This window comes from Ruegeria sp. BG8 (assembly GCF_056538325.1).
On record NZ_JBQFSZ010000003.1, the window covers coordinates 115,344 to 171,972 of the forward strand.

A 56,629-nucleotide genomic window follows, 5' to 3' on the forward strand; every position below is an offset into this window, starting at 1 on the left:
CCTGCGCGCGTTTGGACGTTGAGTATTTCCTGCAGGGACTGCGGGACATCCTCCGCCACCGCCCCGACCAGCAGACGGTCAACATGCTGGCCGCCTATTGCGCCATTACCATCCAGTCCGGTGCTGGCCGCAACGAGCAAGCGGACGAGGTGCGCGCGCAGATCCACGAGGCCGCCAATTGGCTTATTCGCGATTACATGACTGAACTGCACCCGCTGATCTGGGCGCATGCGGCTGACGGGTTCAACAACTCGGTCCGCATCAACTCGCCTGAACGTTTTGCGGCACGCGGTCACCGCGATGCCCTGCGCGCGATCGGCAATCTGTTTCGCGACGAATTGCGCGATGGCAAGGACGTGACATTTACTCCGGCGGGTCTACGCCTGTCTCAGCACTGAATTCCCCCTTGCCCCTTTGGCGCGCCGGGCCTAATACGCAGGCTTAGACTTCTGCGGATATGAGGCGCGCCATGCTCGACCTGACATACGAAATGCCCAAAATCAAAACCATTGCCGGGGCCAAGCACGATTGGGAACTGGTAATCGGGATGGAGGTGCACGCTCAGGTCTCATCCAATGCCAAGCTGTTCTCGGGCGCGTCGACCCAGTTTGGGGCCGAGCCGAACTCGAACGTGGCCTTTGTGGACGCGGCGATGCCCGGCATGCTACCGGTGATCAACGAATACTGCGTGGAACAGGCGGTGCGCACCGGGCTGGGACTGAAGGCGGATATCAACCTGAAATCGGCCTTTGACCGCAAGAACTATTTCTATCCTGACCTGCCGCAGGGCTATCAGATTTCGCAGCTCTACCACCCCATCGTCGGCGAAGGCGAAGTGCTGGTCGAGATAGGTGACGGCACCGCACGCATGGTTCGCATCGAACGCATCCACATGGAACAGGACGCGGGCAAGTCGATCCACGACATGGACCCGCATATGTCCTTCGTCGACCTGAACCGGACCGGCGTCTGTCTGATGGAAATCGTGTCCCGCCCTGACATCCGTGGCCCCGAAGAGGCCGCCGCCTATATCGCCAAGCTGCGCCAGATCATGCGCTATCTGGGTACCTGCGACGGCAACATGCAGAACGGTAACCTTCGCGCGGACGTGAACGTTTCGATCTGTTTGCCGGGGGCGTATGAGAAGTATCAGGAAACGCAGGACTTCTCACATCTCGGCACCCGCTGCGAGATCAAGAACATGAACTCGATGCGGTTCATCCAGCAAGCGATTGAGGTCGAAGCCCGTCGCCAGATCGCCATCGTCGAAGGTGGTGGCACCGTCGATCAGGAAACCCGCCTATATGACCCTGACAAAGGCGAGACGCGGTCCATGCGGTCCAAGGAAGAAGCGCATGATTACCGCTATTTCCCCGACCCCGACCTGCTGCCGTTGGAGATCGAACAGGCATGGGTAGACGACATCGCCGCCAAGCTGCCGGAACTGCCCGACGCCAAAAAAGCACGGTTCATCGAAGCGTTTGGCCTGACCGACTATGATGCATCGGTTCTGACTGCCGAGGTGGAAAGCGCCGCCTATTTCGAGGACGTCGCCAAAGGCCGTAACGGTAAACTGGCCGCGAACTGGGTCATCAACGAGCTGTTCGGCCGGTTGAAGAAAGAAGACCACGACATCACCGACTCGCCCGTTTCTCCGGCGCAGTTGGGCGGGATCATCGATCTGATTTCATCGGATGCCATCTCGGGCAAGATCGCCAAGGACCTGTTCGAGATCGTTTATACCGAAGGTGGCGACCCGACGCAGATCGTCGAAGAACGCGGCATGAAACAGGTGACCGACACCGGTGCGATTGAGGCCGCTTTGGACGAGATCATCGCCGCCAACCCCGCGCAGGTCGAAAAGGCCAAGGTGAACCCGAAACTAGCGGGTTGGTTCGTTGGCCAGGTTATGAAAGCCACCGGTGGCAAGGCCAACCCCAAGGCCGTGAACGAACTGGTTGCCAAGAAACTGGGCGACTGATTTCTACGCTTTAATCGGATTTGGCGGCAGCGGGTTTCATACCTCTCTGCCGCCTTTTCTTTGAAAAGTTGTCGCAGGGTTCGCGCAACACCTCGGACTGAAATTGCTCAGCTCGCTTTGATGACTTTCCCAATAGCGCCAACATGCTAGATTGCCGGGAACAGATAAGTAGGAAGATCCGATGCCGCGTTACGAATACAAAGTTGTTCCCGCTCCGCAAAAAGGCGCCAAGGCGAAGGGCAGCAAAGCTGCCGAGGACAGGTTTGCGGCATCCATCGAACAAGTTCTCAACAAAATGGGCCAAGACGGGTGGGAATACCAGCGCGCCGAACTACTGCCCAGCGAAGAACGCGCTGGCCTGACAAGTTCGACCGTCAACTGGCGAAACATTCTGGTTTTCCGACGTGAGATTGAAGTGGCCTTTGCAACGACCCGAGGCCCCACCGAAACGCCGGACGGCGTGGCGCTAGCCCAGCCGGTTCCGGGCCCTGAGGCTGTTATCGCGCCAGCACCAATCGCCGAGCAGGTCAAAGAACCCCCGTTGTCACTAAAAGGGGCTGAGGCGATGCCAGAGCCGCAGGACAAACCCTGACCTTAAGCCAACTTTGTTAACCGCAGCACGCCTTGCCTTCTTGGATAGGTGGGCACGGGACGGTTGCGTAAGAACAAAAGACGCAGCAGTCGCCCGGTCGTGGTTTAAGAACCTCACCACATGATTTGCATTCGTAGAACCACTGGCAGGCATCCGTTGGCATGGTTTCCGTTTCCACGTGACGGCACAAAGGACAGGTGAGCGTTGATTCAAGTATTATATCAGCCATTTGCCTGCCCCTGTTTCGGAAATGCCCCGGTTGTCTTCAAACCCCAATGTCCAGCGCCAGCGCGTGGATACGCGGGACGATATCGCCCAGCGCTTTGTGCACGGCCCGGTGACGAGCTACACGTGATTGGCCTTCGAAGGCTGCAGAACGAATCCGCACGTTAAAATGGCTTTCGCCGCCTTCCTGAAAGCCCGCATGACCCCGGTGGCTTTCGCTGTCGTCAACGACGTCCAGCTCTGTGGGGTCAAAGGCGGCTTGCAGGCAGGTTCTGATTTCTTCGGTAACAGTCATTTTTACGCTTAGCGGCAAAAATTTTACCGCTCCCCTCTTCTACTTTTGGCTGCTTAGACTAAACTGCTGCCTCCGAGTCGAGAAGATGCGTTCTTAAGGATCACAGCATGACGAAATCAGACCCTTTCGGATTCGATATGTCCGTCTCCAGCGCCAAGAAAAAGAACCCGCGCGGACGTCGGGGTATGTCGGGTGCGTCCGAGACCTCGGTCCGAATCTGTGACCATGAGGGCTGCGAAGAGGCCGGAAAATTTCGCGCACCCAAGGCGCCAGACGTGCTGGATGATTTCTTCTGGTTTTGCCAGCAACATGTGCGCGAATATAACCAAAAGTGGAATTTCTTCGACGGCACGACCGAAGCCGAGATGAACGCGCAACGCTCGAAAGACAAGGTCTGGGAGCGTGAGACCAAGCCCATGGGCGACCCCGAGGCCCGCGCCTGGGCCCGGCTGGGGATTGAGGATCCGCATCAGGTGCTTGGTGCGAACGGAACGCAGAACAAGGGCCGCACGAGCGGCGGGGGCGGTCGCCGCCTACCCCCGACCGAGCGCCGCGCTATTGAGATTCTCGAAGCCAACGACAGCTGGACAAAGGCCGAAGTGCGTAAAGCCTACAAAAAGCTGATCAAAGTATTGCACCCGGACATGAACGGTGGCGACAGATCTCAGGAAGATCAGCTGCAAGAGGTGGTTTGGGCATGGGATCAGATCAAGGATAGCCGTAACTTCAAGTAAATACGGCGTCCTGACGTTGACTTTGCTGTCATTAGCGTAAAGCTGAAAACAGGGGCTCGTCCCTTGTTTGGCAGAATGAACCATTGTTCAGATGACGCATAAAAAGCAAAAACCCCTTCGTGCTAAAATAACGCCGGATCATCCGCTTTTTGACATTATCGCGGATGCCTATCGCGTTTTCACCTACCCAAAACCTCAGAGTATCGAGGTCTGCGAAGGGTGTTGCATGGACGCTGACATCGAAGCCGATTTTTTCACACCGGACATAGACCAGCTTCCCCTCCATTATGTGCAGGATTGGTTTTTTGCAGCATACGACCCCAACGGGATTGCAAAGGCGACATGGGCGTATCTGCTGCCACGGATTCTTGAAATCCTTGCTGTCGATGGCGAGGTTGCAAGCGTCGGGCTTGAAGTCAGTCTGAGCCGTTTCGATACCGGCAACCCCGAGAATTGGTCGACGGAAGAGTGGCAAGTTCTGGACAGGTTTCGTCAAGCCTTTCTGCACCGCGAGATCATGCGGGAACGAGAACCGCTTGACGACACGCTCTGTATGTTTGCGCTGGCGGGTTGGTCGCTAGACGATCTGTTGGATCAGGTCGCCGCTTCACCGGACGAGGTACTGGTTCAACGGTTCTGGAATGACTGGTGCCGTCATCGCATCCCCGGGCGGGAATCCATCTGGATTACGGCGTTCTGGGAAAGCCCCGGAAATACACGTGTCTACGAGTTCTACACTTCGCCGGCTTTGTACAAACGAGTTGAGAAACTAGCTTTGGATGATGACACCGAACCAGGGTTGGCTGAAAAAGCGATTGCCGTGGCGCAAGTTATCGAAAACGCAGTTATCTGACGCAGGGTCCTTCATCTTTGGAAAAGGCAGTTCCCCATCCGCGGATAATCAAACCGGGAACTGTTCTACTGCCGCGAAATAACATCGGCCAATAGCGCGGCTTCGGGACGCTTAAGACAACGAAGCCGGGTTTGTTCAACATGGCCTTCCATCCGCAGCTCGGGGAACAGCGCGCGCAACTCTTCCACGTCTTCGCGATGAAATGATTTCAACGCTTGGTCCCCAAGAAAGAGACTTTCGCTGTCCAGACCTTGCGATCTCAGAATGACATGCTCGCTACAAGCGATGTGGAAATAGACCACGGGCGCGTCGGCCTCGACCCGGCGGATCGTATGATCATTGACCAGATGTATCGCAGCGCAAAACACTTTGGGTTCGCCAAAAAACAGTTCGGCCCACCAACCTTGAAGCACGATCCGGTGTTGTGGCGAAACGTAAAGATCCCGATCAGGTATTCCGACGCCAAGCGCATCTCGTTTAATGCAAACCGGTCGAAATTCTGGACGTTGCTGTAGTTTCTCTGTGCTCAGCGCGCGCTTTCCGATCCAAACGATTGGCAACGCGCGACCATCCGCGACGCACAGATGATCCCCTACAGACAGATCCTCGACCCGCCGCGGTCCTTCTACTGTGTCGATCCAGGACCCCGCGACAAAACAAGGTGGATCGGTCGGGTCCAAATCCCCGACAGTGATTTGCCAATTGCCGGTGCTGAGCGGCCCGGTGGGATCGACTGGGCTGAATGCGTAGATTTCACCGTCAACCTCAATGAAATCAGCCGCTTCGTCCGTGCCGCGAAACGTCCCCTGCCCAAGGTAGGTGTAGGGTACAAACGTGTCGCCACCGTCGAACGAAACGGTCAAACCTGAGATGATCGCCGGGGTTGTAGACCCCTGAACAATCATATCACCACTTCCGTTGGTTTCGTTGACCGAATGAAGGAGCGCATCAAATGACATTCATCATGCTCCGCCACCAATGGGCTGTCCAATTCGTGCGTCGACACGCAGTGTGGGCATAGACCGAGGTCGGCTGCAGACCATTCACCATCTCACTTTGTAAAGACCATAACACACATGGCCCTAGACCGATCTTAGAGCGCCTTTACGTAGAGTTAAATACCCCACTCATAAAGCTGACTTCCTACGTTGAAATAGACAAAAGCTTTGTCGATAGACGACAATTTGGCCAGTAAGGCATGGTAGATGGGCGTTTTGTCCAACTGGTTCGCTTTGTGCGCCAATCGGTCCATTTCCAAAGAAATATCATCTGTGCGCATAAGGCGCGCGGCTTTTCCTTGCCCTTGCCCGGAATATGTTGCACCACACACGGGTTCAGAAGCCCGCGCGCAGATGCGGTATCAGGAATAAGGACGACAGGCATGGATTGGCCGATTGACGCAAACGCACACCCTTCAGAAGAGATCTCGGTCCGCGAAGTCTTCGGCATCGATACTGACATGCAGGTCAAACGCTTTTACGAAGTGACCGAGCGGGTTCCGGAAATCGACGCAACATACAAGTTCGACCCCGAGACCACTTTGGCCATCCTGGCCGGGTTTACCCATAACCGCCGCGTTATGATCCAAGGCTACCACGGTACGGGTAAGTCGACCCATATCGAACAAGTCGCGGCACGGCTGAACTGGCCCGCCGTACGTGTGAACCTGGACAGCCACATCAGCCGGATTGACCTGATCGGTAAGGATGCGATCAAGCTGAGAGACGGCGTTCAGATCACGGAATTCAGCGAAGGTATTCTGCCTTGGGCTCTGCGGAACCCTGTTGCGATCGTGTTCGACGAATACGATGCCGGCCGCGCGGACGTCATGTTTGTTCTGCAGCGTGTTCTGGAAGCCAACGGGAGCCTCACACTGTTGGACCAGAATGAGATCCTGACACCGCACCGGTATTTCCGCATGTTTGCCACAGCGAACACCGTGGGTCTGGGTGATACGACCGGCCTTTACCACGGGACTCAGCAAATCAACCAAGCTCAGATGGACCGTTGGTCTTTGGTGGCGACACTGAACTATCTGAGCCACGATGCTGAAACCATGATCGTGCTGTCGAAGGCCCCTCACTACAACACGGCAGAAGGGCGCAAAACCGTCAGCCAGATGGTCACTGTGGCCGATCTGACCCGGACCGCGTTTATGAACGGCGACCTGTCGACTGTCATGAGCCCGCGTACCGTTATCAATTGGGCCCAGAATGCCGAGATTTTCCGCAACGTGGGCTATGCTTTCCGCCTGTCGTTCCTGAACAAGTGTGACGAGCTGGAACGCCAGACAGTGGCCGAATTCTATCAACGGTGCTTTGACGAAGAACTGCCGGAAAGCGCCGCGAGTGCGAGCTTGGGTTGATATTTTTCTTTGTCATAGCATCTTGCTGGGTTGTTCTTGATTCAGCTTGGCTTTTTGACAAAGTTGGATGGAAGAAAACGGCGCCTTCAGACATGACGGCGTCGCAATATGTCCACCTGACACGGCTGCGTTGGGAGTACTTTATACTCTTTTTGGCAGCAATGATCTGGAGCACGTTCATTGTCTAAACCAAACGACAATCCCGCCGATCCGTTCAAAAAGGCCTTGGCCGAGGCCACCAAGGTCATGGCCGATGACGCTGAGCTGAACGTATCTTACACGGTAGACCCCTCGGGCCTGTCGGGAGAGTCGATGCGTTTGCCACAGGTATCGCGCCGGATGACTCGGGAAGAGGTGCTGCTGGCCCGTGGCACGGCGGATGCGCTGGCCCTACAACGCAGATACCACGATGACGCGACCCACGCGCGCTATGCACCTCCGGGGGACATGGCGCGCGATCTGTACGAAGCGATGGAAACCGCCCGCTGCGAGGCTATGGGCGCGCGGGATATGCCCGGTACGGCGTCCAACATAGACGTCAAAATCAGCCACGAGGCGATCCGGCGTGGCTATGATCAATGCAAACAACCCGCAGATGCCCCCCTGTCGGTGGCCGCGGGTTATCTGATCCGGCATTTGGCAACAGGGCGAGAGCTGCCACCGGCGGCCGAAAACATCATGAACCTCTGGCGCGGGTTTATCGAAGAACAGGCTGGCGGGGTACTTGAAAACCTTGACGAAGTCCTGTCCGATCAGGCCGAATTTGCCAAATTCGCCCGACAGATGATCAAGGACCTTGGCTATGGCGACCAGCTGGGCGACGACCCAGATGAGCTGGACGACGAACAAGAGGACCAGGCCGAGGAAGACGCAGAAGAGCAGCCCGATCCTGATAGCACTGGACAGGACGATCAGGAAGATCAGGACGCGGACGCCACGCCGGAACAGTCGCAGGAAGAACAGCAGGACCAGTCGCAGGCCCAGGTCTCAATGGATGAGATGGCCGATGAAGAGATGGGGGAAGAGGCGGAAATGCCCGAGGGCGAAGCTCCGCTTGAACCACCTGCCCCACCCCCTGCCTCGGAGGCTGATCCGGAGTACAAGGTCTACCTGAACACGTTCGACGAAGAGATCGCCGCCGAAGATCTTGCCGAACCGGCCGAGCTGGAGCGGCTGCGCGCTTATCTTGACCAGCAGCTTGAACCGTTGAAAGGCGCCGTCAGCCGCTTGGCCAATAAATTGCAGCGACGCCTGCAAGCCCAGCAGAGCCGCAGTTGGGAATTTGACCTTGAAGAAGGCATTCTGGACGCTGGCCGGCTGGCCCGTGTGGTCGCGAACCCGACCACGCCGCTCAGCTTCAAAATGGAAAAAGACACGGAGTTCCGCGACACTGTCGTAACGCTCTTGCTGGATAACTCGGGCTCAATGCGTGGGCGACCGATTTCAATTGCAGCGATCTGTGCAGATGTTCTGGCGCGCACCTTGGAACGGTGCAACGTCAAGGTCGAAATTCTGGGCTTTACCACACGTGCGTGGAAAGGCGGCAAAGCCCGCGAAGAATGGCTGAATGCCGGGCGTCCACAGCAGCCGGGTCGCCTGAACGATCTGCGCCACATCGTCTATAAAGGCGCCGATGCACCGTGGCGGCGCGCCCGTGCTAACCTTGGCCTGATGATGAAAGAAGGTCTGCTGAAAGAGAACATTGACGGTGAGGCGCTGGAATGGGCGCATCGTCGGATGATGATGCGCAGTGAACAGCGCAAGATCCTTATGGTGATCTCGGACGGTGCGCCTGTTGACGATTCAACTCTGAGCGTTAACCCCGCGAATTACCTGGAAAAACACCTGCGCGATGTGATCGCCATGGTCGAGCGTCGTAAGATGGTTGAACTGCTTGCCATTGGCATTGGCCACGACGTTACGCGCTATTACGACCGTGCGGTGACGATTACAGATGTTGAACAACTTGCTGGCGCGATGACAGAACAGCTGGCTGCGCTATTTGACAGTGACCCGCGTGCGCGGGCGCGTGTCATGGGGATGCGAAAAGCGGGCTAAGTCGCTTACTCGAAACCACGAAACAGGGCTGGCCTTGTGCCAAGGGAGGTATGATATGTTTCAGTCCTTTGCTGTTACGGCACGACCAGAACAGGGCCCGCCCCGACTGAAGGCTCTGCGTGCCGAACTGGCAACCGAAGAATTGGATGGCTTTCTGATCCCCCGCGCCGATGCGCATCAGGGGGAGTACGTCGCGCCAAGGGACGAACGGCTTGCGTGGTTGACCGGTTTCACAGGTTCAGCGGGCTTCTGCGCGGCGTTGAAGGACGTTGCCGGTGTTTTCGTCGATGGACGTTACCGGACACAGGTCAAAGCACAGGTAGCCGAGGATTTTACGCCGGTTCCTTGGCCCGAAGTAAGCCTCAGCGCGTGGTTGAAGGAACAACTGCCGCAGGGTGGCAGGATCGGGTTTGATCCCTGGCTTCATGCAGCGGGTCAGATCGCCAGCGCACAGAAAGAGCTGAAGGACAGCGGCATCGAACTTGTGCGCTCGGATAATCTTGTGGATCGCATATGGGCAGATCAGCCCGCGCCGCCCATGAACCCCGTCAAATCGCATCCGATCGAATTCGCAGGGGAATCCGCCGACGACAAGATCGCGCGTTTGTCCAAGGCCTTGAAGGATGCAGGCTGTAGTGCCGCAGTGATAACGCTGCCAGACTCCATCATGTGGCTTTTGAACATTCGCGGCACAGACATCGGGTACAACCCGGTGGCCCACGGCTTCGCCATTTTGCACGCGGACGGTCGGGTCGATCTGTTTATGGCCCCGGAAAAACTGAAAGTCCCGCTAGGCGATCAGGTTTCCGTTCACCAACCCGATGTCTTTTTGAATAGTATTGCCGAATTGGACGGCAAAGTTCAGGTAGATCTGGGAACGTTACCGCAAGTCATTGCAGACATACTCGAGGGCAAAATGGTCGACGGTGGTGACCCTTGTGCCTTACCGAAAGCCTGTAAGAACACCGCAGAAATCGCGGGCAGTGCCAAAGCGCATCTGCGCGATGCCGTCGCAGTGATTGAAACCTTATGCTGGCTTGACGCGCAACCTGCGGGAAGCCTGCGCGAGACGCAGGTTGTCTCGCAGTTGGAAAACAACCGGCGCAAAGACAGCGCCCTTCAAGATGTTTCGTTCGATACGATTGCTGGCACCGGCCCCAACGGTGCGATAATGCACTATCGCGTGACCGAAGAGACCGACAGCGTTCTGGAAGACGGGCACATCCTGGTGCTGGACAGTGGCGGCCAATACCTGGACGGCACGACCGACATCACGCGAACGATTGCAATCGGCACCGTCGGACAGGAAGAGAAAACCTGTTTTACGCGCGTGTTGAAGGGCATGATCAACATGTCGATACTGCGCTGGCCCGCTGGTTTGGCCGGGCGTGATATTGAAGGTATTGCCCGCGCTCCGCTGTGGATAGCAGGTCAGGATTTCAACCACGGTGTCGGTCACGGTGTCGGGGCGTACCTGAGCGTACATGAGGGGCCTCAGCGCCTGTCAAAAGCCAGTCACGTACCGCTCTGGCCCGGCATGATCCTGTCCAACGAGCCTGGTTACTACCGCGAAGGTGCGTTCGGAATTCGCATTGAAAACCTTGTGGTCGTGCAGGAAGCGCCCTCTTTACCAGGTGGTGACGACGAGCGGGCGATGTTGAACTGGCGCACGTTGACCTACGTTCCGATAGACCGTCGACTGATCGTGGTCGATATGTTGACGCGCGAAGAACGGGATTGGCTCAACGCTTATCATCGTGACGTCGCGAAAAAAATTCGCCCCAGACTGGGCGCAGAGGCCCAACTGTGGTTGGATGCCGCAACAGCGCCGATCTGACATCGGCCTGTTACAATACAAGGGCAGAGGAGAGGCCCGAACTACGACAAGGGTTAGGAGAAACGATGACCGAGATCACTATTCGCAAAGCACCGGGCAAATGGGTTGTTCGCTCTGGTGGCGCTATTCTGGGCGAAAGCACGAACGCGCTGGAATTGCTTGAAGGCGATCTGGAACCGGTTATCTATTTTCCACGCAACGATATCGCGATGGCTTTTTTGGACGTCACCGACAAAGTCACGCAATGCCCACACAAAGGCGACGCCACGCATTTTTCAATCGTCAACAAGTCATCCGTGACAGAAAACGCAGCTTGGAGCTATGAAGCACCGATCCGCGACGTGTCCGATATCAAAGACCATGTGGCCTTCTATCGAGCGGACTCGGTCAAGGTTGAACAGATTTAACCTCTAGGTATTTGACCAAATACTTATTTGGTCATGCGGCTCTTAGAGGAAACCCCTTCCCTTTCTGACTCGAGGAAACAAACCACTGTGCTCCGGTATTTAGGCTGATCACGTCCTGCTCACGCCACTGTTCAATGAAATTTGACACAAGAGCTGCATGATAGCCTTAATCATAACCGGAGGATGCCATGTCGATCACCCGCCGCAGTTTCGCAGGACTATTGGGGGCTGCCGCTGCCCTGCCCGGACCACTTTGGGCACAAAGCGACCCTGTTCTCGAAGCTGTGAGATCCACGCTCTACGCAAGCAACGCTGAATTCGAACGCAGCATGGCTTTTCTGGTCGAACGTGGAAACCCGGATGTGGTCCCTGCCCTTTTGACCGGGATGCGGTTTGGTCGTAGGCGCAGTGATGAAATCGCCGAAGTTATGCGCACTCTGACCGGGGCCAATCTTGGGACCGATTGGTTTGACTGGATGCTTTGGCAGGAGCGGAACCCACAAATCGTTCCTCATCCATCGCTGATCCCGTTCAAACGCGAAGTTCTTCTTGGAATTGACACGAATTTCGATGATTTCTTGCGCCCCAAGTACCTTGAGCGGGACAAGATGAAAATCCGCCTGGAAGAGATTACCTGGGGTGGCGTGCGCAAAGACGGCATCCCGTCTTTGGATAATCCAACCCTGATCCAGGCCTCACGCGCAGACTACCTGAAGGACGATGATCTGGTCTTTGGGGTTTCGATCAATGGGGACGTGCGTGCATATCCGCTCAGGATCATGGGATGGCACGAGATGTTCAACGAGGTGATCGGCGGCGTTCCGGTTGCATTGGCGTATTGCACCCTTTGCGGGTCAGGGATTTTGTTTGAAACGCAGGTAGCAGGTCGCAGTAAGCCGCTGGTTTTCGGATCCTCCGGATTTCTCTACCGCTCAAACAAGTTGATGTTCGATCGCGAGACACACTCGCTTTGGAATCAATACACGGGCAAGCCGGTTGTCGGACCCCTTGTAAACAGCGGGATCGAGTTGAAGCAGCGTCCGGTGGTGATCACCACATGGGCAAGCTGGAAGTCATCGCACCCGAATACAAAGGTACTGTCTTTGAACACGGGCCACCGGCGGAACTATGGATCCGGGGTGGTGTATAACGAATACTTCTCCTCACCCGAGTTGATGTTCCCCGCGCTCGTCGATCAGTCTGAGCACAGACAAAAGGACTACGTTTTTGCCATTCGCCAATTTGGCGCGGCACGCGCTTGGCCTTTGGACGCGTTCAATAATACCCGTGTCATCAATGACGCGATCAGCAACCGTTCCCTGGTTTTGGTCGGCAACCCGAACAAGCGCGCCGTACGCGCTTATGAGCGGAAATCGAACCGGTTCAAGGCCGCTGACGGCGGGCTGGTGGATCAGTCTGGCCAGAAATGGACTATGACCGAAGAGGCGTTGATCGGACCGGATGGAACCCAATTGCCACGCGTTGCCGGACATATTTCTTACTGGTTTGCGTGGGATAACTACCTGGGTGACGCAGCAACGGTTTTTGACGGCTAGGAGTGCTCTTCAGCCGCCGTTGCGGCCAATGCACGGTTATAGGCCTTGAGCGCGTCGATATGGAACAAAGCACCAACCGGATTTTCACACCCGTCTTCGTCAATGACGACGACCGGGATGCAAGGAATGTCATCCCGGTCGAAATAAGGCATCGCAGCCTCTAGCGTGGCACTGGCATTCACGCAGAGGCCCTTTTCGATCAAAGCCATTGCCTCATCCCGGGTGATCGAACGCGCGTCGCCGATGGGCCGCATAACTGCGCCTGCCCTTAGCATCGCCAACAGATAGGCTTGCGGGCCAGCCGCCAGATGAACGTCACGCCTTTCCAACTGGGTCAAAAAGAACGATCTATCAACAAGCCGCGACGCCAACGCAGTCGACATCGAGACCGAGACCATAACGGCCAGACCGATCTGCCAGTCCCCGGTAAGCTCAAAAACGATCATGGTGGTTGAAATCGGCGCGCCTAGAACGGCTGCGGCTACTGCCCCCATCCCTGCAAATGCATAAAGGGTATGTGTCCCCGAGACGTCTGGTAACAGGCCCGTTGCGATCAGGCCGAATGCCAGCCCTGTCAGCGCCCCCACCATCAAGGATGGGGAAAACACCCCTCCGCCCATGCGTCCGCCCATCGTGATCGCCAAGGCGACAGTTTTGATGACCGCAAAGAGGATCGCGGCAGTTAGCGCCAGATCTCCGGTCAGAGCGCGTATCGTCGTTTCATATCCCACGCCAATAATATGAGGAAACCAGATCGCGATCAGGCCCAGCATGGCCCCAGCCACAGCCGGGCGCAGCCATCCCGGCAAAGACAGGCTGCTTTGGATATGGTTGCCAATATCTTCTGCAAAGAAGATGGACCGCATGAGCAACAGCGCCACCAAACCACAGATCAGGCCCAATATCAGGAAGGCTGGCAACTCCACGTAGAATTGCAGCGACCCAGGCGTTTCCAACGTGAATTCGGTAACGTCACCGTATTCGAGGCGGTTAATCACCGTCCCCGCGACAGACGCGATCACAATCGGGGCGAACGCGTGCACGGCAAAATGGCGCAGAACGACCTCGAGCGCGAATAAAGCCCCCGCAATAGGCGAGTTAAAGCTGGCAGACACAGCCGCTGCCACAGCGCAGCCCAACAGATCGCGCCCCGTTATGCCATCGGCGTGAATGCGGTTACTGACCCAGGTCGAAATCACCCCGGCCATGTGCACCACTGGCCCCTCTCGCCCGCTCGAACCGCCGGTGCTGAGCGTAACCAAAGAAGCAAAAAGGGATGCGATACCCGCTTTTACCTCGACCCGTCCGTTGGTCAGGGCGGCCCCTTCGATTACGTCGGCAACTGATCGTACACGACCGTCATCGGTGAATTTGTGCAAGATCAGCCCCACGATCAAACCGCCGATAATCGGGGTGATCAGAACAACGAACCAAGGCAGCTTTTCAACATGTGTGTGCAGCAAAAGGATGTCTTCGGTATCATAGACATAGGCCTGCAATCCACGAATGGCCTTGCGAAACCCCAGCGCCATGAAACCGGCCGCGATTCCGATGGCAAGCGCAATGAACCAGAACTGTATCTGGCTGGGCCCGCGCCGCCGCATCACCCGCCACGCATCCTTCATCGCGGCCAAAGCCTGATTCAGCTGGTTGCGCAGAACAGTGCGGGTGGACTGGGTCATTTGCCCTCGGGGATCAATACATACCCCTTACTAAGCCACGGTGAGTGCAGATAAAAGATGGATCGCGCGTCTGTGAGGTTTATGCGTCCAGCAGAGCACGGGCAGCGGCACGCGCCTCGTCGGTGATGGTATCACCAGAGACCATGCGCGCGATTTCATCCACACGGTCCGGATCTGCCAACGGCACCACGGTCGACAACGTCTGTCCTGCCATGACTTGTTTTTGCACCCGCCAGTGATGCGAAGCCCGTGCCGCGACTTGCGGTGAGTGTGTCACCACCAGGACCTGCCCACCTTGCGCCAATGCTGCCAATCGGCGCCCGACGGCATCCGCAGTTGCCCCACCAACGCCACGGTCGATTTCGTCGAAGATCATCGTGCGGTCGCTGTCATCACCCGTCAGGCAGACCTTAAGAGCCAGCAGAAAACGGCTAAGCTCACCACCCGATGCGATCTTGTTCAGTGGGCCTGACGGCGCGCCTGGGTTGGTAGCAACCGTGAAGGCCACTGCATCTACCCCTTCCGGCCCCGGGTCAGCCTCGGTGATTTCTGTCTGGAACACCGCGCGTTCCATCTTGAGCGGTGCAAGCTCGGCCATTACCGCGGCGTCCAACTGCCCGGCTGCTTTGCGGCGCGCAGCGCCAAGTGCTGCCGCTGCCGTATCATAAGCTGCCTGCGCGGCCTCAACAGCCGCAGTTTGATCAGCAAGGTTCGCGTCTCCGGCATCAAGCCTGTTCAGACGATCGCGCAAGGTATCAGCGAATCTGCCCAATTCGTCAGGGGCCACATCATGTTTTCGGGCCAACGCGCGGATTGCAAACAAGCGCTCTTCGGCGGCTTCAAGCTCTGCCGGATTGAAATCCAGCGCTTGCAAACAGGCATGAACACCGTCCTGCGCCTCACCCAATTCGATCATAGCGCGGCCCAACGCTGCGATCGGCTCTTCCAATTGACCCGCGGCGGCATCGGTCACACCATCCAGCCAACGCACAGCGTCCGACATCGCCCCCTCGGCCCCGTCATTGCCTAACAGAGCGAAAGCGCGCGCGACGTCGTCGCGGATGCGCTCGGCCCCCTGCATCATACGGCGACGCGCATCCAGCTCGGCATCTTCGCCCGGTTGGGGGTCCAGCTTATCAAGCTCTGCCACGGCATGACGCAAAAAGTCCTCTTCGGCGCGCATCGCGGTCAACGCAGCTTGTGTCTCGGCCAGTGTTTTGCGGGACTTCGACACCTCAACCCAAGCTGAGCGGACCGCAGCAAGCTGTTCTTCAACACCCGCATACTGATCCAGCATGGCCCTATGCCCACGCGGGTTCAGCAAACCTCGATCATCATGCTGCCCATGCAGTTCGACCAATGTCTCAGACAGCGCGCGAAGCACTTCGCCCGAGCATCGGCGATCATTTACCCAAGCCGTTTTGCGCCCCTCGGCGGTATTTACCCGGCGCAATATCAACTCATCGCTTGATGGCAAACCGGCCTCGGCCAGCACTTCGCGGGCCGGGTGGTCGTCATGCAGCTCGAACTCGGCTACGACCTCTCCCTGTGCCGCTCCTTGACGCACCAATTCCGCGCGCCCGCGCCAGCCAAGGACAAAGCCCAACGAATCCAGAAGAATCGACTTGCCCGCACCGGTTTCGCCCGTCAACGCGTTCAGACCCGGTTGGAACGTTAATTCCAACCGGTCGATGATCAGCATGTCGCGAATATCAAGGGCGCGCAGCATCGGGTCTTAGCGTCCCACGCCTGTCGTCATGGCGATTACAACCACTCACCTTTAATCGTCTGGCGGTAAATCTGGCTCAACCAGTTATTTCCACGGCTCTTGAGGTCCAGACCACGAGACGTCAGCAGCTTGTACCCCGCATCGTACCATTCGGACGACTGGTAGTTGAAGCCAAGGATAGCACCGGCGGATTGTGCCTCATCCACCAACCCAAGCGACAGGTACGACTCGATCAGGCGGTAAAGCGCTTCTGCCGTGTGCGAAGTTGTCTGAAAGTCCTCGACCACGACGCGAAAGCGATTGATTGCGGCAGTATAGTGATCCTGACGCAGGTAGTAGCGCCCGATCTCCATTTCTTTGCCGGCCAGATGGTCAAAGGCCAGATCAAACTTCAGCACTGCTGACGTGGCATACTCGCTGTCGGGGTAAACTTCGATCACTGTGCGCAGCGATTGCAGGGCCTGAAAGGTCAACCCTTGATCGCGGCCCACTTCATCAATCTGGTCATAATAACTCAACGCCAGCAAATACTGGGCATAAGCCGCGTCTTCGTCCGTCGGATAGAAATCGATATACCGCTGTGCTGCCGCCCGGCTTTCTTCGTAGTTCTTATCCGAATGGTACGAGAAAGCCTGCATGATCAATGCGCGCTTGGCCCAATCGGAATAGGGATACAAACGTTCGACTTCCGAGAAATACCACGCGGCGTCTTCCGAGCGATTCTGCGACAGCTCGAACTCACCACGCGTGAATATCTGTTCCGGAGTAAACCCCTCAAGGTTTTGGCTGCGGTCCGCACCCGAACCACCGCATGCTGACAAAACTGCTGCCAGAAGAAACGCGCCTGCGATTCTGACTGCCGCCTTGGTGCCACCCATTCCGCCTATCCTTGTCGTAATGCTTGCCGGGGCACGCCCCGGATTGGGCCTTGGTTTAGCACATATAATTCCAAGGCAAAACGCCTTAGTAAGTCACGTTTTGGAATTGTAGACAGAGTTGACGCAATCAGGCGACTTCTGGAATTTCGTTCATGACCAGACCCTGACCCGGCAAACGCGCAGCCTGTTCGGGCGTGCACAACACCGGACGCACCGCCCCGGGTGTTTCAAAAAGCTTGCGCAGCAAGGTATTTGTCATCGCGTGACCGGATTTATCCCCGGTGAAGTGACCAAAGATTGGGCCGCCGGCAAGATACAAGTCGCCAAGAGCATCCAGCATTTTGTGACGCACGGCTTCATCCACGTGGCGGAAACCACCCGGTGTCAAAACTTCGTCACCTTGAACTACAACAGCATTTTCAAGCGTTCCGCCAAGCGCCAGACCGTTTTCACGCATAGCCTCGACATCCGTGCGACGGCAGAACGTGCGGCAATCGCTCAACTCACGTGCAAATGAACCGTTCCGCATATCCAGCGTTTTGGTCTGACGACCAATCGCGCTGTCTTCGAAATCGATGTGGAAATCTATGATCAGCCCATCAGCCGGAGCGATCGACGCGCTCGCCCCCTCACGGGTTGCTGTGACAGGCTTGAGGACCTCATACGCCAAAACAGGGCTGGCCTGACGGCGAACGCCCTTGGTCATGATACCGCGCACAAACTCAATCGACGAGCCGTCCATGATCGGGACTTCGGGGCCGTCGATTTCAACAAGCGCGTTGTGCACACCACAGCCCGCCAGTGCCGCCATGATATGCTCGACCGTCGATACAGACACTCCGGCGTCGTTAACAAGGCGTGTGCACAGCGGGGTCCGCTCGACCACGTCGTAGATCGCAGGGATCAGTGCATTGCCCAGCTCGATATCCGTCCGTTTAAACCAGATTCCGTGACCAGCTGCTGCCGGTTTCAGAACCATCGTCGCAGGCTTGCCACTGTGCAGCCCGTAACCTGTAAACGTAACCGGAGATTTGAGCGTATGTTGCAATTTGGGCCTCGGTGAGTGGTGTCCGACCTTTGCTGGTCGTGTTGGTCACTCAGTTAAGGAAGCCAGCGCAAAGGCTCAACTCACTCTTTGCAACCGAATGAAACATGAATGTAACAGATCGGCAAAACCCTGCTTACATTCTGCTATATTGTTGTTTTAAAATTAAAAAGGGCCGCCATGTGGCGACCCTTACAAAGTATTTTGTTACCGTAATCAGTTGGCCTGACGGCGCAAAAAGGCAGGAATTTCGATCCGGTCCTGCTCTGGATCGGTTTCGTCATGTGCCGGAGCGGTCGCGTCTGCCTGACGCATAACCGGTTGCTGGCGCTGCGGTTGGGTCGGTGTATCCGCCGCGTGCCCCGTCATCCGGTCAATCAAACGGTTGAACCCAAAACGCGGGCGATCTGCCTCAGCTTGTGGGGCTGCAGTCGGCTGCGGACGCGGTGCGGCGTAGCCACGATCAGAGGTCGGAACATTCTGAACGGCGGCCTGCAGGCGCTGCAGCGCTTCCGGAGAAGGTGTCCCCGCAACAGGCTGCGCCTGCGGAGCGGTATAGCTTTCGGCTGGTGCTTCGATCGGTTCCGGTGTCGGTTCAAACTCTGCTACACGCGGCTGGTACGCTGGCGGCGGCAGGTCATCATCCTGTTCAGCCATCGGCTGGAATTGCGGCTCGACCGGTTCGTCAGCGGTTTCGAACAACGAGGGCTCACGCGTCGCTTCGACCTGAGGTGCCTCTTCTGGCTCAGAAAAAGCGGCGGGCAGGTCATCCTGCATGGGCTCTTCTGCCGAAACAGTGCGCGTCAACGGAGCCGACATGGAGCGGCGCGCAACCGGAACATCTTCGGTCTTTTCGGTGGCGTCGATACCGGTGGCGACGACAGAAACGCGCATGCCGCCTTCCATGGCCGTGTCCAGGGTGGAACCGACGATGATGTTGGCCTCGGGGTCCACTTCTTCGCGAATGCGATTGGCTGCTTCGTCCAGTTCGAACAGGGTCAAATCGCTCGAACCAGTGATGTTGATCAGAACGCCCTTTGCACCCTTGAGGCTGATTTCGTCCAACAGCGGGTTGGCAATCGCTTTCTCGGCGGCTTGTACAGCGCGATCCTCACCGGTGGCTTCACCAGTACCCATCATCGCCTTACCCATCTCATCCATCACGGCACGGACATCCGCAAAGTCGAGGTTGATCAGGCCGGGGCGAACCATCAGATCGGTCACGCCTTTGACGCCTTGGTACAGAACGTCATCCGCCATCGAGAATGCTTCGGTGAACGTGGTCTTTTCGTTTGCAAGGCGGAACAGGTTTTGGTTCGGAATAATGATCAGCGTGTCGACGACCTTTTGCAACGCCTCGACGCCGTCTTCGGCCTGGCGCATCCGTTTCGCGCCCTCGAACTGGAAGGGCTTGGTCACAACACCGACGGTCAGCACACCAAGCTCACGCGCTGCCTGCGCGATGATCGGCGCGGCACCTGTGCCTGTGCCCCCGCCCATCCCGGCGGTGATGAAGCACATATGGGCACCGGCCAGGTGATCGACGATCTGTTCGATGCTTTCTTCGGCGGCGGCGGCACCTACGGTGGGACGGGCACCGGCACCCAAACCCTCGGTCACTTTGACGCCCAACTGCACTCGAGCCGAAGACTGGCTTTGCTGCAGGGCTTGTGCGTCGGTGTTGGCAACTACGAAATCGACGCCATCCAACTGTTTTTCAATCATGTTATTGACAGCGTTGCCGCCCGCGCCGCCTACGCCAAATACCGTAATCCGAGGCTTCAGTTCGTCGTGCCCGGGCATCGAAAGATTCAATGTCATGCTTCTGTCCGCCTGTTTAATTGGCCCGCCAAAGCGGTGTTTTTCTTACCTATCCTTAACAAAGGATACCGACCGAAACCGCAAAGGTCACGCCAAAAATCGCGGGATTCCACAAAATATGGAGGAATTAAGGCGTCCCAACGCGGGATTTTGCATTGATTGCCAGATGTTGCGGAATGAACTCAAACCACCACAAAAGGTGCGATCACCCCGGCACGATTGATGGGCGTGTCACGCTTGAATTTCACCGATTCTGGTATGCGGAAAACTGCTCGGGTCCTCACGCAATGCCTCTGGCGGGCTTTGTGGATATCTTGGCGGATTTCGCTTGCAGCCGCAAGGGTTTTCTTCAACCAATAGGGGTACTTGGACAGTTCAGACCGTCATCTGATACAACCCTGACTTCTTGTATTTCCGCGTTGCTAAAAGTCGCCAGCCGAACCATCAGTCGATCTTCGTATAAGAACGGCCACCAACACACGGGCAATCCGTCAGAATCATCGTCGTACAGAAAACAAACTTTCCCATCAGGGGTTGTAATCTGCCCGTAGACACAACCCCTGCCCTCCATACGCCAAACTGAGAGACTCGGGCTAAGGAACTCTTCAGTCCCGACAAGCAACCCGCTGGGATAGTCATGGAACCTGACTGTCTTGCCCTGCACGGCCTCAAGGAACGCTTCGGGTGTGATCCGCGTCTGAGCACCAGCCGCGAGGGGAATCACTGCGACCATGGCCGCAAGCAGCGCCCTACCAGTTGTCACGGAACCAGCGCACAGCGCGCTTGAAGGGGCGTGCCGCGTATGTATCGACCGGAATTTCGAAATCCCACCATTCGTCCTGCGGGTGCGCAGCGAACAGGCTGAGACCAACCGCAGATGAAAACCCCGGTCCCGTTGCCGATTGCGGCAGGCCATGAACGCGCAGTGGGCGACCCAGCCGGACACGCTGTCCAAGGATTCGGGTCGCCAGACCGTCCAGCCCCATAATCTGGCTACCACCACCCGTCAGAACGATTTGCTGGCTGGGCATGTGGTCAAACCCTGCGGCATCCAGACGAACGCGCACTTCTTCCAATATTTCCTCGACCCGAGGGCGCATGATTCCGATCAACTCGGCCCGGCTGACTGTGCGTCGATCATGCTCCCAGTCACCCGTATCCCCACCAATATCAATCAGATCACGATCATCGGCACCGGTCGCATGAACACCGCCATTGAAGGTTTTTATCCGCTCGGCCACGTTGGCTGGCACACCCAACCCCATTGAGATGTCCGAGGTCACATGATCACCACCCATACGCACGCAATCGGCGTAAATCATGTGCTTTTTCATAAAGATAGACACGCTGGTCGTACCACCACCCATGTCAATGCAGGCTGCGCCCAGCTCTTGCTCGTCTTCGACAAGCGCGGAAATACCTGAGACATAGGCCGAGTTCGCAATGCCCGCCAATTCCAGATCACAGCGTTTAATACACCGAACAATATTTTGGATCGCAACCGCATCCACGGTCAGCATATGCATATCAACAGCCAGCGACTGCCCCATCTGACCACGGGGATCGATCAGCCCTGAACGGTTATCCAACGCAAAGTTCACGGGCTGGGCATGCAGAACTTCGCGGCCAGCCCCATAATCCGGCACATCGCACGCATTCAGGACGCGCCCGACTTCGGCTTCGGTTACCACCTGCCCTTCCAGATCGACCTGTGCATCCAGCCCATAGGACCGAGGATTAGCACCAGAAAAACTGGCGATGACATGGTCAACGCGCATATCCGCCATCTTCTGCGCCGCTTGCAGAGCGGTACGAATCGCGCGCTCGGTCTCTTGCATGGCGGTAACTTCGCCGAATTGCACACCGCGCGACCGCGTTGTGGCCGCCCCGATAACCCGAAAGCCGGTCTGTCCCGCCAAGGACCCGATGCTGTTATCGTCGCTCAAGCGGCCAGCACCATCGAACCGCAGCACAAGACAGGCAATCTTGGAACTGCCGACGTCCAGAATGGCAACAACACCGCGTTGCATTGCCTGCCTGCGCATCTGCCTCATGGCCCGTTGGGACTGATAAAGATCGGTCATCATGGTCGTTACTGCCCGCTACTCACATCTACTTTTGTATTCCACCAGTCTTCGCTGGCGGCTTTGGTCATTCGAATGGTCGGCCGCTGCCCAAGGCGCATGTCGACCACGGCCACGTCGCGTTCCAGAAGGTCCTGCACCTCGTTCACCGCCAACACGCGTTCAAGCGCGCGAACGGGCCGTTCCGTCGGCAGCATGATCCTCTGCCCCCGGTCCAGAACCAGATCCCAACGACGCTCACCAATGCGGACCAGTCCCCGAACGCGCCCGCCCAAACTGCGCGCGGTGTTCAGCAAGGCAAGTGCCTCGGCCACGTGACCGTCTGCGCCCCTGCCCGCAATCAAAGGCAGATTGGCGTGGTCTTTTCGGGACGCGATGCGTTCGACATGCGCGCCGGTTTCGTCCAGCAATTCGGTGCCGCTTCGGGTGCGCCAAACAACAACCGGCTCACGCTCGACCACGTCAACCTGAAGAATGCCGCCGGGCCGAACCCGCACGGTTGCGGATTTGACAGGATCAAGGCCGGTGATCGTATCGCGGATGTGTTCCGCATCCAGATCCCACGAACTGATCGGGAAATCCAACGGCACAACTTCGCGAATGTCTTCCGACAAGTTGGCGCTGGCACCATCAATCGCCATCAGGTTGACCATAAACTCGGGGCGCTGTTGGATCGAGGTCTTGATATCGTTCACATAGGCGACAACTGCTTCGCGTCGTTCTTCAGGGCTGAAATACCCCCCAAGTGCCAGACACACGGCAAATACAGGCAGCCCGTATTTCAAACCGCGCCGGACACCGGGTGTCAGCATCCATCGCTGTAGGCGGTAGCTTAAGCGCGACGGCGCAGGATCAAACCGCCGGGACTTGCGCCCAAACAGCTTAACACCGCTTAACCGCAATTTGGGTTCAACGTTCCGATCATCACCCGAGGCGAAATCCGCGTCCGGACCGGACAGAGGTTTGCTCCGGTGGATGACAGGGGCTCGGGTCGCTCTTAGCGGTCGCATGATGCGTCCTCCACCATCCAGGCGCACAGCTGACCAAATGTCATACCGCAGTGTTCGGCCTGTTCGGGCACCAGTGACGTTGGCGTCATGCCAGGCTGAGTGTTGGTTTCCAGCAAAAACAGGCCATCCGCACCCATGCTGTCATCCCAGCGATAGTCGGTGCGGGACACGCCGCGACAGCCCAGAGCGTTATGCGCTTTTACCGCGTAATCCATGCAGCGATCGAAAATGTCCTGCGGAATGTCCGCGGGCAATACATGCCACGACCCACCGGGCTTGTACTTGGCATCATAATCATACCACCCGCCATCGGTCATGATCTCGGTCACGGTCAGCGCGCGATCACCCATAACGGTAACGGTCAGCTCGCGCCCGGCCACGTATTTTTCGACCATGATGTGCTCTGGCATGTCATCAGACAGTTGTGGCGGTCCGTTGGAGCCTTCGTGCACGATGTAAATGCCGACGCTGGAACCTTCGTTATTCGGTTTTGCCACATAGGGTGGCTCCATCACGTGAACCTCGACCACCTCGATTTTGGGGACGATCACGCTGGGCACGATGGGCAGGCCCTCAGTCTGGTAGATCTCTTTGCTGCGCTGTTTGTCCATCGCCAGCGCCGAGGCGAGGACCCCGGAATGTGTGTACGGAATCCGCATCCATTCAAGCAGGCCCTGCACACAGCCATCTTCGCCCCAGCGACCGTGCAGAGCGTTGAAAACCACATCAGGCTTGATATCCAAAAGACGCGCATACAGGTCGGGGCCGGCGTCCAGCTCGACCACTTCAAAGCCTTCTCCCACAAGGGCGGCCGCGCATTCGCGCCCAGAGCTGAGAGACACCTCGCGTTCCGCCGAGGGGCCACCCATCAATACCGCCACTTTCGGGGTTGTCCTGCTCGACATTCCCACTTCGTGCGCCTCAATGTCCCCGGACCTTATGTGGTGGTCCGTACTGCGTTATGCCTTTGATCCGTCGCCTGAATTTGCCTGATTATGGTCTGACGGCCGGGGCTTTATTCGTTCAGCGGATCGCCGACCCGCATGATTTCCCACTCTAGCGTGATGCCGCTTGTTTCGTAAACCTTTTTTCGCACTTCTTCGCCCAGACCTTCGAGGTCAGCGGCCGTTGCCGTACCCGTGTTTATCATGAAATTCGAGTGTTTTGGGCTCATCTGTGCGCCACCGACGGTGGCCCCACGCATGCCCGCATCATCAATCACTTTCCACGCCTTTAAGTCGTGCACATCATCGGCCTTGCCGGTCGACGAAAACCCGGCCGGATTTCGGAAGGTTGACCCCGCGCTACGGTCCTTGGTCGGCTGCGTTTCATCGCGTTTTTGCAATTGCGCCGCCATTCGCGCGTGCAGTTCATCGGGATCACCGGTAGGGCCTGCGAAAACGGCAGAAACCAACACAGCGCCTTCTGGCAAATCAGATTGGCGGTAGCGGAAATTCAGGTCCTGAGGACACAGGTCCACAAGTTCGCCCTGCCGCGTCACAATCGTCACTTTACGCAGCACATCTGCGGTATAGCTGCCATAGCAACCCGCATTCATCTTCACTGCCCCGCCAATTGATCCGGGAATGGTGCGCAAAAAGGTCAGGTCAACACCCGCATCCGCCGCCTTGCGCGCCACATGCGCGTCCAGAGCAGCCGCGCCTGCCGTAACGGTATCGCCGTCGACCACGATGCCGTTGAACCCGCGCCCCAAACGGATGACCACGGCACGCAGCCCGCCGTCACGCACAATCAGGTTCGACCCGACGCCCATCGGAAAGACCCCGATGTCGGAGGGCAGTTCGCGCAGGAAGTCCTGCAAGTCCTCAAGATCGGCAGGCTGAAACAGATAGTCCGCCGGCCCTCCGACGCGAAGCCATGTCAAATCGTTCAAAGGCCGGTTTTCCGAAAGCTTGCCGCGCGGAGAAGGAAGAATAGTCATGCGCGCTAGATCGCGGATTTAATCTGCCAACGCAAGCTGTATCCTTTATTGCGAAGGCCCCAGAACACGGCGCAGCCAACGGCCAAGGTAAATCACGGGCCAGCGCAGAACAGACATTCCCATCGCCAGAACCAGTAACCCGATCCACGGGCCGTTCTGCAACGTGACATACCCAAGGATCGGAATGCCAACGGCGATCAGAAAATAGGCGCGTCTCCAATGATTGTCTTTGCTGGGGATCATCGCCAGCACATTTGCAGCGATCCCCCATACGGCAGCCAAAGCGATGGACCAGTTCATTCCTCAACCTCCTGCCCCGACCAGCGGCGCCAATAATAGCGGATCGGATTGCGGAACATCGACGCAAACGCCGCAAAGGCCAAAACCGAAAAGAACCAACCGAAATCATACCCCAGCCAAACGATCAACGCCGGCGCGCTTACGAATAAAACAACTCCGGGCGGGAACTGCAGACGCATCGGCAGCATCGCAACGATGGTCGAGGCGATGACCCATAGCCCTGCAAACACTACCGAATTAACCACGCGCCCCTCCAAGGACGTTGATGCCAAAGCAACAGGAACTCTCTTGCAGATTTCACGTCAAGAGAAGTCAAAACCCTACACCGCCTTCTTCCGCTGCAACCGTTCGGGCAGACCGTTCGCCCAGGCGCTGATGGTGCCAGCCCCCAGACACACAACGATATCTCCGGGGCGTGCTTGTTCGCGGACAAGGCGTTCGAGATCATTCTCATCCAGCAGCGCCCGGGCATGGCGATGGCCGTGTCGGATCAAACCCTGCACCAGATCATCCCGCGATGCGCCTTCGATCGGGTCTTCGCCCGCAGCAAAGATGTCAGCGATCGCGACAACATCCGCGTCGTTGAAACAGGTGCAAAAATCATCAAACAAGTTCGAAAGACGTGAATAGCGGTGCGGCTGGTGCACGGCGATGACCCTTCCATCCGAAGCCTGCCGCGCGGCTTTTAGCACGGCCGAGATTTCGACGGGGTGATGGCCGTAGTCGTCGATGATAGTCACGCCATCGACCTCTCCAACCTTGGTAAAGCGGCGATTGACCCCTCCGAAATTGGCCAGAGCCTCTCGGATCTCAGACGTCTTCATGCCCAGATGACGGGCCACGGCCACCGCAGACAACGCGTTCGAGACATTGTGGTCGCCCGGCATCGGCAGGGTGCAGCCTTCGATCACCTTGTCTTCGTATTGCAGGTGAATGTCAAAATGCGCGACGCCGTTTGCGTAGGTAAGGTTTTCCGCGCGCACATCGGCCTGCGCGTTGAAACCATAAGTCCGCACACGGCGGTCGGTTATCCGACCAACCAGGGACTGCACTTCGGCATGATCGGTACAGCACACCGCTAACCCGTAGAACGGCAGGTTCGAGACGAACTCATGGAACCCGTCACGCAGTTTGTCGAAATCGCCCCAGTGCTCCATATGCTCGGGGTCGATATTGGTGACAATAGCGATGGTTGCCGGCAGCCGATTGAACGAGCCGTCGGATTCGTCCGCCTCGACCACCATCCATTCGCCCTGCCCCATCCGCGCGTTGCTGCCGTAGGCATGGATGATACCGCCATTGATAACGGTCGGGTCAAAATCGCCGGCCACCATCAGCTCGGCCATCATTGTGGTGGTGGTGGTCTTACCGTGGGTTCCCGCGATCGCGATGTTGGATTTCAGGCGCATCAGCTCGGCCAACATATCGGCGCGGCGTACAACAGGCAGGCCTTGCGCGCGCGCTTCGTCCAATTCGGGATTGCCCGGTTTGATCGCGGTTGAGACAACGACCACAGCGGCGTTTTCCAAATTCCTGGCGTTCTGGCCTTCGAATATTTCAGCCCCCAAAGACGCCAGACGGTCCGTGATCTTTGACGCTTTCAGGTCGGACCCTTGCACCCGGTATCCAAGGTTCAATAGTACCTCGGCAATCCCTGACATCCCAATCCCACCGATCCCAACGAAATGGATCGGCCCAACGTCCTGCGGCAGTTTGGTTGCTGGGTTCATGTGTCATCCTTCTGCGCGAGGTCTTCAACAAGCGCCACCAGACGTTCTGTTGCGTCAGGAGCGCCGGTCGACAGAGCGGCATGGGCCATTTTCTGGGCGGCTTCGGGGTTGGTCAAAACCGTGGTCATTTGCTGCGTGAGCGAAGAAACGTCAAGCAGGTTTTCGGGGATCATGATGGCACCGCCTGCCTGCACTAATCCGCGCGCATTCGCGGTCTGATGATCGCCTGCAGCCGCTGCAAATGGGATCAGGATCGAGGGCCGCCCGATCACCGAAATATCGGCGACACTGGACGCGCCCGAGCGAGAGATCACAAGCTGCGCCTCAGACATGCGGCGCGGGACGTCATCGAAAAAGGGCAGGACTTCGGCTTCTATTCCATGATCAGAATAAAACGCCTTGACCCGTTCACCATCTTCGTCTCGAGCCTGATGCGAGACGCGGATATTGTCACGCAAACCTTCCGGCAAAGCCGCCATTGCGCCCGGCACCACATCGCTGAGGATACGCGCGCCCTGACTACCGCCCATGACCAGAACAGACATTGGATAGTCACCGGGCGGGATAAAGGGGGCGCCCGCGCGCTCTAACACGGCGGCACGAACCGGGTTTCCCGTGTGGATACCCTGCGCCCCGTCAGGCAAGTCCGTCGGCCAGACGCCACAAGCGACCTTGGCGACACGCTTCGCGAACACCTGATTGACGCGTCCCAGAACACCGTTCTGTTCGTGAATCATGCGGGGCAACTTCAGCATAGTCGCAGCACCCAGCGCCGGGATGGACGGGTAGCCGCCGAAACCCACAACCACGCTGGGTTTATCCCTCATCATCTGACCGGCCATTGCCGCCACCCCAGCCGCAATCTTTGGCCCCACCATGACTTTGGCCGCCAAACCCCCACGCGCGAAAGTGGCCGAGGATGCCTCGACAATCTCGGTCTCTTGGGGAAATGCGCCGGTGTACCGCGCACCGCGCGGATCAGTCGACAAACGGACACGCCAACCTTTTTGCAGCATCGCTTCGGCCAGCGCCTGCGCCGGGAACATGTGGCCCCCGGTGCCGCCAGCTGCAATCAGAAGATAGGGTGTTCCCATCAGCCTCGTCCGCGCAGAATATCACCAAGTTCGCCCTGAGGGCGTGTGCGTGTAAAAGCCAGCAGCATCCCAACTGCGATGCCCCCGGCGATCAGCGATGAGCCGCCGTAGCTTACGAACGGCAGCGTCATGCCTTTTGCAGGCAGCAGTCGTACAGCGACACCCATGTTGATCATCGCCTGCACGCCGAACATGCAGGCCAGACCAGTACCTGCCAAACGGATGAACATGTCCCGCTCGCGCATCAGGCGCAGCAACGAGCGCACAACGATCAGCGAATACAGCGCAATGATGATCAGCACCAGGATCAGGCCGTATTCTTCGGCCGCGACAGCGATGATGAAGTCTGTATGCGCATCAGGCAGAGACCACTTAACCTGCCCCTCTCCAACGCCAACACCGAACAGGCCACCTTCGCGAATGGCGTTTGTTGCATAGCCCAACTGTGTGGTCGGGTCGACTTCTTGGTTCAGGAACCCGTCAATTCGGCGCGCGAAGTGCTCGGAATTGGAATAGGCGAACATGCCGCCCAGAACGACTGCACCAGCCATTCCCACCAACAGCAGCATCGGCGCACCTGCCACGAAATACATCACGCCCCATCCGAACAGGATCAGGCAGGCTTGGCCGAAATCCGGCTGCAAAACCAACATCGCTACGATGGCCATACACAGGGCAAAGGACCACAACCTTCCCGGGGGGCCGTTGATCTCTTGCGACGCGGCTAGCAACCATGCCGCCACGACGATAAAGCCGGGCTTCAAAAACTCGGACGGTTGAAGAGACGCAAACCCCAGCGAATACCAGCGCACAGCGCCCTTGCCGAAATCCGTGCCAAAAACAGGCAGAAAGGCCAAAGCGACGAACGCCGCTAAAAAACCCAGCACAGCCAGCCGCCGCACAAGTGTCGGCGACATCATCGAGGTAAACAGCATCGCCAGCAAAGCCAGTCCACCGAACATGGCCTGCCGTTCGACATAGTGGAACGGGTCGAACCCATTGCGCCCAGCCAATGGCGGCGACGATGCCAGACCCAGCAAAAGCCCAATGACAAAAAGGATCAGAACGCAGGACATGGTCCAGCGATCAATCGTCCGCCACCACTTTGGTAGAATCGGTTCTCCGCGCTGGTCCTGGACCGCGCCATACACCATCTCAGTCATGAGATACCGCCACTATCTGCCTCGTTTCGTCCCGTTGTTCGGGATCTATTTGAGAGTCTACAGGTAAATTTTCATTTGGGCTAGGGGAATGAGACCAAGACGGGAAATTCTGCGCACCTTATCGCTGCTACTGCTTAGTCAAAGGCAAAACGCCTTTCACAGCCTTGGTTTTGGTGCCGGCGCTTGATCAGCGTCGCCTGAATTCGGCTCACCTTTGGGTTCGATCAGCAGCACCTTCACCTCGTTTTCCGCGCGGGGACGATGCACCACACCTTTGGGCACGACAAAAAGCTCGCCAGCTTTCACGGTTTTCGAAGGCTCGCCCTCGATGTCCATGATCATTTCGCCTTCAAGAACCAAAAAGAAATCGTCTGTCATATCGTGTTTGTGGAACGGAAACTCGCCCGAGAATTTCACAACCATCACGTCGTTCTGATTGTAATCCGCAACAACATGCGGGTCCCAATGTGTCGAAAACTGCAAGAGTTTTTCCTGCAAATTGATGGGCTTCATGCGGTATCTCCGTGTTGAGTGTTCTCATCCGAACGGGCTTTTCTTTTCAGCTGCCTGCCTTTGGTCGGGTTGTGCTCAACATAGCGCCTCTTGCCTTTGCGACCAATCCGCGCCATGCGCAGCCTATGACCTTTGATACGATCATCCTTGGGGCCGGTGCAGCCGGCATGATGTGTGCGGCCCATTGTGGTGGGCGGACGCTGGTGATCGACCATGCCAAAGCGCCGGGTGAAAAGATCCGCATATCCGGCGGTGGACGCTGCAACTTTACCAATATGTTTGCAGGGCCAGCGAACTTCCTGTCGCAAAACCCGCATTTCTGTAAATCCGCGTTGGCCAGATATACCCAGTGGGATTTCATTGACCTGGTCGACCGCCACGAAATTGCTTGGCATGAAAAAACGCTGGGGCAACTGTTCTGCGACGGCTCTTCAAAACAGATCGTACAGATGCTGTGTGACGAGTTGGCGCGCGCCGGGGCAGAATTATGGCTGCAGACCGAGCTGAAAGACCTTCGCAAGACCGAAAGCGGGTTTGCGCTTGAGGTTAATCGCGATGGGCGGCGGCTCAGCCTTTCCTGCTCCAACCTGGTGCTGGCAACAGGCGGCAAATCGATACCCAAGATGGGCGCAACGGGTCTGGCTTACGATATCGCCCGCCAATTCAATCTACGCGTAACTGAGACGCGCGCGGCACTGGTGCCTTTCACATTCTCGGACGGTAAATTCAAAGACCTTTCCGGTGTTTCGGTACCCGCCCGCCTTTCAAATGACCGCACCAGTTTCGACGAAGCCCTGCTGTTCACGCATCGTGGGCTTAGCGGACCTTCGGTGCTGCAATTGTCGTCGTACTGGCATGAGGGCGAGACCATCCGGGTCAATCTGATCCCCGACCTGCCCTTGTTCGAAACGCTCCGGGAACAGCGCCAGACCGCGGGACGCAAAGCACTGACAACCGAACTGGCGCGTCATCTGCCCGCCCGGTTGGTCGAATTCCTGAGCCCACAAATCCCTATGCAGGGTAATCTGGCAGACCAGTCGGATGCAGTTCTTGGAGAATTGGTCGAGGCGCTGTCAGACTGGGTTCTCACGCCATCGGGTACCGAAGGTTACCGCACTGCAGAAGTTACGCTGGGCGGTATCGACACCGATGATCTGTCATCCAAAACGATGGAGGCCAGGGAAATCCCCGGCCTCTACGCGATTGGCGAAGCGGTCGATGTCACAGGATGGCTGGGTGGCTACAATTTCCAATGGGCTTGGTCCTCGGGTCACGCCGCCGGAACTGCGATCGCCAGCCGTTAACCTACGACGTTGTAACCACGTCCACGCATGCAATTGCGGACGATCACTTCCTTGTTCTGGTTCTTGTTGATCACGTCCGCGCCAGCGCCGACCAACGCACCGGCCACGGCAGCGCGCCCCAGATTGTCACTGCTGTCCTGTACGATCCCTGTTACGGCGGCCGCACCTGCTGCACCGATGGCTGCATTTCCAGCCGTTGAACCGTCAACACCGGCCTGCGATGCCGCCAGTTGCTGACATTGTTGCAGGTCGAGGTTGTAGTTGGGACCCACGGGGCCGTCGATCACAGGCTGATAATTTGCCCCTGTGTTGGTGCATGCACCCACCACCAGCAGGGCGGGCACGATCAAACTGAATTTACGGTATGTCATTGTCATAACCTCACATTGAATTGATGTAAGGCAAAACCAACGCCCGTGGCGTGTCAAGCCGATAACACATCCAAGTCAGGCGATTGGCAACCTCTTGCAGATGACTAGCTGGGCAACCTTTTTCGAACTTGGGCCGCGAAATCCTCGCCCCTCTGTTCGAAATTGTCATACTGATCGAAACTTGCGGCGGCCGGGGCAAGCAAAACTGTTTCACCCGGCTGCGCATCGGCCATCGCCTGTTCGACGGCGACCTCCATCGTGGTGCAGACCTGCGCATCAATATCGAGTTGCATCGCAAATCCCGCCGCTTCGCGCCCTATGACATAAGCGCCGGACACGTTCTCTATGGCCGCGTTCAACGCATCGATCCCGCCTTCTTTTTCCAGACCGCCACAAATCCAGCGAATGCTCTTGAAGGCGCTTAAGGCCTTGAGCGCACTATCCACGTTGGTCGCCTTGGAGTCATTCACATAGGTCACTCCGTCGGCTTCGGCGATGATCTGGCTGCGGTGTGGAAGGCCCGGGTAGCTGTGCAGCGCGTCCTCTATGATACGCGGCGCCAACCCCAACGCCCTGCACGCAGCATACGCTGCGCAGGCGTTTTGGTGGTTATGTGCACCGGGCAAGCCTTTGATCATGCGCAGGTCAATCGACCCCGCTTGCCTGCCCTTGCGGTACTCAGACAAAAAGCCCTTGCGGGCAAAGACCTGCCAACCCGGCCCATTCAGCTTACGCGCAACCGACACCCGGATCACCCGATCATCCGTGGGGCCTTCGGAAAGTTGCCCCGCCAGAAACGCGCCTTCTTTTTCGTCAATTCCGATGACGGCGCGGTCGGGCCCTCCTTCGGCGAACAGTCGGCGTTTGGCCGCGAAATACCCCCCCATCCCGCCGTGGCGATCAAGGTGATCTGGCGACAGATTTGTGAACACCGCCACATCAGGGGTCAATGCCCGCGCCAGCTCTGTCTGGTAACTAGACAACTCAAGCACGACGACTGAACCATCACTTCCCGGTTCAATATCCAAAACCCCGCGCCCAATATTGCCTGCCAACTGCGCGTCGCGCCCGGCTGCGGTCAGGATGTGATGAATCAGGGCCGACGTGGTCGATTTACCGTTTGATCCGGTAACCGCAATGACCCGCGGCGGCGTATCGAAATTGTCCCACTCCGGCCCGGCAAAGGACCGAAAGAACAAGCCAATGTCGTTGTCCACTGGCACACCGGCGTCCAGCGCGGCAGCCACAACAGGGTTCGGAGCGGGGTAAAGATGCGGGATACCCGGTGAAACGATCAGCGTAGAAATGTCATCAAAGACCCCCTGGCGGCGCAGGTCCACGCAATCAAATCCTTCGGCTTCAGCAGACGCCCGGGCCTCTGCGTTGTCGTCCCAGCACACCGGCAATGCTTTGCCTGCACGCAGCGCGCGCGCCGCAGCCAAACCTGACCGACCAAGTCCCAGAACCGCAACTTTCTGCCCTGAAAACCCTTTGACCGGGATCATGTCGCCCACCTTCTTTTGACGCTCATTTGCCCGTCACACTGCGCAGAAGACATCACGGATGGCAAGGGTCGCAAAAGGCTCGCGCGACAGCGCGAGCCTGGCCCAACAGGTGGCAGCTGGACCGCAGGTCCTGCGAACCTGGCGGGAGCGTCACCGGACTTTCAAAGTCGCCAAACCAATCATCGCAAGGATCAGGGAAATGATCCAGAAACGGATGACGATCGTCGGTTCTGCCCAACCCTTTTTCTCATAGTGGTGATGTATTGGAGCCATCAGAAACACGCGTCGCCCGGTCCGTTTGAAGTAAAAGACCTGAATGATCACACTCAACGCTTCGACAACGAACAATCCGCCGACCACGGCCAGAACAAGCTCGTGTTTCGTCGCCACCGCTATGGCCCCCAGCGCGCCCCCCAAGGCCAGCGATCCGGTGTCACCCATGAAGACCGCAGCAGGCGGGGCATTATACCAAAGAAACCCAAGCCCCGCGCCAAACAGGGCCGAGGTAAAGATGAATATCTCACCCGTGCCCGGTACATAGTGCACGTCCAAGTATTCGGTAAAGTCGACCCGGCCAACCGCATAAGCAATAACGCCCAAAGTCGACGCCGCGATCATTGCTGGCATGATGGCCAACCCGTCCAAACCGTCCGTTAGGTTCACCGCATTTGCGGCCCCAACGATGACAACGATCGAGAATGGGATGTAGAATATCCCCAGATTGACCAGAGTATCTTTGAATACCGGCACAGCCAATTGGTTCTGCAATGCGTCCGGGTGATGAAAAGTGGCCCAGATCGAAGCCAGGACGGCAATGATCACGCCCAAAGCCAACCGCATTTTGCCCGAAACACCCTTGGTGTTCTGCTTTGAAACCTTTGCGTAGTCGTCTGCGAACCCAATCGCCGCATAGGCCAGAGTTACAAACAGCACCATCCAGACATAAGGATTGTCCCATCTGGCCCAAACCAGTGTCGACGTGACCAGAGCACCGACAATCAGCAACCCGCCCATCGTTGGCGTACCTGCTTTGGAAAAATGCCCCTCTGGCCCGTCATCTCGGATCGGTTGCCCCTTGCCCTGCTTACGCCGCAGAACGTTGATCAGTGGTTTGCCAAAAATGAACCCGAAGATCAGCGCCGTCATGAAGGCGCCACCAGCGCGGAAGGTAATATAGCGGAAGAGGTTGAAAAAATCCCCGCCATCCGACAGGCCGGTTAACCAATATAACATTCTAAAACCTTTCTGATGCGGCGATCATGGCTCAAGCGCGCCCCCTTGCCCCATTTCCCTCAGACCGTCAACAATTCGCGCCAAAGCCATACTCAGCGACCCTTTGGCCAGAACGGTGTCACCAGAACGGATCAGATCCGACAGATGCTCCGCCATCTCTGCGCTGGTTTCGGTCCACACGCCGCGCTTTTCAGCCGGCAGGGCATCATGAAGCGCCTTCATTAAGGGCCCGATGCAATGGACCTGATCCACCTGCGCCATCGCGCCCACATCTGCCATCGCGGCGTGCATGGCCATTTCCTGCGCGCCCAGTTCCTTCATGTCGCCAAGAAAGGCGATCCGCCGAGCCCCCTGAGACGCCGCCAGCACATCCAATGCGGCCTCCATCGAGGTTGGATTGGCGTTATAGCTGTCGTCCAGCAGCTCGACATTGCCGCCATCGGCCAGTGCTATGTTTTCCCTAACACCGCGCCCCTTGACCGGGGACCAACGGCGCAAAGCCTGAATCGCGTCATCCAGATCAACGCCCATCTCGACACAGGCCGCCAAGGCACCCAACGCATTCATAGCAAAATGGGTACCTGCCGAGTTCACCTCGAAAGAGAACTCTACCCCGTCAACCTTGGCCTTGGCGCTAACGGTTTGGGGGCGCTGCGCGACATCCGTCAGCACATAGCCCTCTGCCGCGCGGCCGAAATCCACGATCCCGGCTCCGGCGTCCTGCGCATGACGACGCAAGATGTCTGTGTGCGCGATATCGGCATTCACGATGGCCGCACCGCCTTGGGTCAACCCTTGGAAAATCGCCGCTTTCTCATGGGCAATGCCTTCAACCGACTCGAACGCCTCCAGATGCACGGCAGCTACGGTCGTGACCAAAGCGACGTGTGGGTGGGCTTGAACGGCCAATGGTGCGATCTCACCGGGATGGTTCATCCCAATTTCGATCACGGCGAATTCCGTATCTTTCGGCATGCGCGCCAAGGTCAGTGGAACACCCCAATGATTGTTATAGCTAGCAACGCTCGCGTGGGTTTTTCCCTGCGTCTCCAGAATGGTCGCAAGCATTTCCTTGGTCGAGGTTTTACCGACGCTGCCGGTCACTCCGACCACGCGGGCCTCCGTTCGGGAACGTGCGGCCTGGCCTAAAGCCTCAAGCGCAGGTTGAACATCATCCACGATCAACAAAGGAGCCGTTTCATCAACCCCATCCGGAACATGTGAGACCAGCGCAGCGCCTGCGCCTTTCTCCAGTGCTTGGGCGACAAAGTCATGACCATCCCGTGCCGCCTTGAGTGCAACAAACAGATCGCCTGCCTGCAGTGTTCGGGTGTCGATTGAGATACCGTCAATCACCCAATCAGTCGTCGCGCGCCCGCCTGTCGCCTCGGCGGCCTCAGCCGCAGTCCACAGCGTCATGCGACCCTCCCGTCCAAGGCCGCCACGCTGATGCTGGCCTGTTCCACATCATCAAATGGCAAGACCTGATCGCCGACGATCTGACCAGTCTCATGCCCTTTGCCCGCGATCAACAAAGCGTCCCCCGGTTGCAGGGCGTCGATGCCATGCAAAATCGCTTCGGCCCGATCGCCGACTTCGGTGGCGTCCGGCGCCCCTTCCATCACGGCGGCACGAATGGTTGACGGGTCCTCGCTGCGCGGGTTGTCATCGGTGACAAAAACGACGTCCGCATGGTTCGCGGCAGCTTTACCCATCAAAGGACGCTTGGTTGCGTCCCGATCCCCACCGGCACCCACGATGGCAATGAGGCGGCCCATCACATGAGGGCGCATCGCCTTAAGCGCCGTAGCGACAGCATCGGGGGTATGCGCATAATCCACAAACACCGCTGCGCCATTTTCACGTGTGGCCGCCAATTGCATGCGGCCGCGGACAGTTGTCAGATGCGGCAGCGTTTCAAAAACGCGCTCAGGCTCTTCGCCGCCTGCGATAACAAGCCCGCACGCCAACAGAACGTTTTCGGCCTGAAACCCACCAATAAGGTTCAACCGCGTCTGGAACACCTTTCCACGCCATGAAAACCGAAGGTCCTGCCCCGTTGCGTCAAACCGCTGATTTATCAGGCAAAGGTCGGCCTTTCCCAGACCTACGGTCAACACGTCCTGCCCCCGGGCCTGAGCAATGCGCCGAACCTGCCCGCCTTTGGGGTCGCTCATATTGATGACGACCGTGCCGTCCTGTGGCAAAACGCGGTCAAACAGACCCGCCTTGGCCGCGAAATAGGCCTCAAAGGTTTCGTGGTAATCCAAATGGTCCTGAGTGAAGTTGGAAAACCCCGCCGCAGCCAGGTGCACCCCATCCAGGCGGCGCTGCTCCAAACCGTGAGAGGACGCCTCCATCGCTGCATGCGTGACACCGTTTTCGACAGCGTCAGCCAGACAACGATGCAAAGTGATCGGCTCTGGCGTTGTGTGCGCCAAAGGCGCTGTCCACGCCCCCTCGACCCCGGTTGTTCCGAGGTTGACGGCTGCAAGGCCCAACTCTGACCATATTTGCCGGACGAAGGTTGCAACGGATGTCTTGCCGTTCGTTCCGGTGACTGCAACGATGGTTTGCGGTTGGGTGCCGAACCACAGGGCCGCGCACCCGGCCAATGCCTGCCTCGGGTCCTCGACCACCACCAAGGCGGCATCGGATTCGGCTAATTCTGCGGCCGCGATCCCTGCCCCTTCGGCATCTGTCAGAATGGCCGCCGCACCCATGCGCAGAGCGTATTGAATGAACTCACCGCCATGAACGCGCATACCTGGTAGCGCCGCGAACAGGTATCCATCCTTCACCTCACGGCTATCGACGGCAAGACCGGTAATTTCTGGGTTCGCCCCACCGCGTGCGGTCAGGGCCAGTTGGCTGAGTGTCTTTGTCCTTGTGCCCATGACCCACCTTTCGCCAGACAGCCTAATTTGAGGTCAGCGTTATAGCAGCGCGGGCCTCAGGCTCAAGCCGGGGACGTAGCCCCAACAAAGGCGCCACGCGGCCGATCAGCTCGGCAGCAACAGGTACCGCGGTCCACCCTGCTGTGCGACGCTTTTCGCCGTATGCGACGATGGACGGCTCGTCCAGCGTAACGATCAACACGTATTTCGGGTCATAAGCCGGGAAAATGGTCGCGAAGGTTGAGATGACCTTGTCATCATAATACCCACCACGCGGTTTCGGCTTGTCAGCAGTACCCGTTTTGCCTGCCACATCATAACCGGCAACGTCGCCAAAGCTTGCCGTGCCATCCGTGACAACCTTGCGCAACATCTTCTGGGCCTGCGTTGCAGCGCTTTCCGACAGCACCCGCGGGCCGTATTGCGGCCCATTCTTGCGCAGGACGGTTGGGCTGACGTAATGCCCGCCATTGGCAATCGCCGCATACCCCGCGGCCAGATGCATGGGGCTGGTAGACAATCCGTGACCATAGGAAATGGTTACGGTGCTAAGCTCACCCCATTTCTTGGGTTTAAGCGGTTCACCACCAGCGGCCTCGACAATTTCGAACGGTGTGGGTTCGAACATGCCCAGAGATTTCAAGAACTGCTGTTGTCGCTGCGCACCGATCTGCAGGGCCAACCGCCCTGTCCCGCGGTTCGAGCTGTGCACGATGACATCCGCCACACTGATCTTGCCGTAGTTCTTGCCGTTGAATTCACCGATCGGGAACCGACCAATCCGCATCGGGCCAGACGTGTCGATAATGGTCTCGGAATTCACAAGCCCAAGCTGAACTGCTTGCGCGGCGGTGAATATTTTGAACACCGACCCAAGCTCATATACACCCTGCACATAGCGGTTGAACAAAGGGCTATCCGACGGGTCAAATCCCGAGGTCGGGGGGCGTGGGCGGTCGTTCGGGTCGAAGGATGGCAAAGACGCAGCCGAGACAACTTCGCCCGTATGCGCATTCATCAGCACAGCCGAGGCACCCTTGGCGTTCATGATCTTCATACCGCCGTACAACACCTGCTCGACAGCCGCCTGAACGGTCAAGTCCAAGGACAACTGCAAGGGTTTATTCCCATTCGCCGGGTCACGCAGATAGTCGTCGAACTGTTTTTCAACGCCAGCGACACCGATCACTTCAGCAGCGCTGACACCCTCACGTCCAAAGCCTGAACCGCCGAGGATATGCGCGGCAAGCTTTCCGTTGGGGTAAAGTCGCATCTCGCGCGGTCCGAACAAAATCCCCGGATCGCCGATGTCATGCACGGCCTGCTTTTGCTCGGGCGAGATGCGTTTTTTGATCCAAAGGAATTTACGTTCGCCCGTGAAGTCTTTGATCAATTTATCTTTTTCCAGGTCAGGAAAAATGGCGACCAGTTGATCGGCCGCCGCGACCGGATCGATCATCAAAGGGGGTTGCGCGTAGACAGAATAGGTGTCGAGGTTGGTGGCCAGGATGCGACCCTCGCGATCAACGATATTGGCGCGCTGCATTGCGATTGTTGCGCCTGGCGCGCTGGCCAAGGGCTCTTGTGCCTCGGACGTGGCAAGCATGCCCATGCGGGCACCAACCACAGCAAAGGCGCAGAAAAAGAACAGTCCCAACACCAAAAGACGGCCTTCGGCACGGGCCCGGGCGCGGTCTTTCATGTCTTCGTGGCGCTTGAGGATGTTCTCCCGCTCAATCGCTTTCGGGTTTTCTCCCCGCGCACGCGCGTCAAGGATTCGGGCCAGTGGGCGAAGCGGTGTGCGTGTCATGGAATCTGCACCTCGCCCAAGGCTTGAATATTGGTAATGGCTTGCAGCTCAATCGGGTCGACGATGGGCAGATCGGGGTCTTCGGCATAGGCGATCTGGTCCGCGCGCCCGAATTGCTCTGCGCGCAAGGGCAACAGACCCAGGCGTTCAAAATTCAGATCGGCGAGCTCGCGCAAACGGTCGGGGCGATTCAAATATGCCCATTCTGCATTCAGAACGGCCAGTCGCACCTGCGCCATGCCGATCTCGCGCTGCAGCTTCTGCGTTTCCTTTACCACCTGCTGAGTGCGGTAGTTTTCCTGATACGCCCAAAGAGCCAGCCCAAATACCGCCAAGGCGGTAAACACGTACAAAACACTCTTCATTTTGCTCTTCCCCCAAGTTGCGGCATCCCGATGGCGCGGGCCTCAATTTCGCCCGCCGGTGCATCGGTTCGAATAGCCACGCGCAGTTTTGCTGAGCGTGCGCGTGGGTTTTCCTGTAATTCCTGCTCGTCCGGACCAACGGCCTTACGAGTCTTAAGCGTGAATTGCGGAGCTTCCTGTTCCATTTCAGGCGCATAGCGGTTTGAACGCCCGGTCTTTCCCGCACGGGACTGGAAAAACCGCTTAACCATCCTGTCTTCGATCGAATGGAACGTGACGACGGCCAATTGTCCGCCGGACTTCAAGGCCCGCTCAGCCGCCATAAGCCCTTGAAACAGCTCTTCATACTCGGCGTTTACGGCAATCCGCAGGCCCTGAAAGCTGCGCGTTGCCGGGTGCGATTGACCCGGTTTCGGGCGTGGTAGGCAGGATTCGATGATCTCGGCCAGACGCAGCGTTGTTGTGATCGCTTCATCAGCTCGTGCCTTGACGATTGCCTTGGCGATACGTCTGCTCGCACGCTCTTCGCCGAAATGAAAAAGTATGTCAGCCAGTTGTGCTTCGGTCGCTGTATTGACCAAATCGGCCGCGCTTTCACCCTCTTGGCTCATGCGCATATCCAGCGGCCCATCCTTCATAAAGGAAAACCCACGTTCGGCCTGATCCAACTGCATTGACGAAACACCCAGGTCCAGAACAATGCCGTCGAGATCCTGCGCGTATTCGTCCAGCCGCGAAAAAACGCCGGGCTGCATTATCAGCCGGTCACCATACTCTCCGGCCCAATCTGCGGCCATCTCGAATGCCAGGGGATCGCGATCGACGCCGATAACCGTTTCCGCTCCGGCCTCCAGCAAACCACGTGTATAGCCGCCCGCGCCGAACGTACCGTCCAACCATTTACCCGAGACAGGCGCAACTGCAGCCAAAAGAGGGCGCAACAATACAGGGATGTGGGGTTTGTCAGATGAAAGCTCCGCGTCGGCCATGCCGTTACGCGTCCCCAACGCCATCTAGGAATTCCAGCGGATCAAAGTCCTCTGGCTGATCATCCAGCCACTCCTCTGCGGCGGCCAGTTCTTCGGTATCGTAGGTCTCAGGCTTCCAGATCTGAAAGGTGTCGCCTGCCGCGATAAAGAAGGCCTCGCCCTCCAAACCGATCTTGTTTCGCAGCTTTGCGGGCAAAACCAGACGCCCGGTCTCATCCACGTTCGTCGGGAAGGATTGACCGTGGAACATGCGTTGCAGCGTCTTACGCTGCATCGAGCCACGCGGCAGCGCATCAATCTTGGCATCGACCTCGTCAATCGCCTGCATTGTATAGCATTCAAGGAACTTTCGGCGGTGATCACCATAAACAATCACAAGTTCAGGATTATCACCGGGCTGCCAGTTCGGGTCAGATGATTCAAGCACGCGGCGAAAAGAGGCCGGGATCGAGACCCTGCCTTTCGTATCCACCTTGTGGTGGCTTTCACCTCTAAACCTGCGCGCCAAGACGACTGTCCCTTTCGCTTGCGCCCCACTTGAAATTCACGTTCCCCCCGGATGAAAAACGGCGGGTTGATCTGCTGCCACTGATCAACCCGCCGCATTGGCCCGCTGAGCGGGAAGTCCAGCTGCGCGCGCCACCTGGGGGGATGTCTGCTCGCCCGCGCGCCGGATCTCTTGATTGATGAAAGCGAGATGCCTGTATGAAACCTGAATTTTATTGGTTCGGGGTCGTTTGGTGCCCCATGTGCCTCGTCCTCATCGGATGAATAAGGGATGACATGGGAATTCATGGAAATCAACAGAAAAATTTCCCACTTTTCCTTCCACATCACAGCTTAGCGAGGCTGCTCGCGATTGAAAATAGCAAAATATCGGCAGATATAGGTTACCGATCAAAGTGTATACCAATATATAGTGAAGCAGCCGCTCGAATGAGCCCTCCCATGAAATCCCAAATTTTTTTCGATTCTGTCATCCAAGGCAGTGATTTCACGCGAATCTGAGGCAAATCAGTTCGATTCGTCTGGATGGATCGCGGATTTTTCTGGGTTCTCAATACGTGTCCCCAACAGTTGCCCATGATTTCCCACGGAGGGCCGTTGGCATACCTGCGACCTGAAACACATTCAAAATTCGATTTTAAAGCGCACAAATTTCGGAAGAATGCGCACAAAGATGGGGCACAAGATCGGCAAACAGGATTCCAGATGCTTACGCCGGGCTCTCACCGGGGGCAAGAAAACCCTTATTTTTAAGGTATTTTTTACCCTCATCTATGCAACGCGTTGATATCTATGCGCTTGCTGCATAGCAGCATTGACGCTGTTGGCTATTGTGCAAACGCAGCATTCGCTTATTTTCAATCTCAAGCAAACGCCGAAACGCTTCGGCACATACACAGATATCAGGTTAGGCAAATGGCAGTAGTAACACATCATACAGCGCAGAAAAGCGCGCCGGTACTCGCCCTGGCTTCGCTGATTGAAGCCGCGAAAACCAAATTTGCACGTCACCGCGTCTATCGTCAGACGGTGAACGAACTTTCAAGCCTCTCGAACCGTGAGCTGGCCGATCTGGGCCTGCACCGTTCAATGATCCGTCGGCTTGCGATGCAGGCCGCAGAAGAGCAATTCGCGCGCTAAGCGCATCAAGTACACCGAGATCAGGTCCTTCCTCCTCCCTTTAGGACCTGTTTTCCAGCGGCGACATCTCTCCTCCTCCCTGATGTCGCCGCACCTAATACCGGCCCTGAACGCCGGAAACTGACGCATCGGGTACTTCTCCTCCCTTTCCCGATGTTGAAAGCGCGCGGCGACGTCTCTCCTCCTCCCTGACGTCGCCGCGTCTTGCAAATTCCGGGATCAAACCCGGGTTCAGATACATCGGGGCTCTCCTCCTCCCTGCCCTGATGTTGAAAGCGCGCGGCGACACCTCTTCTCCTCCCTGGTGTCGCCGCGACGTCCTCATACCGGGATCAAACCCGGGTTCGGATACATCGGGGCTCTCCTCCTCCCTGCTCTGATGTAGAAAAGAACGGCGGTTCCCTCTCCTCCTCCCTGGGAACCGCCGTTTTCCGTTTTATGGGAACCAATGTAGAGTAAAGCCCTGTACAGACCGTCAGGAGCTTCTAATGGCAGCCTATTTCATTGCGCAGATTTCAATTCACGACCCGGATGGGTACCAGAAATACCTTGAAGGCTTCATGCCGATATTCGACCGGCATGGGGGCCGCCTATTGACCGTGTCATCCAAACCCATCGAGCTCATCGAAGGGACTTGGGCCGAAGACGGCATTGTCTTGATGGAATTTCCAAGCCTTGCAGCGGCCAAAGCCTGGAAGGACGACCCAGATTACATTGCGCTGGCAAAGATCCGACAACAGACGGCCACCGCCAACCTGGTCCTTGTAGAAGGGATCTAGAACGGAACGTCGTCTTTGGCAGACAAGAAACGTGAAACCACTTTCTTGATCCCAGCCTTGTCAAAATCGACCTCGACCTTGTCGCCTTCGATCCCGATCACCGCGCCATAGCCGAATTTCTGATGAAAAACGCGCTCACCCAGGGTGAAGATGGCCACGGCCGTCGCGTCTATAACCGTGTTTCGGCTCTCACGCGGTTGAGACATCCCGTATTGCCCCTGCCGCGCCTGCATGCGTTTCCAGCCCGGTGAGTTGTAGACATTCGCCTCGGCCGCGCGCGTTTCGATACTGGCTGTGGGCTGACCGCCACCATAAAGCCCCGGAGGCGTCAACACCTCTACATGTTCTTCTGGCAACTCATCGATAAACCGCGATGGCATCGAATTCTGCCACTGCCCGAAAACCCGTCGATTGGCCGCAAATGAAATCGTGCAAACCTCTTCGGCGCGGGTAATGCCGACATAGGCCAGCCGCCGTTCCTCTTCGAGCCCCTTCAGCCCGGATTCGTCCATGGACCGCTGCGACGGGAACAGCCCGTCCTCCCATCCCGGCAGGAAGACGACAGGAAACTCCAGCCCCTTGGCCGCGTGTAGGGTCATGATCGAGACCTTGGCTCCGTCGCTATCCTGCTCATTGTCCATCACCAGGCTGACATGTTCCAAAAAGCCCTGCAGGTTTTCGAAATTGTCCAGCTGGTTGACCAACTCTTTCAGGTTTTCCAAACGTCCGGGCGCCTCAGGCGTCTTTTCGTTCTGCCAATGCGATGTGTAACCGGATTCGTCGAGAATGATCTGCGCCAACTCAATATGCGTGTGCTCGGGCTCTCCAAAACGGATCGGCGAGACGCCATCATCAATCACGGAGTCATCATCCACCTCGATCCGAGGTCCGCGTGTCATTGCATTCCAACGCGCTAGCCCGTCAATCAATTCACGCAGTGCCTTGCCGCCTTTGCCCTTGATCAGGCCATTCTCGACCGCAATCCGCGCGCCATCGACCAACGACACACCGTTTTCCCGCGCCACAACCTGAATGGTCTGTTGCGCCTTGTCACCAAGGCCGCGTTTGGGTGTGTTCACGATACGCTCAAACGCCAGATCGTCCTCGGGGCTGACCACCAGCCGGAAATAGGCCATGGCATCGCGAATCTCCATCCGCTCATAGAATCGCGGTCCGCCAATCACCTTGTAAGGCAGACCAATGGTCAGAAACCGATCCTCGAACGCCCGCATCTGATGCGAGGCACGAACCAGTATGGCAATCTCATCAAGGTTCATCGGTCGGAACCCACGGGTGCCGCCCTGCATGGCATCGATTTCTTCGCCGATCCAGCGGGCCTCTTCCTCGCCATCCCAATGTCCGATCAGGTTGACTTTGTGACCCTCTTCGGCGTCTGTCCAAAGCTCTTTGCCCAGACGATTTTCATTGCCCCGGATCACATTTGAAGCGGCTGCCAGGATATGCGGGGTCGAGCGATAGTTCTGCTCCAACCGCACAACAAACGCGCCGGGAAAGTCTTTTTCAAACCGAAGGATGTTGCCCACCTCGGCCCCGCGCCAACCATAGATTGACTGATCATCATCGCCGACACAGCAGATGTTTTTGTGCCCACCGGCCAGCAGACGCAACCATAGATATTGAGCGACGTTGGTATCCTGATACTCGTCCACGAGGATATAGCGGAACCAGCGTTGGTATTGCTCCAGCACGTCCGAGTGGGATTGGAAAATCGTGACCATATGCAAAAGCAGATCACCGAAATCCACCGCATTTAGTTCTTTCAGGCGGGTCTGGTACTGCGCGTAAAGCTCAATGCCTTTGTGGTTATATGCCCCCGCATCCGCAGCAGGAACTTTATCGGGTGTAAGGGCGCGGTTCTTCCAGTCGTCGATGATCCCCGCCAACATCCGCGCAGGCCAGCGTTTGTCGTCTATGTTGGCCGCCTGAACCAACTGTTTCAGCAGACGCAGTTGATCATCCGTATCCAGAATTGTGAAATTCGACTTCAGCCCGGCCAGTTCGGCGTGGCGACGCAGTAGTTTGACGCAGATCGAATGGAAGGTACCCAGCCACGGCATCCCCTCGGCGGGTTGTCCCAGCAACCGACCAACGCGGTCTTTCATCTCTCGCGCGGCTTTGTTGGTGAACGTTACTGACAGAATTTCATTTGGACGTGCGCGCCCCGTGCTTAACAGATGCGCGATCCGGGCCGTCAAAGCCTTGGTTTTCCCAGTCCCGGCACCGGCCAGCATCAGGACAGGACCGTCCAAACGTTCAACCGCCTCACGTTGAGCCGGGTTAAGTTCGTCCAGATAAGGCATGGGGCGTGCCGCCATAGCCCGCGCCGACAGCGATGCGCCTTCAAAGGCGTCCATTTCGTCAAAACTGCTCATGGGCTCAAACTACGCCGGATGGGCGCGAAGGGAAAGGGTTTGTTCACGGCTTGTTCGCAAGGAATTTGCCAACCGATCTGCTCAATTCTAAACAAACGCCTCAACGCCGTTAACCCGCTGTCAAACCTTGCCAAAGATGCTTGCCCCATAGCTGTGGGAGCGCGGGAAATGGAACAGAAAAACAAGACAGGTCAGGCATCCAGTCTGAAAATTGCGGGTATTTCGCTGATGCTTGTGGCACTGACGGCGCTGGCTGGCTGGGGTATCTACGCGATTCCCGCTCCGGTCGTTGACAGGATGTTGGAATCGGACTTACGCCATCGCGCCGCGCAATTGAACCAGCAAGTCGCCTCTCATCTGCATGATGTCGAGGCCACGTTCAAACACGGCATCATGGTCGAACACGATCAGGAGTTTCTGGAACTCTAGCCCGAAACCTCGGACATCTACCGTTTCAAATTGTTCGACAGCAATGGGCGTGTCTTTTGGTCAACGCGCCCCGAAGACGTCGGGACCACCAATACCAAGCCCTATTTCCAAGACATCGTGGCAGCCGGTGGCATGTACTACAAGCATGAGGAAAAACCGATCTCTGAGGTCAGCTCTTTGGATCATGAGATCATGGTCGGGTCTGGCAAGCAAAGCTGCCACGTGGCCGAGATTTATACGCCTGTCATCAAAGACGGGCAGTTTCTGGGCGCGATTGAGTTTTATTCCGACATAACTCCGCAACGCGATCTCTTTATCAATCGTGTCCGGTGGTCGCTGGCCGTATTGTGCAGCGTTGCCATTCTGGCGCTGACGGCCGTGGTTTTGGTGATCTATCGGACAAACCGCAAACAAGTGCGTGACCTTCGCGTTCGCGCCGCGAAAGAGCGTGATCTGATGGACGATCAGCTACGCCTTGCGCGAGAAGTCCGTCTGTTGGGTGAGCTAAATGAATGGCTGCAATCCAGCCGCTCGCTGGAAGAGCTGTTCGACATGGTCTCGCGCTTTATGACCCACATCCTGCCCGAGGCCGAGGGCAGCGTATATGTCTATTCCAACTCGCGCGATGTACTGGACGGCTGTGCCAGTTGGAATGACGGCACCCACAAGGCCCATATCCATCCCGAAGGGTGTTGGGGGCTACGACGTGGGCGAACCTATGAGTTTGGTGCGTCCGAGATTGATTTTGTCTGCGAACACGCAGAGCCGCATGATGGCCGCCCCTATTTCTGCTTTCCGATTTTGGCGCATGGGGAAACGGTAGGTCTGTTGCACCTGCGCGCACATGAAGGCAGCGATGACGTATTTCATGACAGTAAAAAACTGGCGCAGCTCTGTGCGGAACAGATCAGCATGGCGATCGCGAATGTACGAATGCGGGACCAGTTGCACGACCAGTCCGTCCGCGACCCTCTGACCGGGTTGTTCAATCGCCGCCATATGACGGACACGCTTCGGAAATCCATCACCCGCAGTCAGCAAACCGGTGCGCCATTGAGCTTGGTTGCCGTCGATGTCGATCATTTCAAGAAATTCAACGACACTCACGGACATGACGCAGGTGACATGGTTTTGCGCGCCGTTGGATCAGCGCTGGAACAGGCTTGCGACCGTGACGAAATCGCCTGCCGAATTGGTGGGGAGGAGTTCATGCTGATCCTACCCGACAATACACCTGAGGACGCGATGACCCGCGCCGAACAGTTGCGTCAGGCGGTTGAGGCAGTTTCCGTTCGGTACGGTGAAAAATCACTGCCCCGGATTACGATATCCATCGGTGTGTCACACTACCCCGCGCATGGAACGATGCCCCAGGACTTGATGCGTGCCGCAGACGACGCCCTGTACCTTGCCAAGGACAAAGGGCGCAATCAGGTCCAGATCGCGGGCACTGCAGCAAGCAAACCAGATGCGACGCGAGGCCAAACGCCCCCCGCGACTCAACTTCGGGTAAAAACCTAATTTCCTTGCCGAATCGCCCGTTTGGTCTGATCAATCCCCATGGACCTTCACAGCAGCTACCCCGGCATCGCAGACCTGAAACATCGTGCAAAGCGCAGGATTCCCCATTTTGTGTGGGAATACCTCGACAGCGGGACCGGAACAGAGGCCACAGTATCACGCAACAGAGCTTCTCTGGATCGCATCGGGTTCCTGCCGTCAATCCTGCACGGCACAATCACCCCCGAAACCAAGACCGAGTTCCTTGGTCAAACATACGATTTGCCTTTTGGCGTAGCGCCAATCGGTATGGCGGGACTGATCTGGCCAGATGCCGAAGGTCTGCTGGCAAGGGCCGCAGCCGCGCAAAACCTGCCGTTCACGCTTTCTAACGTCGCCACGCAAAGCCCCGAGGACGTTGCGCCGCACTTGGGGCCGAATGCCTGGTTTCAGCTTTACCCCCCAAAGGACCCAGACATCCGGTTGGATTTGCTGAACCGCGTCAAACACGCCGGATTTTCAACCCTTGTGATGACCGTAGATGTTCCGGTTGCCTCGCGCCGGGAGCGGCAGACACGTTCGGGACTAACCAACCCGCCAAAGCTGACGCCGCGTCTGCTTGCGCAGATCATCCAGCGCCCGGCCTGGGCTATGGCCATGGCGCGCAGCGGACCACCCAGAATGCGCACCTTGGACAAATATACCGACAATTCAAGCAACCTGCCCCCTACTGCGCATGTTGGATACCTGCTCAGAACGTCGCCTGACATGGAATATGTGCATTGGCTAAGGGACGCTTGGGATGGTCATCTGATTGTCAAAGGGGTCATGCGGCCAGAGGATGCCCAACCACTGAAAAACGCCGGTGTGGATGCCATCTGGATTTCTAATCATGGGGGCCGCCAATTTGATGCGGCCCCCGCAACGATAGACACTTTGCCAGCCATGCGCGCGGCCACGGATCTACCATTGATCCTGGACAGTGGCATTGAAAGCGGTCTGGACATTCTGCGGGCAAAGGCGTTGGGCGCAGATTTCGTCATGCTGGGGCGTGGCTTTATGTATGGTCTGGCGGCCTTGGGCCCGCACGGCCCGGACCATGTCATCGACATCCTTCGTCAGGATTTGGCGGCGAATATGGGTCAATTGGGCGCTGCATCCCTGAATAAATTACCCTCAGTTACATCTTTAATTGATGCTGCAGCGCAGCGCGTATAAGAAGACAGCGCCATCAGGGGGCGTTTGCGAGCGTTAACATGCCGGTTCTACCCAGAACGACGGATATACGTGCGCGTATTGTCCGCCTATCAAAACGGCCAAACAAGTAGGACCGGGACCTGAAATGACTGACTTCAACAAGATCCTGATCGCCAATCGCGGCGAGATTGCAATTCGCGTCATGCGCGCAGCCAATGAGATGGGCAAACGTACCGTCGCTGTCTTTGCCGAAGAAGACAAGCTGGGCCTGCATCGCTTTAAGGCGGACGAAGCCTACCGTATCGGCGAAGGGCTTGGCCCGGTCGCAGCCTATCTGAGCATCGACGAGATTATTCGCGTTGCCAAAGAATGCGGCGCGGATGCAATCCACCCGGGCTATGGCTTGTTGTCCGAGAACCCGGACTTTGTCGACGCCTGTGTGCAGAACGGCATCACCTTTATCGGCCCCAAGGCCGAAACCATGCGCGCACTTGGCGATAAAGCCAGCGCGCGAAAGGTTGCGATCGCCGCAGACGTGCCAGTCATCCCTGCGACAGAGGTGCTGGGCGACGACATGGCCGCGATCAAGGCTGAGGCCGCCGAGATTGGGTACCCGCTTATGCTCAAGGCCAGTTGGGGCGGCGGCGGGCGTGGTATGCGCCCGATCCTGTCCGAAGATGAGCTGGAAGAAAAAGTGCTGGAAGGACGCCGCGAGGCCGAAGCCGCATTCGGCAATGGCGAGGGTTATCTGGAAAAGATGATCACCCGCGCCCGCCACGTCGAGGTGCAGATTCTGGGCGACAAACACGGTGAGATTTATCACCTTTACGAACGTGACTGTTCGGTCCAGCGCCGCAACCAGAAAGTCGTGGAACGCGCCCCTGCCCCATACCTGACCGAAGAGCAACGCGCCGAGATTTGTGAGCTGGGCCGCCGTATCTGTGCCCATGTGAATTATGAATGCGCAGGCACCGTTGAGTTTCTGATGGATATGAACACTGGCAAGTTCTATTTCATCGAAGTTAACCCGCGTGTTCAGGTAGAACACACCGTCACCGAAGAAGTGACCGGCATCGACATCGTTCAGGCGCAGATCCTGATCGCCGAAGGCAAAACCCTTGCCGAGGCAACCGGAAAAGCCAGCCAGGACGAAGTGCGCCTGAACGGTCATGCGCTGCAGACTCGCGTGACGACTGAGGACCCGCTGAACAACTTTATCCCCGACTATGGCCGCATCACCGCGTATCGTTCGGCCACGGGCATGGGTATCCGCTTGGATGGCGGCACAGCATATGCAGGCGGGGTTATTACGCGGTATTACGACTCGCTTCTGACAAAGGTGACCGCATGGGCTCCGACGCCCGAGAAGGCGATTGCGCGCATGGACCGCGCGTTGCGCGAGTTCCGGGTGCGGGGCGTGTCGACCAATATCGCGTTTGTCGAGAACCTGCTGAAGCATCCGACATTCCTGTCGAATGAATATACCACCAAGTTCATCGACGAGACCGCGGATCTGTTCCACTTTAAAAAGCGCCGGGACCGGGGCACCAAGGTTCTGACCTACATCGCCGACATCACTGTTAACGGACATCCTGAAACAAAGGATCGTCCAATGCCGCGCCCCGACCTGAAAGAGGCCAAGCCACCTGCGTTGAAGGGCGAGCCGCAGATGGGCACTCGTAACTTGTTGGAGCAAAAAGGCCCGCAAGCGGTGGCCGATTGGATGAAGGCCCAGCGTCAGCTGCTGATCACAGACACCACCATGCGTGACGGACACCAGTCGTTGCTGGCGACTCGGATGCGCTCGATCGATATGATCAAGGTGGCGCCGACCTATGCTGCAAACCTGCCGCAGTTGTTCTCGGTCGAATGCTGGGGCGGTGCGACCTTTGATGTGGCCTATCGCTTCTTGCAGGAATGCCCGTGGCAGCGTCTGCGCGACCTGCGCGAGGCGATGCCGAACCTGATGACCCAGATGCTGCTGCGCGGGGCAAACGGGGTTGGATACACAAACTATCCCGACAACGTGGTGCAGGAATTCGTGCGTCAGGCCTCGCAGAATATCGACGTGTTCCGTGTGTTCGACTCGCTGAACTGGGTCGAGAACATGCGCGTGGCGATGGATGCAGTCGTCGAGAATGGCAAGATCTGTGAGGGCACCGTTTGCTATACCGGCGATATTCTGGACCCGGATCGCGCCAAGTACGATCTGAAATACTATGTCGGCATGGCCAAGGAATTGCGTGACTCCGGCGCGCATGTGCTGGGCTTGAAAGACATGGCGGGTCTGCTGAAACCAGCCTCGGCCAAGATCCTGATCCGCGCGCTAAAGGAAGAGGTCGGCCTGCCGATCCACTTCCACACGCATGACACCGCAGGTATCGCCAGCGCCACCATTCTGGCGGCGTCCGAGGCGGGCGTCGACGCGGTGGATTGCGCGATGGATTCGTTCTCGGGCAACACGTCTCAGGCGACACTGGGTACAGTGGTTGAGGCGCTGCGTCACACCGAGCGTGACACCGGCCTAGACATCAAGGCCATCCGCGAGATCAGCGATTACTTTGAGGCCGTGCGCGGCCAGTACGCCGCCTTTGAATCCAGCCTGCAGGCCCCGGCTTCCGAGGTCTACCTGCACGAGATGCCCGGCGGCCAGTTTACCAACCTCAAAGCGCAGGCGCGTAGCTTGGGGTTGGAGGAACGCTGGCACGAGGTTGCCCAGATGTATGCCGACGTGAACCAGATGTTCGGTGACATCGTCAAGGTCACGCCTTCGTCCAAAGTGGTTGGCGACATGGCGCTAATGATGGTCAGCCAGGGTCTGACCCGCGACGATGTGGAAAGCCCGGATACAGATGTGGCTTTCCCCGACTCGGTCGTGGACATGATGCGCGGCAATCTGGGTCAGCCTCCGGGCGGGTTCCCGGACACCATCATCAAGAAAGTGCTGAAAGACGAAGCCCCCAACACCCAGCGTCCCGGCAAGGACGTGCCTGCAGTTGATCTGGAAGCCACCCGCGCCGAGCTGTCCAAGCAGCTGGAGGGCAAAGAGGTCGATGATGAAGACCTGAACGGCTACCTGATGTATCCCAAGGTCTTCCTGGATTACATGGGCCGCCACCGGACCTATGGCCCCGTACGCACCTTGCCCACCCGTACTTTCTTTTACGGAATGGACCCCGGCGAAGAGATCACGGCCGAGATTGACCCGGGCAAAACGCTGGAAATTCGCTGTCAGGCCATTGGCGAGACGGACGAAAAGGGCGAGGTCAAAGTGTTCTTTGAACTCAACGGCCAGCCGCGTGTTATCCGCGTACCGAACCGTTTGGTCACGTCGTCCACCCAAGCCCGTCCAAAGGCCGAAGCAGGTAACGCCAACCACATCGGGGCACCGATGCCGGGTGTTGTCGCCACTGTTGCCGTTTCCGCGGGTCAAGAGGTCAAAGAAGGCGACATGCTGCTGACCATCGAAGCCATGAAGATGGAAACCGGTATCCACGCCGAACGGGACGCAGTGGTCAAATCCGTGCATGTCCAGCCCGGCGGCCAGATTGACGCAAAGGACCTGCTGGTCGAACTGGAATAAGCCGCACAATCTTCTAAAATCATATGGGTCGTTCGGGGAACCGAGCGGCCCTTTTTCGCAACAGGAGGATATTGTCGCATGCTGACCGTCACGCCAATCTACGCCGCTCTGCTTGCATTGCTGTATATTGCCCTCAGCTTCAAAGTGATCAGCCAACGCCGCAGCGACAAGATTTCCTATGGGGATGGCGGCAATTCGGCCATGCTCAAGGCGATACGAACGCATTCCAACTTTGTGGAATACACGCCCTTTGCCCTATTGCTGATCCTGATGGTTGAACTGCAGGGCGCGGGAAACCTGTTTCTGAACCTGCTTGGGCTGACATTGCTTGGCGGTCGTGTCCTGCATGCCTATGGATTTGGACGCAACCCGCAGATTGTGATCCTGCGCCAGATCGGCATGGTGCTGACGTTCACCGCGATTCTGGTCGCGGCAGTTTCAAACCTTGTTCTGGCGATTTGACCTGCCCTGGAAGGATCAACTCAGCAAAACGCGTGTTTCAACGGCAGACGCATCAGGAGAGACAGGTTCCGCATCCCCCAACCTGTCCTTGTCCTGCGCACAAAACGCAGAAGTCAGAACGATTAATGCCGCCAAGAGCGCCATCTTGAAGTCAGCTATAGATGTCATGTCCTCTCCTCGATCATTATTGTTTTTGCAGTACTCTATGATTGAAACGTGCAGCCCGCGGTTTTCCGTCGAAAGATTTTTCCCCGATTTTGCGTTTTTCCGCTTGCAGCCCAGCTTGGGAATTAATACATCCCTCCTCACTCAACGGCGCGGGCGTAGCTCAGGGGTAGAGCATAACCTTGCCAAGGTTAGGGTCGGGCGTTCGAATCGCCTCGCCCGCTCCATTGAGAGGTCTTCGGACCAGAAAATGTATCTGATGCGGGCGTAGCTCAGGGGTAGAGCATAACCTTGCCAAGGTTAGGGTCGGGCGTTCGAATCGCCTCGCCCGCTCCAGATACAAACCTTCCAAGAACAATCGGTTTGAAACTTTACTGGTGTATTGCAAGCAGTTGCGCCAATCTAAGGGCGTTAACGATTGCAGGATTATTGGTATGTCGCATTTCAGCGTTCGCGCGCTCTCGGCCGGAGAGTTGAAACAGGCTGTGGATTGGGCGGGGCAAGAAGGTTGGAATCCAGGTACGAAGGATGCCGAGTGTTTTCGGTCTACAGACCCCGAAGGATTTCTAGGCGGATTTCTAGACGGGGAAATGATCGCCTGCGCATCAGCAGTGAATTATGATGATGCATTTTCTTTTCTGGGTTTTTGCCTCGTGAAGCCCGAGTTTCGCCACAACGGCCATGGATCGCAAATTGCACAACACGCGCTGGCCCATTGTGAGGGGCGGAATGTGGGGCTGGACTGCGTGCTTGCGCAACAAGACTACTGCGAAAGATCGGGCTTTGCGCTGGCCAACAACAATCACCGCTATGGCGCGACGATTCGAGAGATTTTGCCAAAGCTCGGCCAGGTTTTGGGAAAAGGCATAGCGCCCGTGAACGACGCTTCGGATGGCCTTAAGGCATATGACCGCCAGCTTTTCCCCGCCTCAAGGGATGCGTTTTTGCAGAGCTGGCTTGGTGCGCCTAACCATATCTCGCGCGCGTATACTGAAAACGGGCAGATCCGCGGATACGCCACGCTACGCCCCTGCCGATCGGGCTATAAGGTTGGCCCGCTGTTTGCCGATGATGCCGGCATTGCACAGGCCCTGTTGGCCAGCCTGTTTGCCGCCTTGCCGGTCGAGCATCGTGACTTTGAAGTTTTCGTCGACATGCCACAACCCAACGACGCTGCTTTGGCCCTCGCGGGGCAGCTTGGGCTGGACAAGATATCAGAGACTGCCCGTATGTATTCTAACCACGAGCCAGACATAGATCTGAACCGGGTCTTTGGCGTCACAACTTCTGAATTGGGTTAGAACGCCTTGAAGGTCATTGTGGTCAATGACCGTTCAATATTGGGAATCACCAGCAGGTTTTCGTTGATGAAGTGCCCTACATCCTCGTTCTGCGGGATATAGAGTTTCAACAGCAGGTCATATTCACCACTTGTAGAATACAGCTCAGAGTGGATTTCGCGCAGAGCGATTTCCTCGGCCACTTTGTAGGTGGTTCCGGGTTTGCAACGGATTTGGATGAAAACGCAGGTGGACATGGGCCGGGCCTTGTTGGTTCGTGTTGCCCGCAGGCTGGCACGGCCCGCGCCGAGGCGCAATCCCCTGCAACAGTTTGAACGGATTGCGCCAAGCGCTCTGGAAAACCTTGCCCTTCCCCGTCTATAAGCGCGCGTGTAGCAAAAGGAATTCGCCCATGCGCAGCGCAAAGATCAGCCGCCAAACCGCCGAGACTGAAATCTCGGTCGAGGTCAATCTGGATGGAACAGGCCAGTATGACAACCAGACCGGCGTTGGCTTCTTTGACCACATGCTGGACCAGCTGGCGCGCCATTCGTTGATTGATATGACGATCCGCGCCAAGGGCGATTACCACATCGACGACCACCACACTGTCGAAGATACAGGGATAGCTCTGGGTCAGGCGCTGACGCAGGCACTGGGGGACAAGAAAGGCATACGTCGTTATGGCGAATGCCACTTGCCTATGGATGACGCACAGGTGCGCTGCGCCCTTGATCTGTCAGGGCGTCCGTTTCTGATCTGGAACGTGGACTTGCCAACTCCCAAGATCGGCACATTCGACACCGAGCTGGTGCGCGAGTTCTTTCAGGCGCTCAGCACGCATGGCGGCATCACGCTGCATATCGATCAATTGCACGGCTTCAACAGCCACCACATCGCCGAGGCGGCCTTTAAAGCCGTCGCGCGCGCCCTGCGGTTGGCGGTTGAAACCGATCCACGCAAAGCCGATGCGATTCCGTCCACCAAAGGCGCATTGTAAATGCTAACGGCAATTATCGACTACGAGAGCGGTAATCTGCACTCGGCTGAAAAAGCGTTTCAGCGCATGGCGCAAGAGATTGACGCGGGAAAGGTTGTGGTGACCTCGGACGCAGATGTAGTCGCCCGCGCGGACCGTCTTGTGCTGCCCGGTGATGGCGCATTTCCAGCCTGTGCTGCAGAATTGCGCGGTCACAAAGGCATTTATGACGCAATGGTCGAGGCGGTCGAACAAAAGGGCCGCCCTTTTTTGGGAATTTGCGTTGGCATGCAACTGATGGCCTCTAAGGGTCACGAATACAGCGAGACCGATGGTTTGGGCTGGATTGCAGGCGACGTGGTGCGCATCGAACCCTCGGACAGCGCGCTGAAGGTCCCCCATATGGGTTGGAACAATTTGATTATCGAGAGCGCACACCCGGTCTTTGCCGGTGTGGAAACAGGCGACCACACCTATTTCGTTCACTCATACCATTTCCGCGTGACAGATCCGGCACAGCGTCTAGCATATGTTGACTACGGCCAAGAGGTCACGGCCGTCGTCGGCCGCGACACAATGGTCGGTATGCAGTTCCACCCCGAGAAAAGTCAGGACGTGGGACTGCGCATGATCGGAAACTTCCTGACCTGGATGCCCTGAACGTTTATTGAACGCGTGTCCAGGTCTGTCCGCGGCAGACCAAACCGCCAGCGACGCAGCCTTTGACGGTCAACTCGTTCTGACTATCCAACGTCATTTTCGAGCTATAGGTCTTGTCGCGATCAGGCGCCCAGATCTTACCGTCATCATAGCTACCGCTGCCTTCCGGGATCATGTCCCAGATGATCTGCTTACCCAGGTTTTCATATTCCAACTGCTCGTTGCCATCAGCATCGAAAGCGGTGTCGATCGTGCCGCAAATCGCGCTGCCACATTCCGCGATGGTGACGTGTAAATAGCCACCCGTATCACCCGGCTCTGTCTTCCACAGGCCGTCAACCGGATCCGCTGCCATTGCGCCTGTTGCCAGCATCGCGAAGGTGGCGGCAAGTGTAACTTTCTTCATGGTGTTCTCCCTGATTTGCGCCCAGTCTGGCCCGTCGCTTGCAATCGGGCAAGAATGACCCAGCGTCGCGTTGCATCCCCTGCCCTGCATGTGCGATATGCCGCGCATGTAACAGTGATATAGGGCCGCCCAACATGATCCTCTACCCCGCCATCGACCTAAAAGACGGCCAGGCCGTACGCCTGCTGCGCGGTGAAATGGACAAAGCAACGGTTTTCAACGAAGACCCAGCAGCACAGGCGCGTGCCTTCGTCGATGCAGGGTGCGATTGGTTGCACCTTGTCGATCTGAACGGCGCATTTGCGGGCGAGCCCGTCAACGCCGCCCCGGTCGAAGCGATTTTGGCTGCGTGTAACGTACCAGCCCAATTGGGCGGCGGAATTCGCGACATGGCCACGATCGAGACATGGATCGAAAAGGGATTGGCCCGCGTCATTCTGGGAACTGTTGCAGTTGAGAATCCCGATCTGGTTCGACAAGCCGCAAAAGCCTTCCCGGGCAAAGTTGCCGTCGGAATAGATGCACGTAACGGCATGGTCGCCACCAAAGGCTGGGCCGAAGAAACCAACGTCCAAGTCACCGACTTGGCCCGCAGTTTCGAGGACGCTGGCGTTGCCGCGATTATCTATACGGACATCAACCGCGACGGAGCGATGCAAGGCCCCAATGTCGAGGCAACCGCAGCCTTGGCAAAGGCCGTGTCAATCCCCGTCATTGCATCAGGCGGGGTCAGTTCACTGGATGACCTTATCGCGCTGCGCGACTGCGGTGTCGCGCTAAA

Annotated in this window: 52 protein-coding genes, 2 tRNA genes and 1 pseudogene (2 of these 55 only partly in view); 23 read left to right on the top strand and 32 right to left on the bottom strand. The window is 57.4% G+C overall.

The window, feature by feature from the left end; genetic code table 11:
- The 3 genes from ACR0DG_RS08060 to ACR0DG_RS08070 form a co-directional block, all read left to right on the top strand.
- Positions 1 to 398, top strand: the final stretch of a protein-coding gene (locus tag ACR0DG_RS08060; RefSeq protein WP_480696055.1) for a hypothetical protein. 859 nt of this gene lie to the left of the window's left edge; the window shows 398 of its 1,257 coding nt (coding positions 860-1,257); its start codon lies off the left edge, out of view; the stop codon is at positions 396 to 398.
- A gap of 71 nt (positions 399 to 469) precedes the next feature.
- Complete coding sequence (gatB, locus tag ACR0DG_RS08065) at positions 470 to 1,981, top strand: Asp-tRNA(Asn)/Glu-tRNA(Gln) amidotransferase subunit GatB (RefSeq protein ID WP_480696057.1); 1,512 nt, start codon at positions 470 to 472, stop codon at positions 1,979 to 1,981.
- Positions 1,982 to 2,162: 181 nt separating this feature from the next.
- Positions 2,163 to 2,573, top strand: coding sequence for a DUF4177 domain-containing protein (locus tag ACR0DG_RS08070; protein ID WP_480696059.1), 411 nt, complete (start codon positions 2,163 to 2,165; stop codon positions 2,571 to 2,573).
- Between the two features lie 16 nt (positions 2,574 to 2,589).
- On the opposite strand, the gene ACR0DG_RS08075 is transcribed toward ACR0DG_RS08070, so the two are convergent.
- Together ACR0DG_RS08075 and ACR0DG_RS08080 are read right to left on the bottom strand one after the other, a co-directional pair.
- Entirely contained in the window at positions 2,590 to 2,802 is a 213-nt protein-coding gene (locus tag ACR0DG_RS08075) for a GDCCVxC domain-containing (seleno)protein (RefSeq protein ID WP_480696060.1), read from the bottom strand.
- 36 nt (positions 2,803 to 2,838) lie between these two features.
- On the bottom strand, positions 2,839 to 3,093 hold the full coding sequence (locus tag ACR0DG_RS08080; RefSeq protein ID WP_480696062.1) for a BolA family protein: 255 nt from the start codon (positions 3,091 to 3,093) through the stop codon (positions 2,839 to 2,841).
- A 107-nt stretch (positions 3,094 to 3,200) separates the two neighbouring features.
- Here ACR0DG_RS08080 and ACR0DG_RS08085 point away from each other — a divergent pair, with 107 nt between their 5' ends.
- Together ACR0DG_RS08085 and ACR0DG_RS08090 are read left to right on the top strand one after the other, a co-directional pair.
- Positions 3,201 to 3,827, top strand: a complete 627-nt coding sequence (locus tag ACR0DG_RS08085) for a J domain-containing protein (RefSeq protein ID WP_480696064.1) — start codon at positions 3,201 to 3,203, stop codon at positions 3,825 to 3,827.
- 91 nt (positions 3,828 to 3,918) lie between these two features.
- Complete coding sequence (locus ACR0DG_RS08090; RefSeq protein WP_480696066.1) at positions 3,919 to 4,680, top strand: hypothetical protein; 762 nt, start codon at positions 3,919 to 3,921, stop codon at positions 4,678 to 4,680.
- A 65-nt stretch (positions 4,681 to 4,745) separates the two neighbouring features.
- Here the strand turns inward: ACR0DG_RS08090 and ACR0DG_RS08095 are convergent, their stop codons facing one another.
- Both ACR0DG_RS08095 and ACR0DG_RS08100 read right to left on the bottom strand, forming a co-directional pair.
- Positions 4,746 to 5,639: a Hint domain-containing protein gene (locus ACR0DG_RS08095; RefSeq protein ID WP_480696067.1), complete on the bottom strand. Its 894-nt coding sequence runs from the start codon at positions 5,637 to 5,639 to the stop codon at positions 4,746 to 4,748.
- 155 nt (positions 5,640 to 5,794) lie between these two features.
- Entirely contained in the window at positions 5,795 to 5,959 is a 165-nt protein-coding gene (locus tag ACR0DG_RS08100) for a hypothetical protein (RefSeq protein ID WP_480696069.1), read from the bottom strand.
- A 102-nt stretch (positions 5,960 to 6,061) separates the two neighbouring features.
- Between ACR0DG_RS08100 and cobS the strand changes: the two genes are divergently transcribed.
- The 5 genes from cobS to ACR0DG_RS08125 all read left to right on the top strand — a co-directional run bounded on the left by cobS (position 6,062) and on the right by ACR0DG_RS08125 (position 12,903).
- Complete coding sequence (cobS, locus tag ACR0DG_RS08105; RefSeq protein WP_480696071.1) at positions 6,062 to 7,045, top strand: cobaltochelatase subunit CobS; 984 nt, start codon at positions 6,062 to 6,064, stop codon at positions 7,043 to 7,045.
- A 180-nt stretch (positions 7,046 to 7,225) separates the two neighbouring features.
- Positions 7,226 to 9,103 carry a cobaltochelatase subunit CobT gene (cobT, locus tag ACR0DG_RS08110; protein ID WP_480696073.1) on the top strand — a complete coding sequence of 626 codons (1,878 nt, stop codon included), beginning with the start codon at positions 7,226 to 7,228 and terminating at the stop codon, positions 9,101 to 9,103.
- Between the two features lie 55 nt (positions 9,104 to 9,158).
- Entirely contained in the window at positions 9,159 to 10,940 is a 1,782-nt protein-coding gene (locus ACR0DG_RS08115) for an aminopeptidase P family protein (protein ID WP_480696075.1), read from the top strand.
- Positions 10,941 to 11,005: 65 nt separating this feature from the next.
- Positions 11,006 to 11,347 carry a DUF427 domain-containing protein gene (locus ACR0DG_RS08120; protein WP_480696077.1) on the top strand — a complete coding sequence of 114 codons (342 nt, stop codon included), beginning with the start codon at positions 11,006 to 11,008 and terminating at the stop codon, positions 11,345 to 11,347.
- A gap of 188 nt (positions 11,348 to 11,535) precedes the next feature.
- Positions 11,536 to 12,903, top strand: a complete 1,368-nt coding sequence (locus tag ACR0DG_RS08125; RefSeq protein WP_480696079.1) for a DUF3179 domain-containing protein — start codon at positions 11,536 to 11,538, stop codon at positions 12,901 to 12,903.
- Here ACR0DG_RS08125 and ACR0DG_RS08130 read toward each other — a convergent pair.
- The 15 genes from ACR0DG_RS08130 to ACR0DG_RS08200 form a co-directional block, all read right to left on the bottom strand.
- On the bottom strand, positions 12,900 to 14,585 hold the full coding sequence (locus tag ACR0DG_RS08130) for a chloride channel protein (protein WP_480696081.1): 1,686 nt from the start codon (positions 14,583 to 14,585) through the stop codon (positions 12,900 to 12,902). The genes ACR0DG_RS08125 and ACR0DG_RS08130 overlap by 4 nt on opposite strands.
- 79 nt (positions 14,586 to 14,664) lie before the next feature.
- On the bottom strand, positions 14,665 to 16,314 hold the full coding sequence (gene recN, locus ACR0DG_RS08135) for a DNA repair protein RecN (protein WP_480696083.1): 1,650 nt from the start codon (positions 16,312 to 16,314) through the stop codon (positions 14,665 to 14,667).
- 35 nt (positions 16,315 to 16,349) lie between these two features.
- A complete protein-coding gene (locus ACR0DG_RS08140; RefSeq protein WP_480696085.1) occupies positions 16,350 to 17,192 on the bottom strand; it encodes an outer membrane protein assembly factor BamD in 843 nt (280 codons plus the stop codon).
- 127 nt (positions 17,193 to 17,319) lie between these two features.
- The gene (lpxC, locus tag ACR0DG_RS08145) at positions 17,320 to 18,240 is read right to left on the bottom strand and encodes a UDP-3-O-acyl-N-acetylglucosamine deacetylase (RefSeq protein WP_480696087.1); all 921 of its coding nucleotides are present in this window, start codon (positions 18,238 to 18,240) and stop codon (positions 17,320 to 17,322) included.
- A 213-nt stretch (positions 18,241 to 18,453) separates the two neighbouring features.
- A complete protein-coding gene (ftsZ, locus tag ACR0DG_RS08150) occupies positions 18,454 to 20,058 on the bottom strand; it encodes a cell division protein FtsZ (RefSeq protein ID WP_480696089.1) in 1,605 nt (534 codons plus the stop codon).
- 749 nt (positions 20,059 to 20,807) lie between these two features.
- Complete coding sequence (gene ftsA / locus ACR0DG_RS08155) at positions 20,808 to 22,142, bottom strand: cell division protein FtsA (RefSeq protein WP_480696613.1); 1,335 nt, start codon at positions 22,140 to 22,142, stop codon at positions 20,808 to 20,810.
- 8 nt (positions 22,143 to 22,150) lie between these two features.
- Positions 22,151 to 23,152: a cell division protein FtsQ/DivIB gene (locus ACR0DG_RS08160; RefSeq protein ID WP_480696091.1), complete on the bottom strand. Its 1,002-nt coding sequence runs from the start codon at positions 23,150 to 23,152 to the stop codon at positions 22,151 to 22,153.
- Positions 23,140 to 24,057, bottom strand: coding sequence for a D-alanine--D-alanine ligase (locus ACR0DG_RS08165; RefSeq protein WP_480696093.1), 918 nt, complete (start codon positions 24,055 to 24,057; stop codon positions 23,140 to 23,142). Before ACR0DG_RS08165 ends, ACR0DG_RS08160 begins: the two co-directional genes overlap by 13 nt.
- 110 nt (positions 24,058 to 24,167) lie before the next feature.
- The gene (gene murB / locus ACR0DG_RS08170) at positions 24,168 to 25,094 is read right to left on the bottom strand and encodes a UDP-N-acetylmuramate dehydrogenase (protein WP_480696095.1); all 927 of its coding nucleotides are present in this window, start codon (positions 25,092 to 25,094) and stop codon (positions 24,168 to 24,170) included.
- A gap of 45 nt (positions 25,095 to 25,139) precedes the next feature.
- Entirely contained in the window at positions 25,140 to 25,394 is a 255-nt protein-coding gene (locus ACR0DG_RS08175; protein ID WP_480696097.1) for a DUF2484 family protein, read from the bottom strand.
- Positions 25,391 to 25,639 (bottom strand): DUF2484 family protein, encoded by a 249-nt coding sequence (locus ACR0DG_RS08180; RefSeq protein WP_480696099.1) that lies wholly within the window; start codon positions 25,637 to 25,639, stop codon positions 25,391 to 25,393. Before ACR0DG_RS08180 ends, ACR0DG_RS08175 begins: the two co-directional genes overlap by 4 nt.
- A gap of 75 nt (positions 25,640 to 25,714) precedes the next feature.
- Complete coding sequence (gene murC, locus ACR0DG_RS08185; RefSeq protein WP_480696101.1) at positions 25,715 to 27,124, bottom strand: UDP-N-acetylmuramate--L-alanine ligase; 1,410 nt, start codon at positions 27,122 to 27,124, stop codon at positions 25,715 to 25,717.
- The gene (locus ACR0DG_RS08190; RefSeq protein WP_480696103.1) at positions 27,121 to 28,218 is read right to left on the bottom strand and encodes a UDP-N-acetylglucosamine--N-acetylmuramyl-(pentapeptide) pyrophosphoryl-undecaprenol N-acetylglucosamine transferase; all 1,098 of its coding nucleotides are present in this window, start codon (positions 28,216 to 28,218) and stop codon (positions 27,121 to 27,123) included. Before ACR0DG_RS08190 ends, murC begins: the two co-directional genes overlap by 4 nt.
- Positions 28,218 to 29,381 carry a putative lipid II flippase FtsW gene (gene ftsW, locus ACR0DG_RS08195; RefSeq protein ID WP_480696105.1) on the bottom strand — a complete coding sequence of 388 codons (1,164 nt, stop codon included), beginning with the start codon at positions 29,379 to 29,381 and terminating at the stop codon, positions 28,218 to 28,220. Before ftsW ends, ACR0DG_RS08190 begins: the two co-directional genes overlap by 1 nt.
- A gap of 156 nt (positions 29,382 to 29,537) precedes the next feature.
- A complete protein-coding gene (locus ACR0DG_RS08200; RefSeq protein ID WP_480696107.1) occupies positions 29,538 to 29,894 on the bottom strand; it encodes a cupin domain-containing protein in 357 nt (118 codons plus the stop codon).
- Between the two features lie 125 nt (positions 29,895 to 30,019).
- Between ACR0DG_RS08200 and ACR0DG_RS08205 the strand changes: the two genes are divergently transcribed.
- Positions 30,020 to 31,198 carry a BaiN/RdsA family NAD(P)/FAD-dependent oxidoreductase gene (locus ACR0DG_RS08205; protein ID WP_480696109.1) on the top strand — a complete coding sequence of 393 codons (1,179 nt, stop codon included), beginning with the start codon at positions 30,020 to 30,022 and terminating at the stop codon, positions 31,196 to 31,198.
- Here the strand turns inward: ACR0DG_RS08205 and ACR0DG_RS08210 are convergent.
- The 9 genes from ACR0DG_RS08210 to mraZ form a co-directional block, all read right to left on the bottom strand.
- Complete coding sequence (locus ACR0DG_RS08210; protein ID WP_480696111.1) at positions 31,195 to 31,569, bottom strand: glycine zipper family protein; 375 nt, start codon at positions 31,567 to 31,569, stop codon at positions 31,195 to 31,197. The two genes, ACR0DG_RS08205 and ACR0DG_RS08210, sit on opposite strands and share 4 nt — an antisense overlap.
- A gap of 104 nt (positions 31,570 to 31,673) precedes the next feature.
- Positions 31,674 to 33,074: a UDP-N-acetylmuramoyl-L-alanine--D-glutamate ligase gene (murD, locus tag ACR0DG_RS08215; RefSeq protein WP_480696113.1), complete on the bottom strand. Its 1,401-nt coding sequence runs from the start codon at positions 33,072 to 33,074 to the stop codon at positions 31,674 to 31,676.
- Between the two features lie 150 nt (positions 33,075 to 33,224).
- Positions 33,225 to 34,307 carry a phospho-N-acetylmuramoyl-pentapeptide-transferase gene (mraY, locus tag ACR0DG_RS08220; RefSeq protein ID WP_480696115.1) on the bottom strand — a complete coding sequence of 361 codons (1,083 nt, stop codon included), beginning with the start codon at positions 34,305 to 34,307 and terminating at the stop codon, positions 33,225 to 33,227.
- Positions 34,308 to 34,331: 24 nt separating this feature from the next.
- Positions 34,332 to 35,726 carry a UDP-N-acetylmuramoyl-tripeptide--D-alanyl-D-alanine ligase gene (locus ACR0DG_RS08225; protein ID WP_480696117.1) on the bottom strand — a complete coding sequence of 465 codons (1,395 nt, stop codon included), beginning with the start codon at positions 35,724 to 35,726 and terminating at the stop codon, positions 34,332 to 34,334.
- The gene (locus ACR0DG_RS08230; protein WP_480696119.1) at positions 35,723 to 37,204 is read right to left on the bottom strand and encodes a UDP-N-acetylmuramoyl-L-alanyl-D-glutamate--2,6-diaminopimelate ligase; all 1,482 of its coding nucleotides are present in this window, start codon (positions 37,202 to 37,204) and stop codon (positions 35,723 to 35,725) included. The genes ACR0DG_RS08225 and ACR0DG_RS08230 overlap by 4 nt, the downstream gene beginning before the upstream one ends.
- Positions 37,205 to 37,226: 22 nt before the next feature.
- Positions 37,227 to 39,014 carry a peptidoglycan D,D-transpeptidase FtsI family protein gene (locus tag ACR0DG_RS08235; RefSeq protein ID WP_480696121.1) on the bottom strand — a complete coding sequence of 596 codons (1,788 nt, stop codon included), beginning with the start codon at positions 39,012 to 39,014 and terminating at the stop codon, positions 37,227 to 37,229.
- Complete coding sequence (gene ftsL / locus ACR0DG_RS08240; protein WP_480696123.1) at positions 39,011 to 39,379, bottom strand: cell division protein FtsL; 369 nt, start codon at positions 39,377 to 39,379, stop codon at positions 39,011 to 39,013. Before ftsL ends, ACR0DG_RS08235 begins: the two co-directional genes overlap by 4 nt.
- A complete protein-coding gene (gene rsmH, locus ACR0DG_RS08245; protein ID WP_480696615.1) occupies positions 39,376 to 40,368 on the bottom strand; it encodes a 16S rRNA (cytosine(1402)-N(4))-methyltransferase RsmH in 993 nt (330 codons plus the stop codon). Before rsmH ends, ftsL begins: the two co-directional genes overlap by 4 nt.
- Before the next feature lie 4 nt (positions 40,369 to 40,372).
- Positions 40,373 to 40,876, bottom strand: coding sequence for a division/cell wall cluster transcriptional repressor MraZ (mraZ, locus tag ACR0DG_RS08250; RefSeq protein ID WP_480696125.1), 504 nt, complete (start codon positions 40,874 to 40,876; stop codon positions 40,373 to 40,375).
- A gap of 914 nt (positions 40,877 to 41,790) precedes the next feature.
- Between mraZ and ACR0DG_RS08255 the strand changes: the two genes are divergently transcribed.
- Together ACR0DG_RS08255 and ACR0DG_RS08260 are read left to right on the top strand one after the other, a co-directional pair.
- Positions 41,791 to 42,015 carry a DUF1127 domain-containing protein gene (locus ACR0DG_RS08255; RefSeq protein ID WP_480696126.1) on the top strand — a complete coding sequence of 75 codons (225 nt, stop codon included), beginning with the start codon at positions 41,791 to 41,793 and terminating at the stop codon, positions 42,013 to 42,015.
- A 488-nt stretch (positions 42,016 to 42,503) separates the two neighbouring features.
- Positions 42,504 to 42,794, top strand: coding sequence for a DUF1330 domain-containing protein (locus ACR0DG_RS08260; RefSeq protein ID WP_480696128.1), 291 nt, complete (start codon positions 42,504 to 42,506; stop codon positions 42,792 to 42,794).
- Here ACR0DG_RS08260 and ACR0DG_RS08265 read toward each other — a convergent pair.
- Positions 42,791 to 45,187 (bottom strand): ATP-dependent helicase, encoded by a 2,397-nt coding sequence (locus tag ACR0DG_RS08265; RefSeq protein WP_480696130.1) that lies wholly within the window; start codon positions 45,185 to 45,187, stop codon positions 42,791 to 42,793. The genes ACR0DG_RS08260 and ACR0DG_RS08265 overlap by 4 nt on opposite strands.
- 168 nt (positions 45,188 to 45,355) lie before the next feature.
- Here ACR0DG_RS08265 and ACR0DG_RS08270 point away from each other — a divergent pair.
- From ACR0DG_RS08270 to ACR0DG_RS08285, 4 genes and pseudogenes are all read left to right on the top strand, one after another.
- Positions 45,356 to 47,137 (top strand): annotated as a pseudogene (locus ACR0DG_RS08270) (sensor domain-containing diguanylate cyclase).
- 39 nt (positions 47,138 to 47,176) lie between these two features.
- A complete protein-coding gene (locus ACR0DG_RS08275; protein WP_480696132.1) occupies positions 47,177 to 48,334 on the top strand; it encodes an alpha-hydroxy acid oxidase in 1,158 nt (385 codons plus the stop codon).
- A 124-nt stretch (positions 48,335 to 48,458) separates the two neighbouring features.
- The gene (locus ACR0DG_RS08280; protein ID WP_480696134.1) at positions 48,459 to 51,896 is read left to right on the top strand and encodes a pyruvate carboxylase; all 3,438 of its coding nucleotides are present in this window, start codon (positions 48,459 to 48,461) and stop codon (positions 51,894 to 51,896) included.
- 78 nt (positions 51,897 to 51,974) lie between these two features.
- On the top strand, positions 51,975 to 52,358 hold the full coding sequence (locus ACR0DG_RS08285; protein WP_480696136.1) for an MAPEG family protein: 384 nt from the start codon (positions 51,975 to 51,977) through the stop codon (positions 52,356 to 52,358).
- A 15-nt stretch (positions 52,359 to 52,373) separates the two neighbouring features.
- Here the strand turns inward: ACR0DG_RS08285 and ACR0DG_RS08290 are convergent, their stop codons facing one another.
- The gene (locus ACR0DG_RS08290) at positions 52,374 to 52,526 is read right to left on the bottom strand and encodes a hypothetical protein (RefSeq protein ID WP_480696138.1); all 153 of its coding nucleotides are present in this window, start codon (positions 52,524 to 52,526) and stop codon (positions 52,374 to 52,376) included.
- Between the two features lie 149 nt (positions 52,527 to 52,675).
- Here ACR0DG_RS08290 and ACR0DG_RS08295 point away from each other — a divergent pair.
- From ACR0DG_RS08295 to ACR0DG_RS08305, 3 genes are all read left to right on the top strand, one after another.
- Positions 52,676 to 52,750, top strand: a tRNA-Gly gene (locus ACR0DG_RS08295).
- Positions 52,751 to 52,784: 34 nt separating this feature from the next.
- Positions 52,785 to 52,859: transfer RNA gene (locus ACR0DG_RS08300), tRNA-Gly, on the top strand.
- 98 nt (positions 52,860 to 52,957) lie between these two features.
- A complete protein-coding gene (locus tag ACR0DG_RS08305; RefSeq protein ID WP_480696140.1) occupies positions 52,958 to 53,824 on the top strand; it encodes a GNAT family N-acetyltransferase in 867 nt (288 codons plus the stop codon).
- Here ACR0DG_RS08305 and ACR0DG_RS08310 read toward each other — a convergent pair.
- Positions 53,821 to 54,060 (bottom strand): Lrp/AsnC ligand binding domain-containing protein, encoded by a 240-nt coding sequence (locus tag ACR0DG_RS08310; protein WP_480696142.1) that lies wholly within the window; start codon positions 54,058 to 54,060, stop codon positions 53,821 to 53,823. The genes ACR0DG_RS08305 and ACR0DG_RS08310 overlap by 4 nt on opposite strands.
- 155 nt (positions 54,061 to 54,215) lie before the next feature.
- On the opposite strand from ACR0DG_RS08310, the gene hisB reads away from it, so the two are divergent.
- Both hisB and hisH read left to right on the top strand, forming a co-directional pair.
- Positions 54,216 to 54,803, top strand: a complete 588-nt coding sequence (hisB, locus tag ACR0DG_RS08315; protein ID WP_480589924.1) for an imidazoleglycerol-phosphate dehydratase HisB — start codon at positions 54,216 to 54,218, stop codon at positions 54,801 to 54,803.
- A complete protein-coding gene (gene hisH / locus ACR0DG_RS08320; protein WP_480696144.1) occupies positions 54,804 to 55,442 on the top strand; it encodes an imidazole glycerol phosphate synthase subunit HisH in 639 nt (212 codons plus the stop codon).
- 4 nt (positions 55,443 to 55,446) lie between these two features.
- On the opposite strand, the gene ACR0DG_RS08325 is transcribed toward hisH, so the two are convergent.
- Positions 55,447 to 55,848, bottom strand: coding sequence for a DUF2147 domain-containing protein (locus ACR0DG_RS08325; protein ID WP_480696146.1), 402 nt, complete (start codon positions 55,846 to 55,848; stop codon positions 55,447 to 55,449).
- Positions 55,849 to 55,982: 134 nt separating this feature from the next.
- Between ACR0DG_RS08325 and hisA the strand changes: the two genes are divergently transcribed.
- On the top strand, positions 55,983 to 56,629 hold the 5' portion of the coding sequence (gene hisA, locus ACR0DG_RS08330) for a 1-(5-phosphoribosyl)-5-[(5-phosphoribosylamino)methylideneamino]imidazole-4-carboxamide isomerase (protein WP_480696148.1). It continues 79 nt past the right edge of the window; only the first 647 of its 726 coding nucleotides appear in the window; it begins with the start codon at positions 55,983 to 55,985; the stop codon falls past the right edge of the window.

What these genes read in the sequence shown, in the direction of transcription:
- ACR0DG_RS08280 (WP_480696134.1), top strand. Translation starts at nt 48,459, where the DNA reads ATGACTGACTTCAACAAGATCCTGATCGCCAATCGCGGCGAGATTGCA.
- ACR0DG_RS08190 (WP_480696103.1), bottom strand. Translation starts at nt 28,218, where the DNA reads ATGGGAACACCCTATCTTCTGATTGCAGCTGGCGGCACCGGGGGCCAC.
- ftsA (WP_480696613.1), bottom strand. Translation starts at nt 22,142, where the DNA reads ATGACCGATCTTTATCAGTCCCAACGGGCCATGAGGCAGATGCGCAGG.
- gatB (WP_480696057.1), top strand. Translation starts at nt 470, where the DNA reads ATGCTCGACCTGACATACGAAATGCCCAAAATCAAAACCATTGCCGGG.
- hisH (WP_480696144.1), top strand. Translation starts at nt 54,804, where the DNA reads ATGCTAACGGCAATTATCGACTACGAGAGCGGTAATCTGCACTCGGCT.
- ftsZ (WP_480696089.1), bottom strand. Translation starts at nt 20,058, where the DNA reads ATGACATTGAATCTTTCGATGCCCGGGCACGACGAACTGAAGCCTCGG.
- rsmH (WP_480696615.1), bottom strand. Translation starts at nt 40,368, where the DNA reads ATGGCCGACGCGGAGCTTTCATCTGACAAACCCCACATCCCTGTATTG.
- ACR0DG_RS08255 (WP_480696126.1), top strand. Translation starts at nt 41,791, where the DNA reads ATGGCAGTAGTAACACATCATACAGCGCAGAAAAGCGCGCCGGTACTC.
- ACR0DG_RS08175 (WP_480696097.1), bottom strand. Translation starts at nt 25,394, where the DNA reads ATGAACTGGTCCATCGCTTTGGCTGCCGTATGGGGGATCGCTGCAAAT.
- murD (WP_480696113.1), bottom strand. Translation starts at nt 33,074, where the DNA reads ATGATCCCGGTCAAAGGGTTTTCAGGGCAGAAAGTTGCGGTTCTGGGA.
- ACR0DG_RS08285 (WP_480696136.1), top strand. Translation starts at nt 51,975, where the DNA reads ATGCTGACCGTCACGCCAATCTACGCCGCTCTGCTTGCATTGCTGTAT.
- ACR0DG_RS08265 (WP_480696130.1), bottom strand. Translation starts at nt 45,187, where the DNA reads ATGAGCAGTTTTGACGAAATGGACGCCTTTGAAGGCGCATCGCTGTCG.
- ACR0DG_RS08100 (WP_480696069.1), bottom strand. Translation starts at nt 5,959, where the DNA reads ATGCGCACAGATGATATTTCTTTGGAAATGGACCGATTGGCGCACAAA.
- ACR0DG_RS08115 (WP_480696075.1), top strand. Translation starts at nt 9,159, where the DNA reads ATGTTTCAGTCCTTTGCTGTTACGGCACGACCAGAACAGGGCCCGCCC.
- ACR0DG_RS08120 (WP_480696077.1), top strand. Translation starts at nt 11,006, where the DNA reads ATGACCGAGATCACTATTCGCAAAGCACCGGGCAAATGGGTTGTTCGC.
- ACR0DG_RS08325 (WP_480696146.1), bottom strand. Translation starts at nt 55,848, where the DNA reads ATGAAGAAAGTTACACTTGCCGCCACCTTCGCGATGCTGGCAACAGGC.
- ACR0DG_RS08260 (WP_480696128.1), top strand. Translation starts at nt 42,504, where the DNA reads ATGGCAGCCTATTTCATTGCGCAGATTTCAATTCACGACCCGGATGGG.
- ACR0DG_RS08095 (WP_480696067.1), bottom strand. Translation starts at nt 5,639, where the DNA reads ATGTCATTTGATGCGCTCCTTCATTCGGTCAACGAAACCAACGGAAGT.
- ACR0DG_RS08230 (WP_480696119.1), bottom strand. Translation starts at nt 37,204, where the DNA reads ATGGGCACAAGGACAAAGACACTCAGCCAACTGGCCCTGACCGCACGC.
- ACR0DG_RS08070 (WP_480696059.1), top strand. Translation starts at nt 2,163, where the DNA reads ATGCCGCGTTACGAATACAAAGTTGTTCCCGCTCCGCAAAAAGGCGCC.
- hisB (WP_480589924.1), top strand. Translation starts at nt 54,216, where the DNA reads ATGCGCAGCGCAAAGATCAGCCGCCAAACCGCCGAGACTGAAATCTCG.
- ACR0DG_RS08080 (WP_480696062.1), bottom strand. Translation starts at nt 3,093, where the DNA reads ATGACTGTTACCGAAGAAATCAGAACCTGCCTGCAAGCCGCCTTTGAC.
- ACR0DG_RS08165 (WP_480696093.1), bottom strand. Translation starts at nt 24,057, where the DNA reads ATGTCGAGCAGGACAACCCCGAAAGTGGCGGTATTGATGGGTGGCCCC.
- ACR0DG_RS08210 (WP_480696111.1), bottom strand. Translation starts at nt 31,569, where the DNA reads ATGACATACCGTAAATTCAGTTTGATCGTGCCCGCCCTGCTGGTGGTG.
- ACR0DG_RS08090 (WP_480696066.1), top strand. Translation starts at nt 3,919, where the DNA reads ATGACGCATAAAAAGCAAAAACCCCTTCGTGCTAAAATAACGCCGGAT.
- ACR0DG_RS08290 (WP_480696138.1), bottom strand. Translation starts at nt 52,526, where the DNA reads ATGACATCTATAGCTGACTTCAAGATGGCGCTCTTGGCGGCATTAATC.
- ACR0DG_RS08310 (WP_480696142.1), bottom strand. Translation starts at nt 54,060, where the DNA reads ATGTCCACCTGCGTTTTCATCCAAATCCGTTGCAAACCCGGAACCACC.
- ACR0DG_RS08305 (WP_480696140.1), top strand. Translation starts at nt 52,958, where the DNA reads ATGTCGCATTTCAGCGTTCGCGCGCTCTCGGCCGGAGAGTTGAAACAG.
- ACR0DG_RS08200 (WP_480696107.1), bottom strand. Translation starts at nt 29,894, where the DNA reads ATGAAGCCCATCAATTTGCAGGAAAAACTCTTGCAGTTTTCGACACAT.
- ACR0DG_RS08205 (WP_480696109.1), top strand. Translation starts at nt 30,020, where the DNA reads ATGACCTTTGATACGATCATCCTTGGGGCCGGTGCAGCCGGCATGATG.
- ftsL (WP_480696123.1), bottom strand. Translation starts at nt 39,379, where the DNA reads ATGAAGAGTGTTTTGTACGTGTTTACCGCCTTGGCGGTATTTGGGCTG.
- cobS (WP_480696071.1), top strand. Translation starts at nt 6,062, where the DNA reads ATGGATTGGCCGATTGACGCAAACGCACACCCTTCAGAAGAGATCTCG.
- ACR0DG_RS08130 (WP_480696081.1), bottom strand. Translation starts at nt 14,585, where the DNA reads ATGACCCAGTCCACCCGCACTGTTCTGCGCAACCAGCTGAATCAGGCT.
- ACR0DG_RS08125 (WP_480696079.1), top strand. Translation starts at nt 11,536, where the DNA reads ATGTCGATCACCCGCCGCAGTTTCGCAGGACTATTGGGGGCTGCCGCT.
- murB (WP_480696095.1), bottom strand. Translation starts at nt 25,094, where the DNA reads ATGACTATTCTTCCTTCTCCGCGCGGCAAGCTTTCGGAAAACCGGCCT.
- ACR0DG_RS08160 (WP_480696091.1), bottom strand. Translation starts at nt 23,152, where the DNA reads ATGCGACCGCTAAGAGCGACCCGAGCCCCTGTCATCCACCGGAGCAAA.
- ACR0DG_RS08225 (WP_480696117.1), bottom strand. Translation starts at nt 35,726, where the DNA reads ATGACGCTGTGGACTGCGGCTGAGGCCGCCGAGGCGACAGGCGGGCGC.
- ACR0DG_RS08140 (WP_480696085.1), bottom strand. Translation starts at nt 17,192, where the DNA reads ATGGGTGGCACCAAGGCGGCAGTCAGAATCGCAGGCGCGTTTCTTCTG.
- recN (WP_480696083.1), bottom strand. Translation starts at nt 16,314, where the DNA reads ATGCTGCGCGCCCTTGATATTCGCGACATGCTGATCATCGACCGGTTG.
- mraY (WP_480696115.1), bottom strand. Translation starts at nt 34,307, where the DNA reads ATGTTATATTGGTTAACCGGCCTGTCGGATGGCGGGGATTTTTTCAAC.
- ftsW (WP_480696105.1), bottom strand. Translation starts at nt 29,381, where the DNA reads ATGACTGAGATGGTGTATGGCGCGGTCCAGGACCAGCGCGGAGAACCG.
- ACR0DG_RS08075 (WP_480696060.1), bottom strand. Translation starts at nt 2,802, where the DNA reads ATGGCTGATATAATACTTGAATCAACGCTCACCTGTCCTTTGTGCCGT.
- ACR0DG_RS08275 (WP_480696132.1), top strand. Translation starts at nt 47,177, where the DNA reads ATGGACCTTCACAGCAGCTACCCCGGCATCGCAGACCTGAAACATCGT.
- ACR0DG_RS08235 (WP_480696121.1), bottom strand. Translation starts at nt 39,014, where the DNA reads ATGACACGCACACCGCTTCGCCCACTGGCCCGAATCCTTGACGCGCGT.
- ACR0DG_RS08085 (WP_480696064.1), top strand. Translation starts at nt 3,201, where the DNA reads ATGACGAAATCAGACCCTTTCGGATTCGATATGTCCGTCTCCAGCGCC.
- murC (WP_480696101.1), bottom strand. Translation starts at nt 27,124, where the DNA reads ATGAACCCAGCAACCAAACTGCCGCAGGACGTTGGGCCGATCCATTTC.